The sequence below is a fragment of the Burkholderia sp. PU8-34 genome, from assembly GCF_053427725.1.
This window is the reverse complement of record NZ_JBSAXC010000017.1, coordinates 1-56778: the sequence shown is the minus strand read 5'-3', so window position 1 is coordinate 56778 and position 56778 is coordinate 1. Positions and strand designations below refer to the sequence as shown.

Genomic DNA, 56778 nt, shown 5'->3' with positions numbered 1-56778 from the left:
GCACGTGGCCGCCGGCTTCGACGCCCTGGACGATCAGCGCCTGCGCGCCGGCCGCCTCGGCCGCGCACGCGTCGTCGAGCGACCCGACCTGGTGGACGACCCGCACCCCCGCGTCGCGCAGCCGCGCTATGACGGCCGGCACGACGTCCCAGAACAGCGCGACGACGGGCACGCCGAGTTCGATGCAGGTGTCGAGCTGCGCGTCGAGCAGGTCGGGTGGGGTCGCCGCGGGAATCAGGTTGACGCCGAACGGACGGCCGGTGGCCGCGCGTACCTGCTGCACTTCGCGCCGGATCAGCGCGGTCGGCTCGCGCACCATGCCGAGAAAGCCGAACCCGCCGGCCGCGGTCACGGCGCTCACGAGTTCCGCGCGGGCGACGCCGCCCATGCCTGCCAGCACGATCGGCCAGGTGCAGCCGAGCAGATCGCAGACGGGGCGGTGCAGGGTTCGGACGGCGCGGGCATCAGGCCCGTCGCCACTCGTCGGAATCGACATGCGGCGTCCTCCTTCAGGGTCGGCGGCGCGTCAGGCGGGGCGGCAACAGCGCGTGCTCCGCGACGAGCGGGACACGCACGCGATGCGCGCCGGGAATGACGGGCCAGACATCGAAATAGATCACATTGTGACATATTTGGCTGCCGGAGGCCGTTGCGACGGTGGTGTGGTTGATGTACGTCAGATAGAGCAGGAACGCCATGCCGGCATCAGCCGCGATCCCTGCCTTCGCACCCACGCCGCCATGCAGTCCGGACAACGACAACGCTGTCGTCACACGATAGAACAATAGCGTTTCACTTTGCCGAACCCCGATCGATTCGCTGAATTTCACATCGCAAGCGGGACAAAACCGGGCAGCCGCCGGCGGCAAAGCGATCGGCCCTTCGTCCGCCCGTGATTCAGGTATCTTTGCATGCTTCGATATTTCGACTATTATCGAAACATGGAAACGAACAATGTCGTACGCGCGCTTGGCGCGCTGGCTCAGGAATCCCGGCTGGCCATATTCCGGCTTCTCGTCGAAGCAGGCCCCAGCGGCCTGCCTGCGGGACAAATCGCGGAACACCTCGGCATACCGCCGTCGTCGCTGTCCTTTCACATGAAAGAACTGACCTACGCGAACCTCGTCGCGGTCGAGCAGCGCGGGCGCTACATGATCTACTCGGCCAACTATTCGGCCATGAACGACCTGCTGGGATACCTGACGGAGAACTGTTGCGGCGGCAATCCTTGTTCACCGACGGGCGCCGGCAGTTGCAAGCCTTCGAAGGAGAACGCGTCGTGAAACGTCTGCACATCCACCTGTCAGTCGAAGATCTGGCTGCCAGCATCCGGTTTTATTCAGCGCTGTTCGCGAGCAAACCCACGGTCGAAAAGAGCGATTACGCGAAATGGATGCTCGAAGACCCGCGCGTCAATTTCGCGATCTCGCAGCGTGGTGCGGCGCCGGGGCTCGACCACCTCGGCATCCAGGTCGAAAACGACGCCGAGCTTGCGGAAATGCACGCGCGCGTTGGCGACGCTGCCCTGCCCGTCGACGAGCAGATCGGCACCGCGTGCTGCTATGCGCGCTCCGACAAATACTGGACGGTCGATCCGCAAGGCGTCGCCTGGGAAACGTACCGGACGCTCGGCGAGATTCCGACCTTCGGTGAATCACGTACTGCGCCTGCGGCTGAATCGAACACCGACGCTTCTGCCTGCTGTTCCCCCGTGCGTGGCAAGCCGATCGGCGTGCCGGTGAAGTCTTCCTGCTGCTGAGTCTCGAACCAGAAGCAGCAGGCCATGCACGACGTTGCGCTGACATTGAAGCGTCGCATCGACCTGCTGCTGTCATTGCCGCTCACCAAACTCGATAACGTCGCACCGCAGAAATCGGTGCGCGACATAGGGCAACAGCAAATCGGAATCCTCATACATGACCACGAACGTACTGATCCTCTGCACCCACAACTCGGCGCGCAGCGTGCTGTCGGAAGGCATGCTCAATCACTGGGCCGCGAAGCTCGGCAAGGATGTGCGCGCGTACAGCGCCGGCAGCGCGCCGAGTGGCCGACTCAATCCGTTCGCGCTGGAAGCGCTGACGGGCGCGGGCATCGACGTCAGCGGATACCGCAGCAAGAGCTGGGACGAGTTCGTCGGCGACGGCGCGCCCGAAATGCGCATCGTCATCACGGTGTGCGACAGCGCGGCAGCGGAAACGTGCCCGTATTGGCCCGGCAGTCCTGTCAAGGTGCATTGGGGCTATGCCGATCCGTCGAACGCTTTGGGCGGCGACGAAGGCAAGCGGCTCGCGTTCGAGCTCACGCGCCAGGCGATCGGCTATCGCATGCTGCAGTTGCTGGCGCTGCCCGTCGATCGCATGAGCAATGCCGAACTCCAGACGGCGTTGACATACATTTCGCAAAACTGATCATTCGCATGGCGGCCTGCCGAATCCAGGTGCCGCCGACGATTTCAAGACCGACACCTGTCCAATGCAATGAACACGTCCAACGTCGCCCCACCAGGGAAGGCCGTCGCAAAGCCTTCCATCAACTTCTTCGAACGCTACCTGACCGTCTGGGTCGCACTGTGCATCGTCGCCGGCATTGCGCTCGGCCAGGCGCTGCCCGGCCTGTTTCAGCAGATCGGCCGGATGGAATACGCGCAGGTCAACCTGCCCGTCGGACTGCTGATCTGGGTGATGATCATCCCGATGCTCGTCAAGGTCGACTTCGGCGCACTGCATGAAGTGCGTCAGCACGTCAAAGGCATCGGCGTCACGCTCGTCGTTAACTGGCTCGTCAAGCCGTTCTCGATGGCGTTTCTCGGCTGGCTGTTCATCAAGCATCTGTTTGCGCCGATGCTGCCGGCGGAACAGCTCGACAGCTACATCGCCGGCCTGATTTTGCTGGCCGCCGCACCGTGCACGGCGATGGTGTTCGTCTGGAGCCGGCTGACGGGCGGCGATCCGTTGTTCACGCTGTCGCAAGTGGCGTTGAACGACAGCATCATGGTGATTGCCTTCGCGCCACTCGTCGGTCTGTTGCTGGGTATCTCCGCGATCACCGTGCCGTGGGCGACGCTGCTCACGTCGGTGGTGCTCTACATCGTCATTCCGGTGATCCTCGCGCAGATCTGGCGCAAGCTGCTGCTGTCGAAAGGGCAGGCGGCATTCGACGCCGCGATGGCGAAGATCGGCCCGTGGTCCATCACCGCGCTGCTGGCGACGCTGGTGCTGCTGTTCGCCTTCCAGGGCGAAGCGATCCTGAAGCAACCGCTGGTCATCGCGCTGCTCGCGGTGCCGATCCTGATCCAGGTGTTCTTCAACTCGGCGCTCGCGTACTGGCTCAACCGCGCGGTCGGCGAGAAGCACAACGTCGCCTGCCCGTCGGCACTCATCGGCGCATCCAACTTCTTCGAGCTGGCGGTCGCGGCCGCGATCAGCCTGTTCGGCTTCCATTCCGGCGCGGCGCTGGCAACCGTCGTCGGCGTGCTGATCGAGGTGCCGGTGATGCTGCTCGTGGTGCGCATCGTCAACCAGTCCAAAGGCTGGTACGAACGGGCTTGAGGAACGACAAGGACAAACCATGACCGACATCACGATCCATCACACCCCGGGTTGCGGGACCTCGCGCAACGCGCGGGCGACAATCCGCCACGCGTGCATCGAACCGCACGCCGTGCGCGATCTCGACACGCCGCAGGACGACGCGGAGGGCAAGCATGTCTGACCGCCTGACCGACCTGCCGCAACTCGACGCCACGCTGTTTCGCGTGCCGGACGCCGGCCAATTGCGGGCGACGTCGCCGTCCGCGCATCCGCCCCGGTTCCTGCTCCTTTACGGGTCGCTGCGCGAGCGTTCGTTCAGCCGCCTGCTGATCGAGGAGGCGGCGCGCCTGCTCACGGCCATGGGTGCCGAGGTGCGCGTATTCAATCCGAGCGGCTTGCCGCTGCCCGACGATGCACCGGAAAGCCACCCGAAGGTGGTCGAACTGCGCGAACTCGTGCAATGGTCGGAAGGGATGGTGTGGTGCTCGCCGGAGCGGCACGGCGCGATGACGGGGATCATGAAGTCGCAGATCGACTGGATTCCGCTGTCGGTCGGCGCCGTTCGCCCGACCCAGGGGAAAACGCTCGCCGTCATGCAGGTCAGCGGCGGCTCGCAGTCGTTCAACGCCGTGAACCAGATGCGCGTGCTCGGGCGCTGGATGCGCATGCTGACCATCCCGAACCAGTCGTCGGTGGCGAAGGCGTTCACGGAATTCGACGAAGCCGGCCGGATGAAGCCGTCCGCGTATTTCGATCGCGTCGTGGACGTGATGGAGGAACTGGTCAAGTTCACGCTGCTGACCCGGGACATCGGCCCTTACCTCGTCGACCGGTACAGCGAACGCAAGGAAAGCGCCGAAGCGCTGTCGAAGCGCGTGTCTCAGACCGATATCTGAAGGATCCGGGTGCCGTGGCCACGCGAGTCCGGGAAGACGCGTCAGCCACAGCCGTGTTGATGGAACGGTCGCGTTTCCGCGCAATGCTCGCGACGAGGCAACCCGGCCGCTGCCGGAGTCCAGTCACTTCAGGGCGTGTGTCCCGAATCCGCCACAACGATGTCGACGAAGATCGAGCCCGGCGCCGATCCTCCTTCCATCGGACCGTCCGGCGTACCGCTTCGCGCGTCACGTCCACCCTTCGAGCCGGAGCGTCGAACGCACGAGCCGCTGCTCCTCCTGTTCGATCTCCCGCAGATAGTCGACGCACTGCCGGATATGCTCGCTCGCCGCCTTGCGCGCCTGCTCGGGCAGCCGCCCGGTCACGGCGTTGAAAAGCCGCGCATGCTGGCGGTCGATCTGCTTCTTCAGCGGCTCGCGGTGATACAGGTTGTTCACCGACGCGAACACCGAGCTGAGCAGCAGATCGGTCAGCGACTGCAGTGTGTTGACGAGCACCGGATTGTGCGACGCCTCGCAGATCGCGAGATGAAACGCGTGGTCGAGCTTCGCGCGCGCGGCCGGATCGAGATCCAGCGCGTCGGCGGCGACCATCTCCTCATAGCGGCGCGTGATCAGGATGAAATCGGCCGGCGTGCCGCGCAGCGCCGCGAGCCGCGCGGCCTCCGCCTCGAGCATCCCGCGCACTTCGAACAGGTCGTACAGCGTGCGCGGCTGCGAGCCGAGCAGATGCATCATCGGCGTGATTTCCCGCTGCGGGGTCAGGCTCGCGACGAACGAACCCTTGCCGTGCGTCGTGTCGATGATGCCGCGCGCGGCAAGCAGCTTCATCCCTTCGCGCACCGCCGTGCGCGATACGCCGAGCTTCTCGGTGAGCCGCCGTTCGGACGGCAGCGCCTGCCCGGCCTTCAGCACGCCGTCGACGATCAGCTTCTCGATGCGCTCGGCGACGACGTCCGCCACGCGCCGCGCGCGGCCTTCGCGATCCTGCGTTTCCATGCTGGTATGACCACTTTTCGGAGATGCAGGTGATTCTGCCACAAACCCTTGTTATTACTTGGTTTTGACGATCCGCGAAGCGCCCTCGGAAAACTGCCATCCAAAAACTGGTATGACCACGCGTCCGAGGTCTGGACACACGTGCCGCGCCCGCCAAGAATCCGTCCTTCCGATGGACCGCGCCGAACGCGGCCGTCAGCATGGCGGAGACAACCCGATGAGTTTCATCTACGACGAACGGATCGACGGCGCGCTGCCGTCGGTCGACCGGCCCGCGCTCGTCGCCGCGTTGCGCGCGGCGGCGCCGGGCCTCGACGTGCTGCACGAGCGCGAGGCGCTGAAGCCGTTCGAATGCGACGGCCTCGCCGCGTATCGCACGGTGCCGCTCGCGGTCGTGCTGCCCGCGACGGTCGGCGAAGTGCGCGCGGTGCTGCGCGTCGCGGCCGCGCACGGCGTGCCGGTCGTCGCGCGCGGCGCGGGCACGGGCCTGTCGGGCGGCGCAATGCCGCTCGAGAAAGGCATCCTGCTCGTGATGGCGAAATTCAACCGGATCCTGTCGATCGATCCGGACGCCGGCATCGCGCGCGTGCAGCCCGGCGTGCGCAACCTCGCAATCTCGCAGGCCGCAGCGCCCCACGGCCTCTACTACGCGCCGGACCCGTCGTCGCAAATCGCGTGCTCGATCGGCGGCAATGTCGCGGAAAACGCGGGCGGCGTGCACTGCCTCAAATACGGCCTCACGGTGCACAACATCCTGAAGGTCGAGATCCTGACGATCGACGGCGACTTGCTGACGCTCGGCGCCGACGCGCTCGACTGCGCCGGCTTCGACCTGCTCGCGCTGTTCACGGGTTCGGAAGGGATGCTCGGCATCGTCGTCGAAGTGACTGTGAAGCTGCGGCCGTTGCCGCCGAGCGTGAAGGTGCTGATGGCGAGCTTCGACGACGTCGGCCGGGCCGGCGGCGCGGTCGCGCAGATCATCGGCGCGGGCGTGATTCCGGGCGGGCTCGAAATGATGGACAACCTCGCGGTCCGCGCGGCCGAGGATTTCATCCATGCGGGCTACCCGGTCGACGCGCAGGCGATCCTGCTGTGCGAACTCGACGGCGCGGCGACCGACGTCGAAGAGGACGCCGAACGCGTGGCCGCGCTGCTGCGCGACGCGGGCGCATCGGAGATCCGCGTCGCGCGCGACGAAGCCGAGCGCCAGCGCTTCTGGGCCGGCCGCAAGAACGCGTTCCCGGCGGTCGGCCGCATCTCGCCCGACTACTACTGCATGGACGGCACGATCCCGCGCCGCGAGCTGCCGCGCGTGCTCGAAGGCATTGCGGCGCTGTCGGCCGAATACGGGCTGCCGGTCGCGAACGTGTTCCACGCGGGCGACGGCAACATGCATCCGCTGATCCTGTTCGACGCGAACCGGCCCGGCGAACTCGACCGCGCGGAAGCGCTCGGCGGCCGGATCCTCGAGCTGTGCGTCGCGGTCGGCGGCAGCATCACCGGCGAGCACGGTGTCGGCCGCGAGAAGATCAACCAGATGTGCGTGCAGTTCAACGCCGACGAAATCACGTTCTTCCATGCGGTGAAGGCCGCGTTCGATCCGCAGGGGCTGCTGAACCCAGGCAAGAACATCCCGACGCTGCACCGCTGCGCCGAGTTCGGCGCGATGCACGTCCACCACGGCCGGCTGCCGTTTCCCGAACTGGAGCGTTTCTGATGCGTCGCGAATTCGAAGAATCGACGGACGACAGCGCGACCTTGCTCGCCCAGGTCGAAGCCGCGCTGGGCGACCGGCAGCCGCTGCGCATCCGCGGCGGCGACACGAAGGCGCATCTCGGCCGCCCGGTCGCCGCGCGCGAGATCGACACCCGCGCACATCGCGGCATCGTCAGCTACGACCCGACCGAGCTGGTCGTCACCGTGCGCGCGGGCACGCCGCTCGCCGAGCTGAACGCCGCGCTCGACGCGGCCGGCCAGATGCTGCCGTGCGAGCCGCCGGCGTTCGGCGGCGCGGCGACCGTCGGCGGAATGTTCGCGGCAGCGCTGTCCGGCCCGCGCCGCCCGTGGGCCGGCGCGGTGCGCGACTTCGTGCTCGGCTGCCGCGTGATCACCGGCCACGCGAAGCATCTGCGCTTCGGCGGCGAAGTGATGAAGAACGTCGCGGGCTACGACGTGTCGCGATTGCTGGCGGGCAGCTTCGGCTGTCTCGGCCTCGTGACCGAGGTGTCGCTGAAGGTGCTGCCGAAGCCGCGCGCGACGCGCAACCTCGTGCTCGCACTCGACACCGCCGACGCGCTCGAGCGCGTCGCCGCCTGGCGGCGCGCGGGCCTGCCGCTCGCGGGCGCGTGCCATGCGGACGGCGTGCTGCGCGTGCGGCTCGAAGGCGGCACGGGCTCGGTGAATGCGGCGCACGCGACGATCGGCGGCGACGAAATGGATGGCGCGTTCTGGACGGCGCTGCGCGAATACGCGCTGCCGTTCTTCGACGACCCGCGCCCGCTGTGGCGCCTGTCGGTGCCGGCCAACGCGCCGCTCACCCCGAGCGCGCCGCTGCCGGGCGCGACGCTGCTCGACTGGGGCGGCGCGCAGCGCTGGCTGAAGAGCGACGCCGACCCGGCCGAACTGCAGCGCATCGCCGCGCAATGGGGCGGCCACGCGACGTGCTTCACGCCGGGCGTGACGCCGGCGCCGTTCCAGCCGCTGCCGCCAGCGCTGCTGCGCGTGCACCGCGCGCTGAAGGCGCAGCTCGATCCGCACGCGATCTTCAATCCCGGGCGCCTGTACGCCGGCTTCTGATCCGACTTCTGACCTGAACGGCCCATGCAAACCAATCTCAGCGAAGCAAGCAAGGCCCTCGCGCGGGCCGACGAAGCAGAAGCGATCCTGCGCTCATGCGTGCATTGCGGCTTCTGCAACGCGACGTGTCCGACCTACCAGGTGCTCGGCAACGAACTCGACGGGCCGCGCGGCCGTATCTACCTGATCAAGCAGATGCTCGAAGGCGAGCCTGTCGGGGCCACGACGCTGCAGCACCTCGACCGTTGCCTCACCTGCCGCAACTGCGAGACGACCTGCCCGTCGGGCGTGCGCTATCACACGCTGCTCGACATCGGCCGCGCGCAAGCCGAGCAGCATGCACAGCGCCCCGCGCGCGAGCGCCTGCTGCGCGCGGGCCTGCGTCACGTCGTGCCGCGCCCGGCGACCTTCGCCGCGCTGCTGAAGGCGGCACGCGCGCTGCGCCCGCTGTTGCCCGGCACACTGCAAGGCAAGATTCCAGCCGCCGTGCCCGCCGCCGCGCCGCGCCCGCCCGCGCGTCACGCGCGGCGCGTGCTGATGCTCGAAGGCTGCGTGCAGCCGGCGCTGTCGCCGAACACCAACGCGGCGGCCGCTCGCGTGCTGGACCGGCTCGGCATCAGCGTGACGCCGGCGCCGCAGGCCGGCTGCTGCGGCGCGACCGAATACCACCTGAACGCGCAGGACGCGGGCCTCGCGCGCGCACGGCGCAACATCGACGCGTGGTGGCCCGCGATCGAGGCCGGCGCCGAGGCGATCGTGCTGACGGCGAGCGGCTGCGGCGCGTTCGTGAAGGAATACGGCGACCTGCTGCGTGCGAACCCCGCCTATGCAGACAAGGCGCGCCGCGTCAGCGCGCTGGCGCGCGACCTCGCCGAAGTGATCGCGGCCGAGCCGCTCGATGCGCTCAATGTGAACGAAGCGCCCGGCGCGCGGCGCGTCGCATTCCACTGCCCGTGCACGCTGCAGCACGCACAGCGGCTCGGCGGCGCGGTCGAAAGCATCCTCACGCGGCTCGGTTTCGACCTGACGAATGTCGCCGATGGACACCTGTGCTGCGGCTCGGCCGGCACCTATTCGCTGACGCAGCCCGAACTCGCGACGACACTGCGCGACAACAAGCTCGACGCGCTCGAAGCGGCGCGGCCGGACCTGATTGTCACCGCGAACATCGGCTGCCAGACTCATCTGAATGGCGCGGGCCGCACGCCCGTGCGTCACTGGATCGAACTCGTCGACACGCCCCACGTCCCCTGACCCCACTGATTCCGGAGAACCCGCCATGCAGACCAAACCCGCACTCGACCGCGCCGACGCAGAGCGCATGCTCGCCGCCGCGCGCGCGGAAGCCGAACGCCACGGCTGGGCCGTGACGATCGCCGTCGTCGACGACGGCGGCCACCCGCTCGCGCTCGCGCGCCTCGACGGCGCGTCGCCCGCAAGCGCGTACATCGCGCAGGAAAAGGCCCGCGCCGCCGCGCTCGGCCGGCGCGAGACCAAAGCGTATGAGGATATGATCAACGGTGGCCGCACCGCCTTCCTGAGCGTGCCGGTTTCGGGCCTGCTCGAAGGCGGCGTGCCCGTGACCGTCGGCGGCCAGATTGCGGGCGCGATCGGCGTGTCTGGCGTAAAGTCCGAACAGGACGCGCAGATCGCCCGCGCCGGCATACAAAGCGTCGCGGCGTGATCCGCGCGCGCCCCATCTTTCCCCGGGAGGACTCACGATGATCGACCATGACGGACTGCAAGTCGCGCCAGCGCTGAGCCAGTTCATCGAAAACGAAGCGCTGCCGGGCACCGGCATCGACAAGGCCGCGTTCTGGCGCGGCTTTTCGGCCCTGGTGCACGACCTCGCGCCGCGCAACCGCGAACTGCTCGCGGAACGCGACCGCCTGCAACAGGAACTCGACACTTGGCACCGCGCGCACCCCGGCCCGGTGCGCGACGTCGCCGCCTACCGTGCCAACTACCGCGCGTTCCTCGAACAAATCGGCTATCTGGCACCCGTGCCCGCGAACGTTGCAGCCGCCACCGAAAACGTCGACAGCGAAATCGCGAGCCAAGCCGGCCCGCAGCTCGTCGTGCCGCTGTCGAACGCGCGCTACGCGCTGAACGCCGCGAACGCGCGCTGGGGCAGCCTGTACGACGCGCTGTACGGCACCGACGCGCTGCCCGAAGACAACGGCGCCGAACGCACGGCAACCTACAACCCGACGCGCGGCCAGCACGTGATCGACTATGCGCGCGGCGTGCTCGACAACGCGGCGCCGCTCGCGCGCGGCTCGCACCGCGATGCGCTGCGCTACCGCGTGCAGGACGGCCAGCTCGCCGTCGACACGAACGCGGGCGTGACCGCGCTCGCGCAGCCTGCGCAGTTCGCCGGCTACCAGGGCGCGGCCGACGCGCCGTCCGCGATCCTGCTGAAGCACAACGGCCTGCACATCGAGATTCAGATCGACGCATCGTCGCCGATCGGGCGCACCGACGTCGCGAACGTGAAGGACGTCGTGCTCGAGGCGGCGGTCAGCACGATCATCGACTGCGAGGATTCGGTCGCGGCAGTCGACGCCGAAGACAAGGTGCAGCTCTACCGCAATTGGCTCGGCCTGATGCAGGGCACGCTCGTCGAGGAGATGTCGAAGGGCGGCAAGACCTTCACGCGCCGCCTGAACGCCGACCGCGACTACACGACGCCCGCCGGCGGCACGCTGACGCTGCACGGCCGCTCGCTGCTGTTCATCCGCAACGTCGGCCACCTGATGACGAACGGCGCGGTGCTCGACCGCGACGGTAACGAGGTGCCGGAAGGCATCCTCGACGGCGTCGTCACGACGCTGTGCGCGCTGCACGACCTGAAGTCGAAGCGCAACTCGCGCACGGGCTCGATCTACATCGTGAAGCCGAAGATGCACGGCCCCGCGGAAGTCGCGTTCTCCGACACGCTGTTCGCGCGCGTCGAGGATCTGTACGGGCTGCCGCGCAACACGCTGAAGATGGGCATCATGGACGAGGAGCGCCGCACCAGCGTGAACCTGTCCGCGTGCATCGCAGCGACCGCCGCGCGCGTCGCGTTCATCAACACGGGCTTCCTCGACCGCACCGGCGACGAGATGCATTCGTCGATGGAAGCGGGCCCGATGATCCGCAAGGGCGACATGAAGACGTCCGCGTGGATCACCGCGTACGAGCGCAACAACGTGCTCGCCGGCCTCGCCGCAGGCCTGCGCGGCCGCGCGCAGATCGGCAAGGGCATGTGGGCGATGCCCGACCTGATGCATGCGATGCTCGAGCAGAAGATCGCGCATCCGCGCGCCGGCGCGAACACCGCGTGGGTGCCGTCGCCGACCGCGGCGACGCTGCATGCGCTGCACTATCACCTCGTCGACGTGCAGGCCGTCCAGCAGGAACTCGAGAAGATCGCGTACGCGAGCGAGCGCGACGCGCTGCTCGAACAGCTGCTGACGATCCCGGTCGTCGAGCGTGCCGAATGGAGCGAGGAGGAGATCCTTCGCGAGGTCGAGAACAACGCGCAAGGCATCCTCGGCTACGTCGTGCGCTGGGTCGAACAGGGCGTCGGCTGCTCGAAGGTGCCTGACATCAACAACGTCGGCCTGATGGAAGACCGCGCGACGCTGCGCATCTCGAGCCAGCACATCGCGAACTGGCTGCGCCACGGCGTGATCACCGAGGACTTCGTGCTCGGCGTGTTCAAGCGGATGGCGCGGGTCGTCGACCAGCAGAACGCCGGCGATGCGAACTACCGGCCGATGGCGCCCGACTTCGATTCGTCGTACGCATTCAAGGCCGCATGTGCGCTCACGCTGCAGGGCACCGCGCAGCCGAGCGGCTATACCGAGCCGCTGCTGCACCAGTTCCGGCTCGCGTTCAAGGCGCACCAGCGCGCAGGCTGACCGGCGCAGGCGGGGTCGCCCCCGCCTGTGTCCGTGTCGGTGCGTCGATACGGGCGGCCATAACGGCCGCTTTTTTCATGTCCGCCAGGTATGCCGATTGCGCCCGATTGATCCTGATAATCGGCGCGTGCCGAACGATACGGTTTCGCATCCGGTTTATCCCTGATTCGCCACGTCAAACGACTGTTCGATTCAATCGACCGACGCGCCGGAATATCGTCACCGCACCCCTGAAAACCCTTGCTGGACAAGGCTCGAGTCATTATTTGCGTTCGCTGGAATCAATCGTAATTTGATTCGCCTCAGCGATTCTCAACATTTATCGCGTCCGCAAATGCGCGCGCTATACTGCGTCCGATGCACGTGCAAATCGAATCGCGCTGCGAATAACGTGCGATACCGGCCGCGATTGCGCGATTTTCATCCGCGCACGCCGCCGATTATCAGCGGATTTTTCTCCATCATCGGGGGGACACACATCAGGATGACTTCGGCGCCCGTCAGCGGGCCTGCCCGTCATCCGGCATGAACGGCCGTACCGGATCGCCGCCAATATCGTCATACGAACAATCGCATCGACCCGCTGCGCCCTTCGCGTGTAGCGGCGATGCCCATCGATCTTCGGACCATGGCAGAAACCGACTACGCAGTGTCCAGCGAGCCCGGCCTGACGCGCCGCGCTGCCGCTCACCTGCGCCGGCTGTTCGGCCCCCACCTGATCTTCTATTCAGCTCTGCTGATCGCACTGATCCTGCTGATGCTGTGCGGGATCCTGCTCTACCAGGGCCGGATCGACGCGCGCGACCGCGCACGCACCACGCTGCAGAACCTCGCGCTGATGGCCGCGTGGGACATCGAGCGCAACATCGAAATCTATTCGCTGTCGCTGGACGCCGTCGTCGAGGGCGAAAACCAGCCCGACGTGAACCAACTGCCGATGCCGCTGCGCCGCCAGGTGCTGTTCGACCGCGCGACGACCGCGCGCTATCTCGGCGGCATCTACGTGATGGACGCGAACGGCAACATCACGGTCGACGGTGCGACCGACGTGCCGCGCAAGGGCAATTTCAGCACCCGGCAGTACTTCACCGTGCATCGCGACAGTCCGGACGTCGGCCTGTACATCAGCGATCCTTATCTCTCGAGGCTGCGCAACGGCTCGCCGAGCATCGCACTCAGCCGTCGCATCTCGCGGCCCGACGGCTCGTTCGGCGGCGTTGCCGTGATGTCGATCCGGCTCGAATATTTCCAGGACCTGTTCGGGCGTCTTGCGCTCGGCGAGCGCGGCTCGATGTCGCTGATCAAGACGAACGGGCTGATGCTGATGCGTCAGCCATACGACCCGAAGATCATCGGCCGGGACATCAGCAAGGCGAGCACGTTCAAGCGCTTCATGGCCGCCAGCGAAGGCAGCTTCTCGGACACCGCGTCGATCGACGGCGTGCGGCGCCTGTACGTGTTCCGGCACATCGATCACCTGCCGCTCATCATCATGGTCGCCGAGGCCGAATCGAACATCTACGCGGCCTGGTACGACCGCGCGATCCCGGTCGGCTCGGCGATCGCGCTCCTCACGCTCGGCTTCCTGCTGCTGTCGCTGCTGCTCGACGTGCAGCTGCGCAAGCGCCATCGCGCGGAAACCGAGCTGCAGGCGCTCGCGCGCACCGACGGCCTCACGGGCCTCGACAACCGCCGCATGCTCGACGACACGCTCGAGCGCGAATGGCGCCGCGCCGCGCGCTCGCAGCATGCGCTGTCGCTGCTGTTCGTCGACGTCGATCACTTCAAGCGCTACAACGACACGCAAGGGCACCAGGCGGGCGACGACGCGCTCGCGGCGGTCGGGCGCTGCATCGCCGGTTGCCTGCGCCGCCCGGCCGACTACGCGGCACGCTACGGCGGCGAAGAGTTCGTCGTGATCCTGCCGGACGTCGGCCCGGACGGCGCGGTGGCGATCGCCGAGACGATCCGCACGAGCATCCAGGAGCTCGGGATCAAGCACGCCGCGAGCGAGTTCGGCCGGCTGACCGCCAGCATCGGCGTGACGACCTGCTTCCCCGAATGGGACGGCGGCGTCCAGGCCGCGCTGAAAGTGGCCGACGAAGCGCTGTACCGCGCGAAGGCGAACGGCAGGAACAAGGTGGTCGTGCAGGCCGATACGCGTTTCGAGCGCCGGCTCGCCTGACCGCGCACAAGACGGGCGCGCCGCCGCCGCCGCGCGCCCGCAAAATCGCCGACAATACCGGCTCGCCGCGCGGCGCATGCGGCACGGCCCTCCGGACTCGGGCTCGGACTCGGACTCGGACTCGGACTCGGACTCGGACTCGGGCTCGGACCCGGACTCGGACTCGGGCTCGGGCTCGGGCTCGGGCTCGGGCTCGGGCTCGGGCTCGGGCTCGGGCTCGGGCTCGGGCTCGGGCTCGGGCTCGGACTCGGACTCGGACTCGGACTCGGACTCGGACTCGGACTCGGACCCGGACCCGGACCCGGACCCGGACCTGGACCCGGACCTTCCGCCCGGCCGCCCCCTACCGTCATGAAACTCAAGGCAAAGATCTTCCTTCTGGCCATCGTGCCGTTTCTCCTCGCTATCGCCGGCATCGGCATCGGGGTGCGCCAGCAGGCGACGGCGCTCGCGCGCACGCAGCACGCGACGATCGAGGCCGCCTACCTGTCGAGCAAGGAGGTCGAGCTCAAGCATTACGTCGATCTCGCGACGAGCGCGTTGCGGCCGCTCTACGAGACGAGCGGCCGCAATGCGCGCGACGACGCGCTGCTGCGCACGCAGGCGCTCGCGATGCTGCAGAAAATGGACTTCGGCCCCGACGGCTACTTCTTCGTCTACGACCTGCACGGCAACGCGCTGATGCATCCGCGCGAGCCCGAGCGGGTCGGCCACAATTTCTGGTCGATGCGCGACCCGCAAGGCGGCCTGACGATCCAGCAGCTGACCGCCGCCGCGTCGCACGGCGGCGGCTATGTGCGCTACATCTGGCGGCGTCCGTCGACGGGCCGCCCGGCGCCGAAGCTCGGCTATGTCGTCGCACTCGAGCGCTGGGGCTGGATGGTCGGCACCGGCATCTATCTCGACGACGTCGACAACGCGCTGCAGCGCATCGACGCGCGCGCGTCGGCGAACATCGAACGCACGATGAGCTGGCTCACTGCGATCGCGCTGGCGGGCGCGGCGGCGATCGCCGTCTGCGCGCTGGTGCTGAACGTCAGCGAATCGCGCAGCGCGGATGCGAAGCTCAAGCAGCTCGCGCAGCGCGTCGTCGAATCGCAGGAACAGGAACGCGCGCGGCTGTCGCGCGAGCTGCACGACGGGATCAGCCAGATGATGGTGTCCGCGAAGCTGATGCTCGAATCGGCGCTCGCGCGCTTCGAGCGCGGCGCGGCGCGCGTGCCGGCGGCCGAGCAGGCGCTCGCGTCCGGCGTCGTGCGGCTCGGCGACACGCTGCGCGAAGTGCGGCGCATCTCGCACGCGCTGCGTCCGTCGATGCTCGACGATCTCGGCCTCGCGGCCGCGCTCGACCAGCTCGTGCGCGAACTCGGCACGGAGAGCGGCATCGACATCGGCTACACGCAGGTCGCGCACGGCGGCACGCAGCCGCTGCCCGCCGCCATCAACACCGCGCTGTTCCGGATCGCGCAGGAAGCGCTCAGCAACATCGTGCATCACGCGCATGCGTCACGCGCCGCGGTCACGCTCGACCTCGGTGCGCACGCAGTCACGCTGACCATCGCCGACAACGGCTGCGGCTTCGACGCCGAACGCTCGCAGGCCGACGCGCGCCGTGGCATCGGGTTGCGCAACATGCGAGAGCGCCTCGACGCGCTCGGCGGCACGCTGTCGATCACGTCGCAGGTCGGCCACACCGTGGTGGCCGCGCGCGTGCCGCTGACAGCGCCGGCCTGAGCGCGCCGCCATCGAATCATCCAGGAGACCCTTCGCCCATGAGCGCCCCAGACAATGCCGTCCAGCCCGTCGCCCGCCTGCTGCTCGTCGACGACCACCCGCTCGTGCGCGACGGGCTGCGGATGCGGCTCGAGGCCGCCGATCTGTCCGTCGTCGGCGAAGCCGGCAACGCCGACGAGGCGCTCGCGCTGGCCGAGTCGCTCGAGCCTGATCTCGCGCTGATGGACGTCGGCATGAATGGCATGAACGGCATCACGCTCGCGGGTGTCTTCCACGAACGGCATCCCGGGATCCGCGTGCTGATGCTGTCGATGCACGACAACGTCGAATACGTGACGCAGGCCGTGCGCGCGGGCGCGAGCGGCTACCTGCTGAAGGATTCGCCCGCGAGCGAGATCGTCCGCGCGATCGGCTCGGTGCTCGCGGGCCATACGTTCTTCAGCGAAGGGCTCGCCGCGCGGATGATCCACGCGAGCGCAACGGCGTCGCCGCTCGACCGCCTGACGCCGCGCGAACGCGACATCCTCGACACGCTCGCGCAAGGCCTGTCGAGCAAGCAGATCGCGCAGCAGACGGGGCTGTCGGTGCGCACGGTCGAGACGCACCGGCTCAACCTGAAGCGCAAGCTCGACATCGAGGGGCAGGCCGAGCTGATCAAGTTCGCGGTCGAGCATCGGCGGCGGTGACGGGGAGCACCGGCATGAACCGGGTCGCGTACTGGAGGAAGCGACGCCGCGTGAATTGCCGCTCAGCTCATCGAACGGCCAGCCGGAGAAGATCGGTCATGTCCGGCACAAATGAAGAAGGGCGCGAATCTCGCGCCCTTCGTGCATTTCATCCCGCATCAACGCGCGCTCAGTTCGTCCGCGCGTTGTGCTTCTGCAGGAACGCGATCAGCCCGTCGATGCCGCCCGACGCGAGCTGGCTCTTGAACTGGCCCTGGTAGACCTGGATCAGCCACGCGCCCGACATGTCGATGTCGTAGATCTTCCAGTCGTTGCCGACCTTGCCGAGCCGGTAGCCGACCGACTGGCTGTCGCCCGGCGTCGTCACCGTCGACTGCACGAGCGCATCGGTGGCCGACGCGCTGCCCGCCTTGAACGAGAACTTCGCATCCTGGCCGCCGAGCTGCGCGAGCGATGCGGCATAGGTGCGCGTCATCAGCAGCTTGAACTGCTTGTACAGCTCCTGCTGCTGGGCCGGGCTCGCCTGCTTCCAGGCGTCGCCGACCGCGATGCGGGTCGTGCGCTCGAAATTCGTCGCCGGCAGGAAGCGCGCTTCGACAACCTGCGTGACCTTCGCCATGTCGCCGCCGCGCGCGGCCGGATCGGCCTTCATCGCAGTGACGGTGCCCTCGACCGCATTGCGGACGATATCGACCGGCGCGCTTTGCGCGAACGCGGAAATCGACACGGTGGCGGCGGCGAGGAAAGCAAACAGATGACGTTTCATACGGATATCGCACTCGGTAAGGAAAGACGACCGGCGCGGCACGCCGCCCGGTCGACGCAAGTATAGCGGGCCTGACGCGCGGCTGTCGTGCCGTGACCGACTGTTACCTTTGGCGCGCGATTGTCACAGCTCGCGCGTCCGTTGCGGCGCCGATCCATGTAAGCGCCCCCTTATATCCGGCCCCGCCGCCCGGCGAAGCCCGCCGCACGGGCCTGAGGGACCGATTCCCCCGCTGCCGGACAAATCTCCTTCCGGCCCCGGAATACCGCAACGTCACGACCGCCATCACGTTGCGCCGGTATACTTGGCTACTTTGCCTTTTCCAGCCCCACCCCACCGCCACATGGTGACTTCCTTCATCATTCGACTCGTTGCGTGGTCGGTGCGACGCCCGATCGCGGTCGTCGTGCTGTCGCTGATCATTGCTGCCCTGAGCGCCGTCTACGTTGCCGGTCATTTCAAGATCAACACGGACATCAGCAAGCTCGTCGACGCCGAACCGCAATGGGCCGCGCTCGGCCAGGCGACCGACCGCGCATTCCCGCAACGCAACGGCACGATCCTCGCGGTCGTCGAGGCGCCCGCGCCCGAATTCGCGACAGCCGCCGCCCACGCGCTGACGGGCGCGCTGCAGAAGCAGGCCGACGCCGGCCGCATCGGCCAGGTCGCCGAGCCTGGCGGCGGCCCGTTCTTCGAACACAACGGGCTGCTGTTCCTGTCGCCGCAGGAAGTCGCGGACACGACCTCGCAGCTCGCGAGCGCGCGCCCGCTCGTCAACGAACTCGCGAAGAATCCGAGCCTGACCGGGCTCGCGACCACGCTGTCGACCACGCTCGGCCAGCCGCTGCTGACCGGCCAGGTGAAGCTGCCGGGGATGGCCAAGCTGCTGTCGCGCGCCGCCGCGACCGTCGACGACGTGCTCGCCGGCAAGCCGGCCGCGTTCTCGTGGCGCGCGCTCGTCGACAACGACGCGGCGCGTCAACCCGCGCGCGCATTCGTGACCGTGCAGCCGATCATCAACTACGGCGCGCTGAAGGCCGGCGCGGAAGCGAGCGAGACGATCCGCGACACCGCGCGCGCGCTCGATCTCGACAAGCGCTACGGCGCGGTCGTGCGGCTGACCGGCGAGCAGCCGCTCGCCGACGACGAATTCGCGTCGGTCGAGGATGGCGCGGCGCTCAACGGCGCGCTGACGCTGCTCGTCGTGCTCGGCATCCTGTGGCTCGCGCTGCGCTCGAAGCGGATGATCTGCTCGACGCTCGTCACGCTGTTCGTCGGCCTCGTCGTGACCGCGGCGCTCGGCCTGATGATGGTCGGCTCGCTGAACATGATCTCGGTCGCGTTCATGGTGCTGTTCGTCGGGCTCGGCGTCGACTTCTCGATCCAGTACGGCGTGAAGTATCGCGAAGAGCGCTTTCGCGATCAGCGCATCGATCACGCGCTGATCGGCGCCGCACACTCGATGGGCATGCCGCTCGCGCTCGCCACCGCGGCGGTCGCGGCGAGCTTCTTCTCGTTCATCCCGACCGCGTATCGCGGCGTGTCCGAACTCGGGCTGATCGCCGGCGTCGGGATGTTCGTCGCGCTGCTGACCACGCTCACGCTGCTGCCCGCGCTGCTGCGCCTGTTCGCGCCGCCGGGCGAATCGAAGACGCCCGGCTTCCCGGCCCTCGCGCCGGTCGACGATTTCCTCGACCGGCACCGCAAGCCGATCCTGATCGGCACGCTCGCGGTCGTGATCGGCGCGCTGCCGCTGCTCGCGTTCCTGCGCTTCGACTTCAACCCGCTGCACCTGAAGGATCCGCACAGCGAATCGATGGCGACGCTGCTCGCGCTGAAGGATTCGCCCGAGGCAGCGGTCAACGACGTCACGCTGCTCGCGCCGTCGCTCGCCGCGGCCGACACGGCCGCGAAGCGCCTCGACGCGCTGCCGGAAGTCGGCCGCACGACGACGCTGTCGACGTTCATCCCGGCCGACCAGCCGGCGAAGCGCGCGTCGATCGCCGCCGCCGCGAGCGAGCTGCTGCCCGCGCTGACCCAGCCGGCCGCGCCCGGCGCGACCGACGCGCAGCGCGTCGCCGCGCTCAAGCGCGTGTCGGACCTGCTGAGCTACGCGGCCGAAGATCACCCGGGCCCGGGCGCCGCCGCCGCGCAGCATCTGTCCGCCTCGCTCGCGAAGCTCGCGGCCGCCGACGCCGCGACGCGCGACCGCGCCGAGCGCGCGTTCGCTGACACGCTGCGCATCGCGCTCAACCAGCTCGCGACGCTGCTGCAGCCGCAGGACATCACGCGCGACACGCTGCCGGCGCCGCTGGTGCGCGACTGGGTCGCGCCGGACGGCCACGCGCTCGTGCAGATCTCGCCGAAGGTGCCGAAGGGCATCGATCCGAACGACGACGCGATGCTGCGCCGCTTCGCGACGACCGTGAAAGCCGCGGAGCCGGGTGCGATCGGCGGGCCGATCTCGATCCTGCATTCGGCCGACACGATCATCGATGCGTTCCTGCATGCGGCGCTGTGGTCGATCGTGTCGATCACGATCCTGCTGTGGATCACGCTGCGCCGCTTCGGCGACGTGCTGCGCACGCTCGTGCCGCTGCTCGTGTCGGGCGTCGTCACGCTCGAGGTCTGCGTGTTGATCGGCATGCCGCTCAACTTCGCGAACATCATCGCGCTGCCGCTGATGCTCGGCGTCGGCGTCGCGTTCAAGGTGTATTTCGTGATGGCATGGCGCGCGGGGCAAACGGGCCTGCTGCATTCGAGCCTCACGCATGCGGTGCTGTTCAGCGCCGCGACGACGGCGACCGCATTCGGCAGCCTGTGGCTGTCGCATCACCCCGGTACCTCCAGCATGGGCAAGCTGCTCGCGCTGGCGCTGACGTGCACGCTGATCGGCGCCGTGGTATTTCAGCCGGTACTCATGGGCAAACCGCGCGTGAAGCGCGCACAGAACACATTGCGGGAAATCAATGAATAAGATGCGAATCGTCGCGGCGACCGTCGCCGCAGGCGCAATGCTGAGCGGCTGTGCGACCGGCCCCAACCGCAATCCGGCCGACCCGCTCGAGCCGATGAACCGCGCGGTCTACAAGTTCAACGACACCGTCGACACGCACATCGCGGTGCCGATCGCGAAGGGCTACCAGAAGGTCACGCCAACGCCGGTGCGCACCGCGATCAGCAACTTCTTCTCGAACCTCGGCGACCTCGGCAACATCGCGAACAACCTGCTGCAGCTGCGCATCACCGATGCGACGGAAGACCTGATGCGGGTCGCGATGAACTCGGTGTTCGGCGTCGGCGGGCTGATCGACATCGCGACGCCGGCCGGCCTGCCGAAGCATCACCAGGATTTCGGGCTGACGCTCGCACGCTGGGGCATGCCGTCCGGCCCGTATCTCGTGCTGCCGGTGTTCGGGCCCAGCACGTTCCGCGACGGCGTCGGCCGCGCGGTCGACGTGCGCTTCAACCTGCTGAACTACATCGAGCCGGCCGCGCGCAATCCGATGTACGTGATGCAGTTCATCAGCGCGCGTTCGGACCTGCTCGGTGCGACCGACCTGCTGAAGCAGGCCGCGCTCGATCCGTATTCGTTCGTGCGCGACGCGTACCTGCAGCAGCGCAAGTCGCTGACCTACAAGAGCGAGGCCGCGCCGAGCGCGCTGCCGAACTACAACGAGCCGGGCGAGTCGGGTGGTGAATCGGGTGGCCAGCCGGGCGGTGAAGCGGCGCCGGGCGGCAAGCCCGCCAACACGCCGGCGGCGCCCGGGTTGCCGAGCTACGAGGATCCGGGCGAGTCGGGCGGCATGCCGGGCAATGCGCCTGCCGCGCCTGCCAATGCGCCGGCAGCGCCCGGGCTGCCGCAATACGATGATCCCGGCGCGAACAGCGCACCGTCGGCAAGCGCGCCTGCTGCCGCGCCTGCAAGCGGCGCGGCGACCGCACCGGCCGTGCCTGCGAGCAATCCCGCCGCTCAGTAACGCGGCGCCAGCCGAAGACGACGAAGAGCGCTGCCCGATGCAGCGCTCTTTTTCTTTGGGTCTCCGCGAATCTTCGGCGGGCCGTGGATCCCTTGGGGACCCGAAGCGGCTCTTTGCCTCGACGACAATCTTCGGCGGGCCGCGGATCCCTTAGAACCCGAAGCGGCTTTTCGCCTGAACGACAATCTTCTGCGGGCCGCGGATCCCTTAGAACCCGAAGCGGCTTTTCGCCTCGACGACAATCTTCGTCGGGCCGTGGATCCCTTGGAACCCGAACCGGCTCCTTGCCTCGACGACAATCTGCCGGCAGGTTCCGTTCCGACGTACGACAGCCGCCGGCTGCGTGTGCAGCGCATCGCGTCTGTCGCAATCGTCCATATCCGCGTCGTCTCGACGTAAAACCTTCCCGTCCGCCCGGCCGTTAATCCGTTCGCAACCGAGGATCACCACGCGCTGCCACGCGGCGTCCGTCCCTCGCAATCCGGAAACCAGCTTCGCCGCCGCCGGCCGCGCCCGGCCACGGCCAGGGGAACCCTCATGCGAAAGAAACTGACTATCCGCGGCGGACTCGCCGCGACCATCGCCGGCTATACGGTGCTGCTCGTGCTGGTGGTCGGTGCGTGCGTCGCCGGCCTCTACGCAGGCAATGGTTCGCTCGAGGCGATGTATCGCGACGACACCGCGTCGCTGCTGCACCTGAAGACCAGCTCCGAGCGGATGCTCGTGCTGCGCGAGCGCTTGAGCGATGTCGCCCGGATCATCAGTGCCGGCCAGTCCGCCAAGGAGGAGACCGCGCAGCTCCACACGCTGCTCGCGCAGAGCAACGACGAACTGGCGGCCTACTCGCGCCTGCACCCGCGCGATGCCGACGAGCAGACGCTGTTCGAGAAGCTCCAGACCCACCGCCAGGCGCTGCTGGATCAGGTCTTCCTGAAGGCGCTGTCCCAGCTCGACCACGACGATGCGTTCGATTTCCTCGATACGCAGCGCGCAGCGCCGCCGGCGCTGTTTGCCGCGTACCAGGACGCGATCGGTGCGCTCGAAGCGTTCCAGGTCGCACGCGAAAAGGCCCGCTATGACAGGGCCGCTGCGCTTTTCCACCGGGTCGTCTGGGGCATGGTCGCGGTGGCCGCGTTCGCGCTCGTCATCGGCTTGTTCGCGCAGCGCGCGCTCGCGAAGGCGATCGTCGAGCCGATCAACCTGGCCGTCGACCATTTCGAAAAAATCGCGAAAGGCGATCTGACCGGCACGGTCGTGATTGCCCGCGAGAACGAGATGGCCTATCTGCTGAACGCGCTCAGGCAGATGCAGGCCGGCCTCATCGACACCGTGAGCCAGGTGCGCGCGAGCACGGAGACGATCGTCGGCGACGTCCGCGCGATCGCGAGCGGCAACGTCGACCTGTCCGCGCGCACCGAGCAGCAGGCCGCGTCGCTCCAGCAGGCCGCGGCAAGCGTCGAGCAACTGACGGCGACCGTGCGCCAGAATGCGGACAACGCCCGCGACGCACGTACCTGCGTCGAGGGCGCCGCCGGCATTGCATCGCGTGGCGAAGCGGCGATGCAGCGTGTCGTCGACACGATGTCGGCGATCTCGGAGAGCTCCGCGCGGATCTCGGGCATCGTCGGCGTGATCGAGAGTATTGCGTTCCAGACGAACATCCTCGCGTTGAACGCGGCTGTCGAAGCCGCGCGCGCAGGCGAGCAGGGACGCGGCTTCGCGGTCGTCGCGACGGAGGTTCGCGGGCTCGCGCAGCGCTGTGCGTCGGCCGCCAAGGAAATCAAGGAGCTGATCGGCCATTCCGCGCGACGCGTCGAGGACGGCAGCGGCCTCGTCACGCTGGCGGGCTCGACGATGGCCGAGCTCGTCGCCGCGGTCGAGCGCGTCAAGGCAATCATGAGCGAAATCAGCACCGCGTCCGAAGAGCAGTCGTCGGGCATCGAGCAGGTGAACGCCACGGTGACGCAGATGGAGCAGACGATGCAACGCAATGCCGCGCTCGTCGAGGAGGCGGCGGCCGTAGCGCTGTCGCTCGACGAGCAGAGCGCACGGCTCAACGACGCAGTGGCGCAGTTCCGCCTTCGCGACGAGGCGATTGCGTGATGCCTGGGCATCCGGCCTGGGCGCGTCGCGGACGATCGAGCGCGGCGCGCACGACGGCACGCGCCGCCGTCCCGGCGGAGGCAGTTTCTCGATGAGAAGAAGGAAAGGGTAGAAAGCGGAAACGCCCGCTCAGTCGATCCGCAACGCGCCCGCGCGCCCGAATGCATGCCGCGCCTGGATCAGCGTCGTGCGCGCCGCACGCGCATCGCTTGCGACCTGCAGCAGCGGGCCGAGCTGCGACGGCTGCTTCAGCAGTTCGCGCAGGATCGGCAGGATCGCCGTGCTGCCATCGTCGCGCAGCCCGGCCGTCGCCGCGCGCGGCAGCGTGCGCCACGCGGGATCGACGATCGCGCGGCACACCGCGAACGGCACGCCGCGCGCCGCCGCGAACGCAGCGGCGATGTGCGATTCCATGTCAACGGCCAGCGCGCCCTTCGCGTGATACAGCGAAGCCTTGTCGTCAGCGCTCACGACCGGCGCGCCGACGGCCGCCATCACGCCGCGCTTCACGCGCGGCCAGACCGGCGTGTCGTGCAGCGCGGCGACGAGCCGCGCGCTCCACGCGACGTCGGTCTGCACGCGCCCGAACGGCCCGTCGATCGCGTCGGCAATCACGAGCGCGCCCGGCGCCAGGTCGGGCGCGAGCCCGCCCGCGGTGCCGAAGCTGACGATGCCCGCGCAGCCGCGCGCGGTCGCTTCCGTCAGCGCGCGTTCGAGACGGTCGGCACGCGCGGCGAACACGGCCTCGACGCCGTCGCCGCGCGCGATGCGCGCCTCGAACGCCATCCCCGTCACCGCGATGACGGGCAGCATGCCGTTGTGCATCGACGCCGCCACGCGTTACATCCCCACCGTCACGCGCGTCGCGTTGTCGCGCTTCAGGTTGCGGTAGCGCGCGATCGCCCACAGCGGGAAGAACTTGCGATAGCCGTGGTAGCGCAGGTAGAACACGCGCGGGAAGCCGGTCGCGGTGAAGCGCGTCTCGTCCCACAGGCCTTCCTCGTTCTGCTCGGCGATCAGGTACTCGACCCCGCGCGCGACCGCCGGGTTGTTCACCTCGCCGGCCGCCATCAGGCCGAGCAGCGCCCAGGCCGTCTGCGACGACGTGCTCGGCGCCTGCTCGTAGCCGCGATAGTCGAGCTTGTAGCTGTCGCCGTCCTCGCCCCAGCCGCCGTCCTTGTTCTGGATCGACAGCAGCCACTGCGCGCCGCGCTTCACGCGCGGATCTTCCGGGCCGAGGCCGGCCGCGTTCAGCGAGCACAGCGCCGTCCACGTGCCGTACACGTAGTTCATCCCCCAGCGGCCGTACCAGCTGCCGTCCGGCTCCTGCTCCTTCAGCATGTAGTCGAGCGAGCGGCGCGCGGCATCGCTGTTCGCGGCCGTCTCGCCGAGCTGCGACAGCATCGACAGGCAGCGGCCCGACACGTCCGCCGTCGGCGGATCGAGCAGCGCGCCGTGATCGGAGAACGGGATGTTGTTCAGGTAGTACTGCGTGTTTTCCGGCTCGAACGCGCCCCAGCCGCCATCGCTGCTCTGCATGCCGACGACCCATTCGCGCGCGCGCGAGATCGACTCGCGATACGCATCCGAATGCTTGAGCTTCTCGACGCGATCCATCGCCATCACGACCACGGCCGTATCGTCGACGTCCGGGTAGTGCGGGTTCGCGTACTGGAACGCCCAGCCGCCCGGCCGCACGTTCGGACGGCGCGAGATCCAGTCGCCGCGCACGTCGAGGATCTGCAGCGGACGCAGCCATTCGAGGCCGCGCACCACCGCTTCCTCGGCGCGCGGATCTTCCGTCTCGAGCAGCGCATGCGCGGCGAGCGACGTATCCCACACCGGCGACAGGCAGGGCTGGCAATATGCTTCGTCATCCTGCACGACGAGCAGCTTCTCGAGCGACTTGCGCGCGATCGCGCGGTTCGGATGATCTTCAGGATAGCCGAGCACGTCGTACATCATCACCGCGTTGGCCATCGCCGGATAGATCGCGCCAAGGCCGTCCTCGCCGTTCAGGCGCTCGTCGACGAAGGCGACGGCCTGCCGGATCGCGCGTTCGCGCGTGTAGTTCGGGAACAGCCCGTCGACCGCGCGCAGTGCATGGTCGACCACCCGGAAGAACGCGAACCAGCCCGCGCTCTGGTGCCCCTGGCGCGGCAGCAGCCCCGCGTTCACCGGCGGATCGATGAACAGCTCGTCGATGCGCACGCCGCGCGGGTTCTTCGCGAGCGGCCGCTTCGCGTTCAGCACGAGCAGCGGCACGATCACGGTGCGCGCCCAGTACGACACCTTCGACAGGTGGAACGGGAACCACTGCGGCAGCAGCATGATCTCGACCGGCATCATCGGCACCGCGCGCCACGGAATCGCGCCGTACAGCGCGAGCTGGATGCGCGTGAACACGTTCGACATCTCGGCGCCGCCCATCGCGTGGATCGCGCGGCGCGCGCGCTGCATGTGCTCGGCGTTCTCGTCGTCGCCGATCACCTTCAGCGCAAAGTACGCCTTCACGCTCGCGCTGATGTTCGGCGCGCCGTCGGTGAACAGCGGCCAGCCGCCGTCGGCCTGCTGGATGCGGCGCAGATAGCGGGCGATCTTCTGTTCGAGCTCGAGATTCGGCGTTTCGCCGAGGTAGTGGACGAGCAGGATGTATTCGGCGGGAATCGTCGAATCGGCTTCGAGTTCGTAAACCCAGTGTCCGTCCTCCTTCTGCGCGGCCAGCAACGCGTCGGTCGCACGGGCGACGGCGTCGTCGAGGCCGGCCGGCACGGTGGCGGCGGTCAGGGTCGGCATATCGGTGAGATCGTTCATCGGTCCCTCTCTTATTGTGTCTGGAGCACGTCCGCGGCCTTCTGGCCGGAACGGATCGCGCCCTCGATCGATGCGGGCAGACCGGTGGCAATCCAGTCGCCCGCCAGCACGAGATTGGTCCAGCGCGTACGCGCGGCCGGACGTTTCATTTCCTGCGACGGCACCGCCGCAAAACCCGCACGCGGCTCGACGACGAGCTGCCACGGCGGCAGGATGTCCGCCGGTGCGCCCGTCACGCGCGCGACGTCCTGCCAGATCGTCTGTGCGAGCGTCTCGCGCGGCAGGTCGAGCCAGCGGCCTGCATCGCGGATCGTCGCCGCGAGCTGGCCGGCGCTTGCCCGCACCGTGTCGACGGCGCCGTTCACGACCGTCGTGCCGGCAGGGCAGCCCGGCGGCGGTTCAGCCGCGAAAAACGCGGTGACGACCGCGCTGTACGTATCCGGCGCGGTCAGGTCGGGCACGAGCGGCTGCGCGACATCGGGCGTCACCGCCAGCACGACCGCGTCGCCCGGCGCGAGATCGACGCGCTCGCCGTCGATCACCAGCGCGTCGACTGCATTGCCGTGCGCGCCGAATTCGAACGCGTCGAGACGCGAGCGCAACCGGATCGTCGCGCCGCCATGCTGGAGCATCCGCAGCGCGGGATCGACGAACGCGCTGCCGAGCCCGTGACGCGCGACGAGCGGACGGCACGCGGGCCCGCCCGCGGCGAATGCGCCGCACAGGGCCGCACGCGCGAGTTCGGCCGTCGCATGGCGCGGCTCGACGTTCAGCGCGCCGAGGAAAAACGGCCGCAGCCAACGATCCCACAGCACGCCGTCGCACCGCATCGTCTGTGCGAGTGAGCGGCCCGTGCGCGCGAACGCGAGCGGCGCGAGCGACAGGTAATCGAGCGGCGTCGTGCCCGGCGCGCGCGACGCGGCGTCGAACAGCCACGACGGCCAGCCGCTGCTGCCGAAGCGCAGCGTCCAGCGCTGCTGCGACGTGACGTCGGCGACCGGAAATTCGGGCAATGGCGGCCCGGCCAGCTGGTCGGCCGCGCCGATCGCGCGCAGGTAGCGCTGCGTTGCCGGCTGCCCTGCAAACACCTGATGCAGCCCGCTGTCGATCGTCGCGTTCAGCGTGCCGTCGAACCACGAGCGGCAACGCCCGCCCGCCTGCGCGTGTGCGTCGTGCAGCACGATGCGGCGCCCACGGCGTTGCAGCTCGACGGCGGCCGACAGGCCCGCGAGTCCTGCCCCGACCACATGGACGGTTCTCGGCATCGGCTCAGAACAGCGCGTAGCGCGCGGCGATCATCAGCATGCGCGCCTTCGGCTTGCGGATCGGCGCGCGCGGCACGTCGAAGCCGCGGGCGATCGCGGCCTCCAGAATGCAGCGGTACGCACCCGACATGATGCGCGGCGCCTTCACCTGCGCACGCGCGCAGGTGTCCATCACGGCATCCGCCTGCCGGAAGTGCTCGATCGCACGCTCGACGAGCGTCGCGCACACGCGCGGCAGCGCCGGCTCGCGCGCGATCGTCACCGGATCGGTGATTGCGATGCCTTCGCGCGCAAGCAGCTCGCGCGGCAGGTAGCAGCGGTTGATCCCGGCGTCCTCGTCGATATCGCGCAGGATGTTGGTCAGCTGCAGCGCGCGGCCGAGATGATGCGACAGCTTGATCCCTTCCGCCTCCGGCATCCCGAAAATCCTCACCGACAGACGACCGGCCGCGCTTGCGACACGATCGCAATAGAGGTCGAGCGTCGGCTCGTCGGGCGCGCAGATGTCTTCGGCGGCGTCCATCGCCATCCCGTCGATCATCGCGTGGAAATCGTCGCGCTGCAGGTCGAACGTGCGGATCTCGCGCGTGAGCGCCGCGAGATGGCGCGGCGGCTGGCCCGCGAAGCACGCGTCGATGTCCGCGCGCCAGCGCGCGAGACCGGCGGCACGCTCGGCGCGCGGCAGGTCGCTGTCGGCGATGTCGTCGACCGCGCGGCAGAACGCATACACCTGGAACATCGCGTCGCGTTGCGCAGCCGGCAGGATGCGCATCGCGAGATAAAAAGAACTGCCCGATGTGACGGCAGCGGCGTCGGTTTCTTGTTCGTCCACGACGAGATTGGAAACGGCCAAGACGAGCTCCACGGAGACGCCCACGGGGGGCGATTGAAGAAGCCATGCCCGGCTGGGATGGTAAAGGCGTCAAATACGTGCGAGATGTGCGAACGATCGACGCAGACAGGCACAAATTACCGGCCGGAAGCCGGAATTGGGCGAAAGTATAGCAATCTTTGAAGGTCGATGGCGGGATGCCTGCCGCGCCGCGCGGGGGCGCCCGGGGCCGCGCGAAGCCCGCTCGGCGGGCGGATGCGGGCGGATGCGGGCGGATGCGGGCGGATGCGGGCGGCCGGCGAGGTGTGGCCGGCGAGGTGCGGCCGGCCAGGGATAGCCGGCGAGGCGCGGCCGGCTATCCCTGGCCCCTAGCCATAAACGACGTCGCGCTGCAGGTCGAGCGCGATCAGCCCCATTTCACGCGTCAGCAGCAGCATCGCGCGCCGCTCGAGCCGCGAGCCCATGAAGCTCGTCACGCGGCCGTCGGGCTCCGCGGTGAACTGGAACACAGGGCCGCCCGTGCCGAACCACGCGCCGGGCACGTCGGCGGACTCCTGCCAGTCGATCTGCTCGAACACGCGCGTGATGCCGGCCCGCACCGCGGCGCTTGCGCCGATCGGCGGCGCGACTTCGCCCAGGTCGTCGAGGGAATAGGGGCCGGGCTTTTCCGGTTTCCGGAAGAAAAGATAGTCGACGTTCATGGGGCGCAATCGGGCTAAAGCATCAAATTAACGCGATCCGATGCGAATTTAAATCAGACCAGAACGAAATGTGGCCTGCGCGACACATTGAGGATGAGCCGGTTTAAAGCGGATGCGACTACAAAGGCCGGCATCAAGAATCGACGGCTCAAAGCGGACGCCAGTGACGCCTGCCGCGCCGCTGTTCTCCGTTTGCGACATTTCGTGCGATTGCCCTGCACATTGAGGGTCATATTGCCGCGCGCCGCCGCGCCGTGCGCATTCGATTGTCCGTACCCGTTCTCCGGCCACCGCTTGGGCCCACGCGGGTTCGTCTAAGATGACGCTTTATCCTAAAAAAACCTTCCCCGAAACCGATGGAGACGAACGTGACAGCCGCCTCGCCCGCATCCCCACAGTCCGCCCACCCCGTTTTCGTGCTCGTGCATGGCGCATGGCAAGGCGCGTGGTGCTACGCGCACGTCGCGGCCGCGCTCGCCGCGCGCGGCCACCTGTCGATCGCGCGCGACCTGCCCGCGCACGGAATCAACGCGCGCTTTCCCGCGTCGTACTTCAAGCGTCCGCTCGACAAGGAAGCGTTCGCCACCGAGCCGTCGCCGGTTGCGAACACGACGCTCGACGACTACGCGTCGCAAGTGATGCAGGCCGTCGACGACGCGTATGCGCTCGGCCACGGCAAGGTCGTCCTGGTCGGCCACAGCATGGGCGGCCTCGCGATCACCGCGGCCGCCGAACGGATGCCCGAGAAGATCGCGAAGATCGTCTATCTCGCCGCATTCATGCCCGCGTCGGGCGTGCCGGGCCTCGACTACGTGCGCGCGCCGGAGAACGAGGGCGAGATGCTCGGCCAGCTGATGCTCGCGAGCCCGCGCGCGGCCGGTGCGCTGCGCATGGATCCGCGCAGCGACGACACCGCGTATCGTGCGACGGCCAAGCGCGCGCTGTTCGACGACGTTTCGCAGGCGGAATACGAGGCGATCGCGAACCTGATGAGCTGCGACGTGCCGGCCGCGCCGTTCGCCACCGCGATCCCGACGACCGCCGCGCGCTGGGGCGCGATCGACCGGCACTACATCAAGTGCCTGCAGGACCGCGTAATCCTGCCCGCGCTGCAGCAGCGCTTCATCGACGAAGCCGACGCGTTCGCGCCGGACAACCCGACGCACGTGCACCAGCTCGACAGCAGCCACTCGCCGTTCGTATCGCAGCCGGCGGTGCTGGCCGGCGTGCTGACGGATATCGCGAAGGCGTAATCGCGGGCGGCCGCGCCCCCGTGCGGCCGCCGGCCGTATGCGACGTCCTCGGCCACCGCGCGCCGTTGACGCGTCCGCCGGCGCTATGCGTAGGCAACCGAACGATCGCGGCCGAGCCGCTTCGCGCGATAGAGCGCGGCATCGGCCTCGTTGACGAGAATCTCGCAGGTCTGCGCGCCCGGCTGCGCGCACGCGGCGCCGACGCTCGCCGTCACCGGCACGCAGATGCCTTCGGCGTCGACCGGCGCGCGGCCGATTGCACAGCGCACTTTCTCCGCAACCTGCATCGCTTCGCCGAGATCGGTGCACGGCAGCAGCAGCGCGAACTCTTCGCCGCCGAAGCGGCAGAACGTGTCCTGCGCGCGCACGATCGACGCGACGCGCTGCGCCATCTCGCGCAGCACCGCGTCGCCGACCGCGTGGCCGAACCGGTCGTTGATCTTCTTGAAGTGGTCGAGGTCGAACAGCAGCACCGACAGGTTCCCGCCGTAGCGCTGCCAGCGCGCGAATTCGTCGTTCAGCCGCGCCTCGAAATAGCGGCGGTTCGCGATACCGGTCAGGCCGTCGCGGTTCGCATGCTCGCGCAGCTTCGCGACCGCCTCCTCGCGCTCGCGCTGCATCACGCTGACGTGCGTGACATCGGAGATCGTCACGCACACGGCCTCGACCTCGCGCCCGCGCGTGAGCGGCATGAACGTGCAGTCCTGCTGCATGAAGTCGACGCCGCCGGTGATCGGCCGATCATGCTCGAAACGAAACAGGTACGGACGCTGCTCCCACGAGCTGAATGCGAAGCTGCCGAGCTGGAACACGCTGTCGAGCTTGCGCGCGAGCCACGCGCGCGGCAGATCCGGAAAGCAGTCGAACAGGTTGCGGCCGATCACGTCGGCCGCGGCGATGCCGCTATGGTCCTGCATGAAGCGATTCCACATCAGCACGTTCATTGCGCGGTCGAGCACGAACAGGCCGAAGCCGACCCGCTCGATCACGAGGTCGCTGAGCGATGCGGGGGAAACCGGGGAAATGGGGGAAGTGGCGGCAGTCATAGCGCGGACAGCAAGGCATCGAGCGCGTCGCCCATCAGCCGGATCGAATCTTCGGCCATCAGCATCACGAAATGCGCGCGGAATCCGTCGCCCTCGAGCCCGAAGTTCACTTCGAGCAGCAGCGCGACGCTCCACGCGAGCACGGTCGGCTGGAACACTTCGTCGAACGACATGTTCGCGCCGAGCAGGCCCGGCGGAAAGAATACCGGCGTGCGGCCGAGCTCGTCGAGGATCGACGCGACGCACGCGCCCATCAGCACGTTCGCGACGTCGAACACGAGCTCGTCGTCGCGCGCGATCTCGCCGTGCGCAGCGGCCGCGCCGAGGGCATCCGCCGCAGGCACGCCGCACGTGTCGTCGCCCCACGCGCCGTCGCCGAACGTGCGGTCGACGAGCGACACGAGCTGTCCGACGGCCGCGCTGCGGCACAGCACGAGCGCTTCACCCTTGATGTCGGAGCGGAACCCCTGGCGCACGGCGGTCACGTTTTCGTGAATGCCCGTCATCTCGCGCAGTGCAATGCCCGCATCGGCCGCGTGCACGACGCGCACGCGCGGCACCGACAGCTCGATGAAGCGTCCGAGCAGCAACGCGAGCCGCGCCGCGGCGCGGCCCATCGCGAGATTGGCGATTTCCTGCAACGCGTCGCGTTGCTCCGCCGTGAACACCGAGTCAGGCATACAACCCATACTCCTTGAGAATGGGCAGCAACGCCTCCGACGTCACGGGCTTCGCGACGAACGCGATCGCACCCAGCTCGCGCACACGCTCGCGCGCCTGCGGCTGGATATCGGCTGATACCACGATCACGAACGTGTTCAGATCCTCGTGGCGCAATGTTTCCAGCACCTGATAGCCGCTCATGTCGGGCATCGTCAGGTCGAGAAACATCACGGAAGCCTTGCCGTCACGATAGAGCGCCAGTGCCTCTCGGCCGTTCGCGGCATACGCGACGTCGACATCCCAGTCCCCCGGCAAGGCCTTCGTCAACAACTTGCGGGCGAGCAGCGAATCGTCGGCAATCACAATCGGCAAAGGCATGGCGGGCGGTGCGGTATACGGAATGGTCTCTCTCGCGTTAACGACCGCGCTGCGCGCTTCTTGAGGCCTCGCGCGAAGCGGCGCCAGGCATCTTGCCGGACGGACGGCGGGCGCCGCCGCGCATTCGCATGCGACGCGGGCCGCACGCAGCCATCGGCGGGCGCATATCTGTCAGGGAAAGCAAGGCGCGATTTTCTGAGTAAAACCGAGGCGGTGCAACTCGCCATATTCACCGTTTCGAACAGAATCGATCCGATCACGCGGCATTCGGAAAACAGGTGCAACCATTTTCAAGATAAGCACGCAAAATTTTTCTTTGTGTACGTTTGCGCTTCCGGATTCGTCGCGTTTTCAATCTGACAATTGCACCCTGTCGGAACCGTCAGGGTCGCGCGAGTCGCACGCGGCGTGGCGGCAGGCGCAACTCGTTTATGATGGCAGGCACCCGCGCTTCACCCTTTCACGTCCGATTTTCCCGCCCATGACGTCCGACCGGCCCGCCGATTCCCTCGACCATGCTCCCGCCGACGATTGGCAGGACGACGGGACTTACGCGTCCGGCGCGCCCGAACACGATTTCGCGGTGCGCCGCGTGACGCTGATCGTGTTGCTGATCGCCGCGATCGTGCTGCCGTGCATCTACGTGACGGTGATGGCTTATAACGACCTGAAGGCGCGCGAAGCCGCCGCGAGCGACGTGACGATGCGCACCGTGCGCGTCGCCGAGGAGCACGCGCTCAAGGTGTTCGACCTGAGCGAAACGCTCGATGCGCGGATCGTCGATCTCGTCCAGGACATGGACGATGCGACGGTGCGCAGGCACGAATCCGACATCCACGAAGCACTCAACACGATCGGCGGCGGCTATCCGCAGGTCGCGGCCGTGTCGATCTTCGGTGCGAGCGGGATGCTGCTCGCGAACAGTCTCTACTACCCGGCGCCGTACGCATCGATCGCGAAGCGCGACGACTTCGTCGGCATTCGCGACGGCAAGGTCATCGAACACATCTCGCGGCTGATGATGGGGCCGCTGAAGCTCGAGAACATCCCCGTGTTCAATACGGGCGTCGCGCGGCGCAACCGCGACGGGACGTTCGCCGGCATGGTGTCGATCGCGCTGAAGTCGTCGTATTTCAACGCGTTCTACCGCGACCTGCTCGGCGGCGCGAACACGCCGATGACGATGGCGCTCACCCGGACCGACGGTGCCGTGCTCGCGTCGTATCCGCCGCAGCCGGCCGCCGCGCTGGCCGATCGGGTGATGCTGCCGGGCGGCGAGCGGACCGATCCGCGCGCGGGCGTCGTGCGCGTGCGCCATGACGCGGGCAGCGAGATCATCGCGTACCGGCAGGTCGGCAGCTATCCGGTGTACGTGTCGTGCGCGTACCGGACCGCGGCGATCTGGCATGAATGGTACGAACACCTGAGCGTGCTGTTCGTGTCGATGTTCGCGCCGTCGTTCGCGCTGTGGTGCGTGATCTGGCTGTCGCTCAAGCGGCTCAAGGCGGAAGAGGAGGCGTGGGATCGCTGGCAGGCCGAAGCGTCGATGCGGCGCTCGATCGAATCCGCGTACCGGCAGTCGCGCAAGATGCAGGCGCTCGGCAACCTCGTCGGCAGCGTCGCGCACGACTTCAACAACCTGCTGATGATCATCTCGAGCAACGTGCAGATCGTGCGGCGCCGCGGCGTCCAGCATCTCGACACCGAACTCGGCGCGATCGAACGCGCGCTGAAGAACGGGCAGTCGCTGACGCGCCAGCTGCTCGGCGTCGCGCGCAAGCAGCCGCTGCACAACGAGACAATCGACGTCGGTTACTGGATCGGCACCTGCCGCGAACTGCTGAAGACGTCGCTCGGCTCGAAGTCTTCGCTGATCGTCGCGATCGAGCCCGGCGTGTGGCCGATCCGCGTGGACGTGGCCGAGCTCGAGCTCGCGGTCATCAACCTCGCCGTCAACGCGCGCGACGCGATGCCGGCCGGCGGCCGCTTCACCGTTGGCGCGCGCAACGTGACGTTCCGCCGCGAGGACGGCTTTCCGCTGACCGGCGATTTCGTGCAGATCTCGCTCGACGACACGGGCTCAGGGATGGCGCCCGAGGTGCTCGCACGCGCATTCGAGCCGCTGTTCACGACGAAGACGCAAGGGATGGGCACGGGGCTCGGGCTGCCGCAGGTGTTCGCGTTCTGCGAGCGCTCGGGCGGCCTCGCGACGATCGACAGCGCGGTGGGCGCGGGCACGTCGGTGCGGCTCTACCTGCCGCGCGGGAGCGCGCAGGACCTGGCTGCGCGGCCGGCGCCTGCCGCCGCGCATGCGCACGACGCGAGCCCGCCGGCGGGCCTGCACGTGCTGCTCGTCGAGGACAACAGCGAAGTCGCGGCGGGCACGGAAGCGCTGCTGACGCTGCTCGGACACCGCGTGACCTACGCGGCGTCCGCCGACGACGCGCTGCGGCTGGTCGAAGACACGTCGCTGCACGAGCGCTTCGACCTCGTGATTTCGGACATCCACATGCCGGGCCGCCTCAACGGCATCGATCTCGCGGAAGCGATCGGCGTGCGTCCGGAAAAGCTGCCCGTCATCCTCGTGACGGGCTATGCGGAGGAGCTCGACCGCACGCGCGCCGTCAATGTGCGCGTGCTGTCGAAGCCGTTCGACATCGCATTGCTCGACGAAATCCTGCTCGGCATTCGCGATGCGCGCGATGCGCACGACACAAGGCACGCGGGGATCTAGTGGACGGTCGTTGCGGTCGTGCGTGCGGTCGTGCGTGCGGTCGTGCGTGCGGTCGTGCGTGCGGTCGTGCGTGCGGTCGTGCGTGCGGTCGTGCGACAGGCGCCGAACCGGCGCCGCATGCTCAGGCCGCGTTATGGGTACGCACCCACGCCGCGTAGCGGTCGACGAAGCCCTGCAGGAACGTGCGCGTATTGTCGTTGAGGATGTGGCCTTGACCGTCGACGCGCGAGTCGTCGTGCTTGATGAACATCTCGGGCTGGCCGAGCGTCGCGACGTCGAGATACGCGAGCACGTTGCGCAGATGCTGCTGCGCGAGCGCGGTGCCCGTCGCGCCCGGCGACGTGCCGAGCACCGCGCCGGGCTTGCGCGCCCACGAGTTGGCGCCCCACGGGCGCGAGCCCCAGTCGAGCGCATTCTTCAGCACGCCCGGCATCGAGCGGTTGTATTCCGGCGTGACGAACAGCAGGCCGTCGGCCGCTTCGATCGCCTGCTTGAACCGCCGCGCAACCTCCGGAAAGTCCGCGTCGTAATCCTGGCTGTACAGCGGCAGTTCGCCGATCTCGACGAACTCGAACGCAAGATCGGCAGGCGCGAGCGAGATCACGGCCTTGGCGAGCGCCCGGTTCAACGATTCGCGACGCAGGCTGCCGACGATGACCGCAATACGATGTGCCATGAGTTTCTCCTTCCGGTAGGTGGGGAATCGAATTGATTGCTTCGGGATAGGCGGCAAAGGTCTGTTTATAGGCAGGCCAGCCCGCGAGCCGCCACACGGGGCCATCCGGCCGACTTTCCACAAGGTTTTCCACAGAAACTGTGGATAACTTTTGCAGAACCTGCTGTCGTTGCATCTGACGTGTCGCGCGACGCTGTGCCCATGCACAGCACAGGCCTGTGGGCAAGCATAGCGCAGCCCGGTTGCGACGTTCGTAAAATTCGCGACGGAACATGCGTTGCGGGCCCGCGCGTCGGCCAGTAAGCTGCTCGCACCGCGGCGCGAGCGGCCTGTGATGCGCGCGCGGCTTCCTTCGAGAGAGTGCCATCGATGCCGTCCGCGTACGACGATCCCGCCTATCTTGCGCAACTGCGGCGTGACCTGCTGCGTTTTGCACGTCTCCAGTTGCGCGATGCGGATGCGGCCGAGGATGCCGTGCAGGAAGCGCTGACCGCCGCATGGACGCGCGAAGGCGACTTCGCAGGCCTGTCAGCGCACAAGACCTGGGTGTTCGGCATCCTGCGCAACAAGCTCGTCGACGTGCTGCGCGCGCGGCAACGCATCGTGAGCCTGTCCGCGCTTGACGCCGAACTCGACGGCGAATCGGTGCTCGACCGCGAACTCTTCAAGGACAACGGTCACTGGACCGCGCATGCGAAACCGCAACCATGGCCGCAGCCGGAAACGCTGCTGCAGCAACAGCAGTTCTGGATGCTGTTCGAGGCGTGCCTGAACCATCTTCCCGAACAGATCGGCCGCGTGTTCATGATGCGCGAGTTCCTCGATTTCGAAATCGACGACATCTGCACGGAACTGACATTGACGACGAACCATTGCAGCGTGCTGCTGTACCGCGCGCGCACGCGCCTGCGCACCTGCCTGACCGAGAAGGGGCTGACGACCGAAGATGCTACCGGGGAAATGTAAGGACATGACGCGCCTGCTGTCGGATGCGCTCGACCGGCATCTGACGATGCACGAGCGCTTGCAGGTGCGCGTGCATTTGCCGACCTGCAGCGGCTGCCGGCAGTATCGCCGGCAGATCGCGTTGCTGCGGACCGCGGCGAGGACTGCGGCTGGCCGTGATGGTGACGGCGGGGGAGGGGCGTGACGGCTTTTGGGCTTCGCGTTGCCGCGGCGGGTTGGTAGCCGATGCGGAAGCGTCCCGAGTGGCCGGGTTCGACACCTGACGCAATAGCGGACGCAATCGCGCAGCCACTGCGATCTGGCCGCCGATATGGCCGCTGCCTGATTTGACATGCATCGGGAGAGGCGCAGCGGAAGCTTGCCGTTGACGGGCACTTGCGTTCGCACTTGCCGCGCGGTATCGCGATAACAGCGAAGGAACGCAAATGCGATCGCTCGGGAGACGCGTCAGCGCACATCAACCGACCGGCGCATGTGCGCCGGACATTCGAAATAAGAAGAGTTCGAAAAATTAGAATTATTCGAACAGTTCGCGCACCGATTCCGGCGGTCGCCCGATTGCGGCTTTACCCTTGTACACGACGATGGGCCGCTGCAGCAGGATCGGGTGTGCGGCGATCGCCTCATACGCTTGTGTGTCGGTCAGGTCCGCGCGGGCGAGATCGAGTGTCTTGTATGGCTCTTCGTTGTCGCGGAGCATGTCGCGCACCGGACGCCCGAGCTGACGATGCAACGTTTCCAGTTCCTGGACCGTCGGCGGCGTCTTCAGATACTCGACGACTGCGACGGGCGCGCCGCTCGGGTTCAGCGACTCGACAAGCGCCAGCGTCTCGCGCGACTTCGAGCATCGGGGGTTGTGGTAGATCGTGATCATCATTCGGACCTGGATTGTGAAGCCCCGTATTGTAGCCAGTCCGGCCAAGCGTACGAATCGATGTCACGACTTGAGGTTCATCGTGCCGGACAGGTTACGCGCCGTGCAATCAACGCTTGGAAGAGTCGGTCGGCAGGTGTGCGGCATCGAATCGTTGGGCAGTAGCGGGGATTGGTTTATGCGCATAAACCTGTCGATGGGGTTAATGACCGATCGTCGTCAACGGTGCGGGGAAGCGTGCGACCTCTACTCTGTCACGACCTGGGGGAGGGCCCATCGCCCATCGCCCATCGCCCATCGCCCATCGCCCATCGCCCATCGCCCATCGCCCATCGCCCATCGCCCATCGCCCATCGCCCATCGCCCATCGCCCATCGCCCATCGCCCATCGCCCATCGACCATCGCCCATCGACCATCGACCATCGACCATCGACCATCGACCATCGACCATCGACCATCGACCATCGACCATCGACCATCGACCATCGACCATCGACGCTTGTCGCATCGTCGCTGGTCTCGAAGGTGTGCGGTGGCCATGCTGCAGTGAGCCGTCGTATCTCGCCTGGTCCCGGTTTATGCGCATAAACCCAGCGTACGCGCAGCCCGATATCGCACATGGCGGGCCGGGCCAATTCGCCGTCGGTTCCTGTCGTCTTTCATCCGGCTCACCGCAGCCTATTCCTGCATCCGATCGCAGTCCCCAAATGGGTTTATGCGCATAAACTCGGCCGCATGTCGATGCCGGCCGTCGAGCCCCACACTCCGTCGCTAGCGCTCGCGGCAACGTCGGCCCGTCAGCGAATCAACATTGCGCGTCACGTCGTTTGCGCGACATGTGCCGATCGATGCTCGCAAAAGTACCTTGCGTGGCCATCCGGCTCGTCGCGTAGCGTCCTCCATCTCTGCCGCGTCGATTTATGCGCATAAACCACCCGGCCGAATGGCTAACGCGTAGTTGGTGAACAACAATTTCATTGAATTATGAATATCGTCCTGTAGAATTCCAACGACCAAAAACAGGAGTGAAAATTGGCCGCGGAAATCATTGCAGTCACTCAACAAAAAGGCGGCGTCGGCAAGAGCACGATCGCCATGCACCTCGGCGCCGCATTCCATGAGAAAGGGAAGCGCGTTCTCGTCGTAGACGCCGACGGTCAAAACACGTTGATTCACTGGTCGAGCGCATCGGGCGATGGTGACAACGGCATCCCTTTCCCGGTGGTCAATCTTGCGGAAGCCGGCGGCCAGATCCACCGCGAGATCAAGAAGTTCATCAACGACTACGACATCATCGTCGTGGACTGCCCGCCGTCGATCACCGAGAAAGTGTCCGGCGTCGTTCTGCTGGCAGCATCGATCGCCGTCATCCCGACGTCGTCGTCACCTGCCGATTACTGGTCGAGTGTCGGGCTGGTCAAGCTCATCCAGCAGGCGCAAGTGATGAACGAAGACCTGCGTGCGGTATTCCTGCTGAACAAGACCGAAGAGAAGCGCATGCTGACCCGCGAACTGAAGCGGGCACTCGAAGAACTCGGCTTCCCGCTACTCAAGACGCAGATCCCGACGCGGGAAGCGTACAAGCAGGCAATGGCGCTCGGTCAGACCGTCCTGCAGATGAACGATCGCGGCGCCAGGCTCGCTGCCGCGGAAATTCGCGCATGCGCCGACGAGATCGTCGCGATGTTGCCCTGACTTTATGCGCATAAAGGAGTCGCATGAAACCCTCCCAATTCGCCAAAGGATTCCAAGCGCGGCCGGATACGACGACGAGCGAAAAGCGCACGGCCCTCGATCGGCTCAACGCGATCGACGGTCTCGTCAAGCCGGAAGCGTCCGCTCCCGCCACTGCGAAAGCCGCCAAGAAGGACACGGCGCCGCCCCCGGCGGCCGTCGCTGACATCGTCGTCGACGCGTCGACCGACGAGACGGCGCAGTATCGTGCGTGGCGCCTCGAGAACCGTTACGCGCCCGGGCAAGTGATCGAGCTGTCGCTGAAGGCGATCAAGCACAGCCCGTTCAACCCGCGGCACTTCTATCTGAAATCGTCGATCGCCGAACTCGCGGTGAACCTCGCGAAGCAAGGTCAGCAGCAGGCGATTCACGTGATTCCCGACTACGACAGTCCGGGCACGTATTTCGTCAGCGACGGCGGCCGCCGCGTGCGTGCGCTGAAAGAAGCGAACAAGGAAACGGTCAAGGCGATCGTGATCGATCTGCCGATCGGCCTCGAGAGCTACAAGCTCGGGTATGACCTGAACGTCCAGCGCGATTCGCAGACCGTGTTCGACAACGCTGTCGTCTGGCGGCGCTTTCTCGACGACAAGCATTTCCAGAGTCAGAAGGAATTGGCCGAGCATCTCGGTCTCGACGAGTCGACGGTCGCCGTCGCGCTGTCGATCGGCAAGCTGCCGGAAACGGTGATGCAGGAAATGGTCGCTCGCCCCGACCGCTTCGGCTCGAACATGGCGTATCAGGTCGGCCGCTATCACAACGCGCGCGGCACGGATGCAACGCTGCGCCTGATCAACAAGATCGTGTCCGACGACCTGAGCACGCGCCAGGTATCCGACATCGTGAAGGGCCGCGCGGCCGCACAGGAAACGCCGAAACCCGCCAGCCGCCAGCGCTACGCGCAACGCCTCGAGATCAAGCTCGGCGGCGTATCGGTCGGCGATCTGAAGTCGTATGGAGAAGACCGCATCGAATTGCGCCTGCGCGGACTGTCGAAAGACAAGCGCGACGCGATCCTCGAGCAGCTCGAGCGGATGCTGTTGTCGGAGTAGTCAGGAAGAAGCGGCGGCGCCCGGCGATGCCGGTGCCGCCGAGGCAGGACAGGCGGCTCAGGCCGCCCGCGTTTGATTCAGCGTAAAGGAGAGCAGATCGCCGTCGGTCGGCTCGCCCCAGGTCTTCTGGGCCAACCAGTCGAAGAAGGCCGTCTCGGCCAGTTTGGAATCGAGGCCGCGCTTGCGCCAGTCTTCGCGCAGATGCGAGCCCAACGTCGGCAGCGCCTCCGACTCGAACGACTCGCGCGCCACTTCGCGCTCCGCCTCGCCCTGCTCGTCGTACAGTGCCTTGGCTTCCTTGCGGCGATATGCGGCGTATTCGCTCAGCAGACGCGCCTTCAGATCGTCCGGCTGAGCCGCTGCGGCCTTGCCCGGCGTCGCACCCGCCGGCAGGGCCTCGACGGCCTCTACAGGCGGCGCATAGCCCTTCTTCAGCGCATCCTTGAACAGCGCCGCGGCACTGCGCACCGGCGGCAACGTCGTGCTGCGCATCCGCTGCTCGGTCATCTGCAGCGCGGCACGGATCCGGTTTTCCTCGCTATCCGCGTACAGCGTCTGCGCTTCCTTCAATGGGATGCCGATCTTCACCATCCGGTCGACCAGCGTGCTGTCGAACACGTTCGGATGTTCGTCGAGCGCGAGCATCGGCTGCTTGCGCTCGGTAACACGGAACTGGATCTCGGCGACTCGCCGCCCTTCGCGATGCTCGATCAGCTCGACGAAGATGTTGGTGACCGCGTTGACCTCCGCGATCGCGGGACGCAGATAATCCCGCTTGAAGTACTTGTATTCGCGTTTCGCCTCGTCGCCGGCCTCGGTGTCCGGCGTGCCCGACAGGATCGGCCGCCACCATTCCCACGGCTCGCGCATCGTCAGGTGGCTCGGGTTCGTCAGGTAACGCACGCAGATCTCGTACAGCGCGAGACCGGCGCTGCTGCGCAGCTGGCTCTGGAACTGCAGGCTCAGGCGCGCATACTGGACCGGATCGAGCAGCTTCTTCTTGATCTTCGGCGCGAACGAGAATTCGACCCACACGCGGCGCGTTGCCGGGTCTTCGAGAATTTCCGCATCCGCGATCAGCGTCGAGATCCCCCACTTGCGGCCAGGCTTCTGGCTCGACGTGCCCGTGCTCCACTCGACCTGCACCGACACCATCCGGCGCAGGTGTTCCTTCACGAGCGCGGTGTCGTTCGAATCGAATGCGGAGTTGGCGACGATATCCGACAACAGCGCGCGATAGGTATCGCCCGAATCGTCGGCCTGCTGCGCCACTGCCAGCAGGACATTGAACAGCTTGCGAGTCAGGAGGGTGATCTTGCCGCTTTTCGGCTGAATTGCGATCGCCTCGACGGCCTTACGCAATTCGGCTGAACTGGCACTCACCACATCCACATCGGTTTTTTTGGCGCGCTTCGTGGCCATGCGTCGGGTCGGAGGAGAAGTTTCCCGGAAGGATAGCGCCTGTGGTGAAGCGCGTCCAGAACGGCATGCTCACCATAGCCGGTGAAGCGGGCTCACGAAGCAGCACTCACCCCAACCGGCTCCCGTAAAGGCTCACCAGACCAGAATCACTGTGTTCCGGACTCACCTTTACGCGTCGGGGCAGGCACCGATTCACAGTTTTTCGCCTGTGCGGGACACGTGCGCAATGCGTTCCCGTATCGGCTCACCTTTCACGCTGTCGCTAATTTGCGACTTGCTTTGCGTGAACCTCGCACAGTATCCACATCGCACCTAACCGATCCCTGTGAACGCGCGCGCGGCCGCCTGTATGCATGTACAGCCGCGGCACTGCGGGTGACCGGCAGGCAGCCGCGACACCTCGAAAAGGCGCGGACGCCGGGCGGCCTGAACGGCTCGATCCGGCCCGACTGGCGTACGTTTTGGGACTTCCCCACCCATGCTTCAGCAGCCCGGGCGCGCATTGTACAGTGCACAATCGCCACGCGCTCCCGAAAAATCTCACCTCATGAATTCACAGGTCGAACACTCGATTGCCGCCGGATGCCCGGCACAGGCGGGATCGATCCACTGTGCCTCCTGTATTTCCTCACCTTATCGACAAACGACGCTGTGAAAACCGGCGTCGGCACGGCTCCCGAAAAGTCTCACCGTAACCCCCGCAGTTTCAAAAATCCCAATGTCCTCCGATACTTATGCGCAAATGTCGGATGCGCAGGCCAGCACAGCGACCTCCCGAATAGCCTCACCTTTCTCGGGCGCCCATTCGTACGACAACAGCATGTCGGCTCCCGAAAAACTTCACCTTTGCCGAAAAAACGCTCGCCAAAATGGCCTCACCATGTAGCTCCGGCGGGGTTTTCAGCGGAAGTAACCGCCCACTGCACCCGAAAAGCCTCACCTTTGACCATTTTTCGGGCAAATCCCATTCCCGAAAAGTCTCACCTGTGAGGTACACGCATCGACCGTAAACAGGGTCCCGAAAACCTTCACCTTACGGGGGTCTGGCCAGGAAAACCCGGATTTCGCTCCTGAAAACCCTCACCTTTAGGGCTTCACAGGCCCAGGAATGGTCTTTTTCTGTGCAAAATGGCGTTCGCTTCCCGGAAACCCTCACACCAAATCGGTGCCGAGTCCCGTGAAATCTCACCTTTTGCAAAAATTGCCTAAAAGAAGGGCAGAATCGCTGGCAAAAGCCGGTCCCGAAAAGCCTCACCCATACCTGCACAGGCAGAAAACTGTGCATTCAGCCACAGCGGGCGTTTCGCGGCTGTGCGGTCCCGAAAACGCTCACCTGTGGAAAATTCGACGTTTTGCTGTGCTCCCGAATCCGCTCACGACCTTTCCTGCAACGGCTCACGCAGATCCCCGAACCCCATCACGTCGGCTCCCGCAGATCATCACCTTGCTTCCCGTAAAGCTTCACCCTGTCGGCCGGAAACCCTTGCTACATAAGGACGTGCCGTGGCGTTAACGTTTTTAACTAAGGGTTCAAAGGTGTTTACTTCTAATACTCTCAACACGTCCCCTGACGAGTTTTCCACAGACACCCCTAACCCCAACACCCGACGCCCTCCTCACAGCAGATTCTGTGAAACAACCCCGTTTTTTTATGCTTCGCTGGAAAACGCTGACAATACAGACGCTTAGGGCGCTTTCTTCGCTTTGTTTCACGGAATCTGCTGCTGTGATCGACCACAGGCACTCACAGCATCGCTTCCCGTGGCTATTGACGCGAATTTGCAACACGCATCGAAAAGAAGTATTGAAAAATACGTATTTCGTTATGATTGCAACGTTCCAACCGCTACGAGTTACGCCATGACCCTCGACGAGATGCGCCAGGTCATCCGGGACGAGCTGGAATCGTTGCGCGCCGCTGGCGCGCGACGCCAGGAGTTGTCGCTGCATGCGTGCAAGCGCTTGTTCTTCGATCTCGGGATCCGGCCGTCCGCCGCCAATGTTCGCGATCTGACCCAGACCGGCAGCGCCAGCGACATTCCGAAGGACATCGATCACTTCTGGGAGCGGATCCGTTCCGCATCGAAGATTCGACTGGAAGGTGCCGCGATTCCGAAGGCCGTCGAGGACAAGGCCGGTGCCCTCCTCAGCGCACTGTATGAAGAGGCGCTGAAAACCGCGCGGGACAGTCTCGACGCCGATCGCGAGCAGGTTCGCGCGAATGTCACGCAGGCCGAACAGCAATTGCGTGACGCGATCGTTCGGCAGGAATCCCTTGAAGCTGCCCTCGCTCGCAGCGAAACCCGCAACGAGCAACTGCAGGCGCGCGTCACCGAACTCGAGGTGCAGCTTGCGTCACAGGCGACCCATGGTTCGGCAAACGAAGCGACGCTGCTCACCACAGTCAATCGACTGGAAAAGGAGATGGTCTCGGCCACGGGCCGCGTCGATGCCGAGCAAACCCAGAACGCCGCGTTGCGCGACCGCATCGATAAGCTGCAAGCCGAACTGCAGCAGCGCACCGAGCATTACGCGCAACAGATCAAGGATGCGGTGGCCGAAGCCGAGCGTCGCGTAAAGCCGATGCTGGTCGAACTGGATTCGCTGCGCAGCATGGCATCGACTTACCAGTCCGGATTGCGCGATGTGCAACGCAAGGAATTCGATTTCCTGCAGCAATTGAGCGCCGCCAAGGCCCGCGCGGACCGCCTCGAGGAGCAGTTGCGCAGCCAGAGTGACGAATTGGAGACGACGGCGCGCGAAAGAAATGCGCTGCGCGCGAATCGTGAGATGAACCCGGAGATCGCCGCGCTGATCCGGCGCCTGGCCGACACCGGCAAGCTCGATGCCGACGCGTTTTCCGTTATCGGCACCGCGCTGGACCAAGACACGCCGGTGCCGAGCCAGTGCCCGCATTGCGACGGCGAACCCGAACTGTCACATGACGACGAGGGTTTCGAAGTGTCGTGTCCGGAGTGCGAGCACACGTCGGGCGCGTGGCCGTCGCGCTTCGAAGCGGCCACGCGATTCGCCACAACAGAGCGGCGCTGACCGCAGCTGCCTGCACAGGTGAGACATTACGGGAAACAAAAGGTGAGGATTTTCGGGAGCCTCATGACGGTGAGGCTCCGCCACGCGAGGCCGCTCACGTATCGTCGGGCGTGAGCGGTATATCCGTCATTCGTGAGATTCACGATCGGACGCTGCCTCACCCTTACCGTCGTGCTCGGCCAGATCGTCACGCCAGTCTTTCCACGCGCGATGCAGGCGATTGGACGAAATCGGCTGCATGAAGCCCAGCCACTTGCCGACCCGCTCAGGTGGCACGTCGTGCTCGAACAGTTCCGCGGCATAGGTGTTGCGCAGCGTTTGCGGACTTGCGCGCGCGGTGCGCGTCGACGCGATGTCGGCCGCTTCGACGATTGCGTCGACCGCGCGCAGCATCGTTGCCTTGTGCATCGGACGTCCCGCATGCGACGCCGGAAACACGAGTTCGCCCGGAATCTCCTGACGCTTGCGTTCAGCGAGCCACGCGTCGAACAGCGCAATCGCGAATGACGCCAGATGTGTTTCCCGCGCGAAATCGGGATGCGTCGATGGAATCTGCAGTGTCGTGCCGCTCGTATTGATGCAACTAATCGTAAGCGCGCGTGCTTCGCCGGTCTTCACGCCGGCACCGAGAAATGCAGCAACGAGCGCCCGGTCGCGGCGCTCTTTCCATAATGCGGCGCCGGACACGACGATCGGCGAAAACAGATAGGTGAGCAGTTTTGCGCGTTCGGACGGCGCGAGAAAGCCGGTCGGCTCGTTGTCGCGCGCCTTGCGCCAGATCGCTTCGCCATCCTGAGCGATGAAGCGGGCCGGGTTGGTCGATGCGAATTCGGTGCGCCGAATGTGGTCGAGCACTCGCTCGATCAGACGCAAATAGCGCATACGCTGCGTTTTCTTGATCGGCAATTCGCCGACGAAATGCGCGATCGATGCGGTGTCGACTGTCGCGAGATCCTTCTGATGCGTGCGCAGCCAGGCGAGAAAGGCACCCCATTGCGCGCGATAAACATCGGCTGACGACCGACGATAATCCTGCATCGCAAGCCAGGCATCGAAGGCTGCTTCGGGCGACGCGATCCAGTCCGATGCGCCGCGGTCGAACAGATCTTTTTCCGAGTCGGGCGAGCGAGCTTCCGCAGATGAAGGAAGGGACATGTTATTTATTCCGTTAGTTGCGTATATGCCAGTTCTTTCTGCAACGTCGTGCCAGTGTGAGATCGGGACGACCTGACGGGAGAAGCTGATTTCGTCTCGCTCGACATGAGTTGGCTCTGGATCGGGCGAGACGATGACGGGCCCTCGTTCGTGTTCGCTTCCGTGCTGCTGTGATCGGCAAGCCATTCTGCTGCAAAACGGCCAAGTGCCGGCCAAGCGCGGGCTGGGTGCTGGCCAGATGCTGGCCGGTACCGGCCAGCGTGCCGCGGGCGTCGCGTGACGGACGCTCGCGGGGCTGCGATCAATCGCCCCAAGCCTTGGCGATGCGGGTGGTTCGCGCTGCGGGTAGCGCATCGCGCCGACGTGCATCGGCCTCGTACGCGTTGAGCGCGAACGAGAAAGCGGCGGGCAGCACGTTCGACCGCCCGAAATCGATCAAATCGTCCGTTTCAGGAAACGTCATGTCCGACGGCCGTTCGAACAGTTGACGCATGCCGGCGTCATGCCGGCTGGCGAAGCCGAGATCCGCCAGTGCCTCGGCCTCGATCGCGTGCAGCAGGCGCCACGTCAACGGCACCTGATGGCGAATGTAGCGTTCGGCAATATGGCGAACGATCTTCTCCAGGTCGTGCGCAGCAGCCTTGAAGCTGAGCGCGGCCAAATCTTGTTCTTCGGTCATCGCAGGCTCCGGTCCCTTGCAAAGCGGAATGTCCGTATACTGTACAAACATACAGTGTTCTCCGCAACCGGCCGAACGGATGACTCGACGGACGGTCAGCGATGAATCACGATCAACAACGCTCTCGCTTCGGCTTTGCCGGGGTTGCGGATCGCGTGCGGCGTGTCGGCCGGGTAGCGTGCGGTGTCGCCGGCTTTCAGGCGGCGGGTGGCCTCCGCCGCCTCGATTTCCATCGCGCCCTGCAGCACGGTGAGGTGCTCGCGCGTGCCCGGCTCATGCGCGTTCGACACGAGCGAGCCGCCGCCCGGCAGCGTCAGTTCGTACCACTCGAACCTGCCGGCGAGGTCGATCGGGCCCCACACGCGCAACTGATACTGGCCGTCGTGGCCGGCCAGTGTCGGGATGTCGTGCGGGCCGTCGACGCGAATCGTCTCAGGTGCCTTCGGCTGCGAGAACAGCTCGTCGAGCGTGATGCCGAGCGCATTCGTCAGGCGCCATGCGACCGCGATCGTCGGGTTCGCCTTGTCCCGCTCGATCTCGGAGAGCATCGATTTAGACACGCCTGCCGCGCGCGACAGGTCGTCGAGCGTCAGCTTGCGCTCGTTGCGCAGGCGCTGGATCTGTTCGCCGACGCGCGGCGGCGTCGCGCTGGCCGGCGGCTGAGCGGCGCTCGCGGACGCGCGCCGCGATCCGGAGGAACTTGCCATTTGGATTCCGTTCGCTTAGAGTTGTTCGATATTTCGAATCTTAGTTCGGAATAACGGAAAAGAGCGGTCAACCGAACGACCGACTATAACAGTAGCAGGCCGCTGCGGCGCCGCCACGAACGGCGCGCGGCGGGTTGCGATTCCTGTCAGGAGCTTTGCGATGCGTGATGCATTTTTCGCCCAGGTGCGCGGCACGCTCGACCAGATCCGCGCGGACGGTTTCTACAAGACCGAGCGCGAGATCGCGAGCCCGCAAGCGGCGGCCGTGCGGCTCGCCGGCGGTACCGGCGTGCTGAATTTCTGCGCGAACAACTATCTTGGTCTGGCGAGCGACCCGCGCCTGATCGCGGCGGCCAAGGCGGGCCTCGATCAGGACGGGTTCGGCATGGCATCGGTGCGCTTCATCTGCGGCACGCAAACCGTGCACAAGCAGCTGGAAAGCGCGATTGCCGCGTTCCTCGGCACCGAGGACAGCATCCTCTATTCGAGCTGCTTCGATGCGAACGGCGGGCTGTTCGAAACGCTGCTCGACGAGAACGACGCCGTGATCAGCGACGAACTGAACCACGCGAGCATCATCGACGGCATCCGTCTGTGCAAGGCGAAGCGGTATCGCTACAAGAACAACGATCTCGCCGATCTCGAGGCGAAGCTCAAGGAAGCCGACGCGGCGGGCGCACGCCACAAGCTGATCGCCACCGACGGCGTGTTCTCGATGGACGGCATCATCGCCGACCTGAAAGGCATCTGCGACCTCGCCGACCGCTACGGCGCGCTCGTGATGGTCGACGATTCGCATGCGGTCGGCTTCATCGGCGCGCACGGCCGCGGCACGCCGGAACATTGCGGCGTCGACGGGCGCGTCGACATCATCACCGGCACGCTCGGCAAGGCACTCGGCGGTGCATCCGGCGGCTACGTCGCGGCGCGCCGCGAGGTCATCGACCTGCTGCGCCAGCGCTCGCGTCCGTATCTGTTCTCGAACACGCTCACGCCGAGCATCGCCGCGGCGTCGCTCGAAGTGCTCAAGCTGCTCGGCAGCGACGAAGGCGCGAAGCTGCGCGAGCGCGTGCGCGAGAACGGCGTGCGCTTCCGCGAGCAGATGACCGAAGCGGGCTTCACGCTCGTGCCCGGTGCGCACCCGATCATCCCGGTGATGCTCGGCGACGCGCAACTCGCGACGAACATGGCCGATGCGCTGCTCGGCGAAGGCGTCTACGTGATCGGCTTCTCGTTCCCGGTCGTGCCGCGCGGGCGCGCGCGGATCCGCACGCAGATGAGTGCCGCGCACACACCCGAGCAGATCGACCAGGCCGTCGCGGCATTCGTGCGTGTCGGCAAGTCGCTCGGCATCGTCTGACGGAGGGCCGACCATGAAAGCACTGGCAAAGCTCGAGCGCGGCCCCGGCCTGTCGATGACCCGCGTGAAGCGCCCCGAAGTCGGGCATAACGACGTGCTGATCAAGATCCGCCGGACGGCGATCTGCGGCACCGACATCCATATCTGGAAGTGGGACGACTGGGCACAGAAGACGATTCCCGTGCCGATGCATGTCGGTCACGAATACGTCGGCGAGATCGTCGAGATGGGACAGGAAGTGCGCGGCTTCGCGATCGGCGACCGCGTATCGGGCGAAGGTCACATCACCTGCGGCTTCTGCCGGAACTGCCGCGCAGGCCGCCGGCACCTGTGCCGCAACACGATCGGTGTCGGCGTCAATCGCGAAGGCGCGTTCGCCGAGTATCTGGCGATTCCCGCGTTCAACGCATTCAAGATTCCGCCGGAGATTTCCGACGATCTCGCGTCGATCTTCGATCCGTTCGGCAATGCGACGCATACGGCGCTGTCCTTCAACCTCGTCGGCGAAGACGTGCTGATCACCGGGGCCGGTCCGATCGGCATCATGGCCGTGGCGATCGCGAAGCATGTCGGTGCGCGCAACGTCGTCATCACCGACATCAACGACTACCGGCTCGAACTCGCGCGCAAGATGGGCGCGACGCGGGCGGTCAACGTCGCGCGCGAGTCGTTGCGCGACGTGATGACCGATCTGCACATGACCGAAGGCTTCGACGTCGGGCTCGAGATGTCCGGCGTGCCGAGCGCTTTCACGAGCATGCTCGAGGCGATGAATCACGGCGGCAAGGTCGCGCTGCTCGGCATTCCGCCCGCGCAGACGGCGATCGACTGGAACCAGGTGATCTTCAAGGGACTGGAGATCAAGGGGATCTACGGCCGCGAGATGTTCGAGACCTGGTACAAGATGGTTGCAATGTTGCAAAGCGGTCTCGATCTGTCGCCGATCATTACGCACCGTTTCGCGGTCGACGATTACGAGCAGGGTTTCGCGGCGATGCTGTCGGGCGAAAGCGGCAAGGTGATTCTCGACTGGACGGTCTGAGCGTCAATCACGGCGGTACGTAGCGATGGCGGGTTGCTGCGTGCCGTTCGCCGGATAGCGGGCGCCAGCGCCCGTTGCAGTATGGGAGACGCGCCCGGCTTCACTGTCGGGCGCGTGTGCTGGAGACACAAAGTCTGTCGACAACGTTGGTGATGGTCGGCTTGCTTTCCATCTCACTCCTCCATCTCGGCAGCCCCATCGGCACGAAAGGTGAGGAGATTCGGGAGCCCGATTCGGACGCCTGTTTCCGACTCGCGAAACCGGTCCGCTTCACGCGTCGCGATGTCGATCGGTGAGGATCACGCAGGCGTCACGATCACGATTCACTTCCGGCGATGCGCGGCCGTCGCGCACGAACCTGGTCGATCGACCACCCGCAGCCGCCCCATCCCCTGTTTCATCCGCTTCGCGGCAAGCCATCTCGGATCGAGCTGGAGATTCAACACGACGAGCCAGCGCCTCGGACATTGCGCCGCGACGCTGACCGGCTCGCCATTCGCACCGGGAAGCGTGACGAAACCGTGCTGCGACGCATGCCGGTATCCGCGCAACGCATCGTACGAATCGCTGCGCGGATCGAAACGCCGCACAAGGAGCGGCTGTCGAGCCGCTTCGCGTAGGCTGCGTAAGCACGTGTACGGTGCGTGGGTACGGATCGCTGCATGATGTCCTTTCGTGCACCAAGCTGTCCGCAGTGTCGTGAGCGCCGGGTATCGGCTTCAGGAAAAAGTGTCGTAACGATGACGCACGGGATACGGCGCGCGTGGCATTCAACCGCGCTATCCCTTGCGTCATCGTGGTCTTTCCCGCGAGTTCCTTGACGATGGAGAACGATCGTTCTACCGTATACCCATGAACACACATGACGACATTTCCGCCGAGCCGGGCGTGCGCGACCGGCTGCTCGATGCGGCCGAAGCGCTGATCTATTCGGGTGGGATACACGCGACAGGCGTCGATGCGATCGTGAAGCGCTCGGGTGCCGCGCGCAAGAGTTTTTATTCGCACTTCGAATCGAAGGAAGCATTGGTGGTGGCTGCGCTCGAGCGACGCGACGCGCGCTGGATGGACTGGTTCGTCGATGCGACGCTGGCACGCGGCAAGACGCCGCGCGCGCAGTTGCTCGGGATGTTCGACGTGTTGCGCGACTGGTTCCGGCAGCCGGACTTTCACGGTTGCGCATTCCTGAACGCGTCCGGCGAGATCGCCGATCCCGACGATCCGGTGCGCGTCGTCGCACGCGTGCACAAGGCGCGATTGCTGGCGTTTGTGCGCGATCGGCTCGACGCGCTGGCCGGCGACGCCGGAATCGACCGGCGCGCGCTTGCGCGCGTCGCGCGTCAGTGGCTGGTCCTGATCGACGGCGCGATCGGCGTGGCGCTCGTGAGCGGCGACGCAACCGCCGCGCGCGATGCGCGCGCCACCGCCGAACTGTTGCTCGACGCCGCGTCGCGGTCGTCGACGTGATGAAGCGGCTGCGATGTCTCGCGGCCGAACCCTGAACTGGAGAATGCGATGTCCGAATCAGCCGAAGTCCGTCCGCCCGTTCCGCCGTTTACTCTCGACACGGCGCGCCAGAAAGTCCGCGCCGCCGAGGACGCATGGAACACGCGCGATCCGCAGCGCGTGTCGCTGGCCTACACGCCGCAGAGCCGCTGGCGCAACCGCGCGGAGTTCGTCACCGGCCGTGACCAGATAGTCGGGCTGCTGCAGAGGAAATGGACGCGCGAACTCGACTACCGTTTGATCAAGGAACTGTGGGCGTTCGGCGGCAACCGCATCGCGGTGCGCTTTGCGTACGAATGGCACGACGATGCCGGCAACTGGTTTCGCTCGTATGGCAACGAGAACTGGGAATTCGACGAAAACGGCCTGATGGCGCATCGCCACGCGAGCATCAACGACCTGCCGATCCGCGAGACGGACCGGCTCTTTCACTGGCCGCTCGGCCGTCGTCCGGACGATCATCCGGGGCTGTCCGATCTCGGTCTGTAAGCGCTGATCCGGCGGGCGCGACGAATGTGCGAGTGCCGTCGCGCTTCGTGCAGGAAACCGAACCGAAAACATCACCGAAGCCGAATGGTGAGGGAATTCGGGAGCTGTGTCTGCGAAGGGTGAGCTTTTGCGGGAAGCGTGAATCGCGCGGTTGAAACGCCATTCGGAACAGTCACCAGAACGTAGCGTGATCGACTCGATCAGCGATTTCGTTGCGCAACGGTTCGCCTGCACGCAGCTGTGACCTCACGTTGCCGACTCAGGTAGTGTCGCGGGCGAGCCTGCCTTTTCCGTCGAACCTTCCTTCTCCTGTGCGTCGATGCGGGTCGCTGATCGCGTGACGATTAGAGGGGGATGCCAGGGTGCGCGGGCACAAGTCGTCTTTTTCACCGTTCGCATTCAAAGCGAAAACACCGGCGTGATCGTATGGAACTTGCGTTGGTGCGCAATCCAGATTCGTGCGCTTCACCGATCTATCTCGAACAGGCGCCTCGGCGTGACCGCGATGCCGCGCTTCACGGTGCTCGGTCGCATGTCATGCATCTCACCGACAGGATCGTGAACAAAGGCGACGACGTAGCACGCTGGATTGCTTGTCAGTGCGTAGCGGCTTGTCGTGTTTCTCACCGGTGGTCATCGCCAGTGCTTCGTGGCACCGGCCACGCGAATCGCGGTGCGTGTCGACGCATAATGCCTCTCACCTGACGTCAGCGCCGCACCTCATCGCCCGCGCGGTGCGAATCGCCCCACAGATCGCATCACCTCACGTGCGACGAAACGCATCCGCGTCCCGTCGCCCGCGATCGACCCTCACCCCGCAATCTGCTTCGCGATCGCCTCGCCCACTTCCACCGTGCCGGCGCTGCCGCCGAGATCGCGTGTTCGCGGCCCCGTGCGCAGCACGTCCTCGATCGCGGCGACGATCACGTCGTGCGCTTCACGCTCGCGGCCCGCGCCATGGCCGAGGAAGTCGAGCATCATCGCGGCCGACCAGACCATCGCGATCGGGTTCGCGACGAACTGTCCGGCGATGTCGGGCGCGGAGCCGTGCACGGGCTCGAACAGCGACGGGAACGTGCGGTCGGGGTTGAGGTTAGCCGACGGCGCGATGCCGATCGTGCCCGTACACGCGGGGCCGAGATCGGACAGGATGTCGCCGAACAGGTTCGACGCGACGACGACGTCGAAGCGGTCCGGCTGCAGCACGAAGCGCGCGCACAGGATGTCGATGTGCTGCTTGTCCCAGACGATCTCCGGATAGCGTTCGGCCATCTCGGCCGCACGCGCATCCCACCATGGCATGCTGATCGCGATGCCGTTGCTCTTCGTCGCGACGGTCAGGCGCTTCGCGCGCCGCTGCGCGAGCTCGAACGCGAACTTCAGCACGCGCTCGGTGCCGTGCCGCGTGAAGATCGACTGCTGCATGACCACTTCGCGGTCGGTGCCTTCGAACATCGTGCCGCCGACCGACGAGTATTCGCCCTCGGTGTTCTCGCGCACGATCATGAAGTCGATGTCGCCCGCGCGGCGGCCGGCGAGCGGCGACGGCACGCCGTCGAACAGGCGCGCGGGCCGCAGGTTGATGTACTGGTCGAATTCGCGGCGGAATTTCAGCAGCGAGCCCCACAGCGAAATATGATCCGGCACCGTGGCGGGCCAGCCGACCGCGCCGAACAGGATCGCGTCCATGCCGGCGAGCTGCGCCTTCCAGTCGTCCGGCATCATCTGGCCGTGCTGCGCGTAGTAATCGCAGCTCGCCCACTCGATGGGCGTGAAGTCGAAGCGGATGCCGAAGCGGGCCGTCACGGCGTCGAGCGCGCGCAGGCCCTCGGGCATCACTTCGCGGCCGATGCCGTCACCGGGGATGACGGCAATCTTGTATGTCCTGTCGCTCATGCGAGTGCTCCTCCAAGTCTGATCGGGCCGCCGCGGACCGTGCGCGCGGCGGCGATTGAAGCCATTTTATTTATTTCCAAACAGATTAAAATCGCCGAAAAGGTTAATCGACTTTCCACGAATCGTGAACAAATCGCCGAACCTGGACGACCTGCGCGTGTTCAGCCTCGTCGTCCGCCTGACGAGCTTCAGCGCGGCGGCCGAGCAACTTGCCGTGTCGCCCGCGTACGTGAGCAAGCGCATCGCGCTGCTCGAGGCGCAACTCGGCACGCGGCTGCTGCATCGCTCGACGCGCCGCGTCACGGTGACGGAAGCCGGCGAACGCGTACTCGCACGCGCCGAGAAGATTCTCGACGACGTCGATCATCTCGTCGAGGACGTTTCGACCGCGCGCACGGTGCCGCGCGGCACGCTGCGCATCTCGAGCAGCTTCGGCTTCGGCCGGCACGTCGTCGCGCCTGCGCTGCTCGACTTTACCGCGCGCTATCCGCAGCTGAACGTCCGGCTCGATCTGTTCGACCGGCTCGTCGATGTCGCGGGCGAAGGGTTCGACCTCGACATCCGGATCGGCGACGAGATTGCCGATCACCTGATCGCGCGCCGGCTCGCGGCGAACTATCGGGTGCTGTGCGCGTCGCCCGACTATCTCGCGCGGCGCGGCATGCCACGCTCGCTTGCGGAGCTGTCGTCGCACGAATGCCTCGCAATCAAGGAGCGCGACCATCCGCTCGGCGTGTGGCGCCTGAACGTGCGCGGCGAAACGGCGACGGTGAAGGTCGGCGGCGGGCTGTCGACGAATCATGGCGAAGTCGCCGTGCAATGGGCGCTCGCGGGGCGCGGGATCGTGCTGCGGTCGATCTGGGAAGCGGGGCCGTTGATCGCGAGCGGCGCGCTGTGCCGCGTGCTGCCGGAGGCGACGCAGCCCGCGAACATCTGGGCCGTCTATCCGGAGCGCGTCGCGACGTCGGCGAAAGTGCGCGTATGCGTCGATTTTCTGGCGGAGGCGTTCATCGGTCTGAACGACACGGCGAACGACGATCGCGCGTAACGCGTGCAAAGGTGAGCTTTTACGGGACCACGGTGCGCAGGCGAATCCCGCGCACCCGCGGCATCACAGACGGTTGTCTTTCGCGAGCATCAGCACGCGCGCCCAGCGTTGCGCGTCGCGCTTGTCCGTCATCGGCAGCTTCCATTCGCCGCTCGCGGCATCGCGGATCCGCACGACCAGATGCCAGCGGCCGCCGATCGGCGCGGCCAGGCAGCCGTCGAGCTGCGACAGCGTATAGCGGCCGTCTGCGTCGTCGTGCGACAGCCACAGCAGGCCTTGCGTTGCGGACACCCGCAGCTCGCCCCACGCGCGATGCACGACGTGGGTCCAGCCTTGTTCCTTCGTATTCGGCGCGATGTCGCGGCGGCGCCGGATCCACCACGCGGCCAGCGCGAACAAGAGCGCTGCGGCGAGTGCCGCGGTGGTCACCGCGACCGGCTGGCCGAACTGTGCGGCGATCACGTGAAATGTATGAATCGCGCTCCACACGAGGGCGATGAGCGCGAACAGGGCAATGAAAATCGGCATGTCGGAATCAGAAAATGAACGGACCGGCGCAGGCACCACGCCGGTCCGCCTTGCACGGCGTCACCGCTTGCGGTGGATGTCGTGCGTCACGAAGCCCGAGTCGTTCGCGGGCAACGCGAGGCCGTCCTTGACGGCGAGCGTCTTGCGGATATCGTCGAGACCCGCGGACCAGTGGTCGCGCATCGTCGACAGACCGAACTGATAGTCCTTGTAGTGATGCTCGTAGGCCTTCTGCTGGTAGATCAGGTGCTGGATGTTGTACTTCTTGCCGCATGACATCGCTTCCGCCTCGATGCACCAGGGATCGTTCTTGCGCATCTCTTCCGGCACCTGGTCGAGCACCTGGCGCAGCACGTTGCGGTAGCGCTGTTCGCGCTGCAGCGTGTCGGTGACGAAACGCGTACGGCTCGAATACTGGACATCCTTCGTGCGTTCGGCGACATCGGCCATCGTGCGCGGCAGCGGCCCGCGCGCGCTCCACAGGTCGACCTGGAACGCGAGCGTGTCGCGGCGCGGACGCGCGCGCAGCACTTCCATCAGCGGCGTGTTCGACACGACGCCGCCGTCCCAGTAGTACTCGCCTTCGATCTCGACGGGCGGGAACGCGGGCGGCAGCGCGCCGGATGCCATGAAGTGCTCGGGGCGCAGCGTCGTCTTCGCGTTGTCGAAGTACACGAAGTTGCCGGTGCCGACGTTGACCGCGCCGACCGACACGCGGGTCTCGCCCGAGTTGATGCGGTCGAAATCGCACAGCTTCAGCAGCGTCGCGCGCAACGCGGACGTGTCGTACCAGCTGATCTTGTCCGGATGGTCGGACACGCCCGGCAGCGGCGGCGGGAAGCGCGGCACGAAGAAGCCCTGCTGGCCCTGCATCATCGCGCTGGCGGCCTGCGACGCCGTGAAGAACGTGCGGACCTGGTCGATGCTGTTGAACAGCGCGAGCTCGAACGCGGCCGGCATCGCGGGAAAGAAGGCCGGCTGGCAGATCGTTTCCCAGAACTGGCGCAGCCGCTCGACGCGATGCTCGGGTGGGTTGCCCGCGATCAGCGCGGTGTTGAGCGCGCCGATCGAGATGCCCGCGATCCAGTCGAGCGGAATGCCCGCCTCGTGCAAGCCTTCGAACACGCCGGCCTGATAGGCGCCGAGCGCGCCGCCGCCCTGCAGCACGAGCGCGATCGTCTCGTAGGGCAGCGTGCGCGCGGCGGCTGGTGCGCCGGCCTCGTGATGCAGGTCCGCCGCATCGACGGCCTGCCTTTCGGTGCGGGCGTGCGGCTTCATTGCATGAACCAGCCGTGGCTGACGACGAACGATTGACCCGTG

The 56778-nt window shown here is 66.4% G+C and carries 52 protein-coding genes (1 of these 52 only partly in view); 29 read left to right on the top strand and 23 right to left on the bottom strand.

The features are described from left to right. Positions 1-496 carry the start of a nitronate monooxygenase gene (locus ACV22Z_RS29345; RefSeq protein ID WP_448079751.1) on the bottom strand. Its footprint begins 1037 nt before the window's first position, so the window shows 496 of its 1533 coding nt (coding positions 1-496); its start codon is at positions 494-496; the stop codon falls past the left edge of the window. Between the two features lie 13 nt (positions 497-509). After that, complete coding sequence (locus ACV22Z_RS29340) at positions 510-830, bottom strand: hypothetical protein (protein ID WP_448079750.1); 321 nt, start codon at positions 828-830, stop codon at positions 510-512. 111 nt (positions 831-941) lie between these two features. Between ACV22Z_RS29340 and ACV22Z_RS29335 the strand changes: the two genes are divergently transcribed. The 6 genes from ACV22Z_RS29335 to arsH all read left to right on the top strand — a co-directional run bounded on the left by ACV22Z_RS29335 (position 942) and on the right by arsH (position 4429). Further along, on the top strand, positions 942-1283 hold the full coding sequence (locus ACV22Z_RS29335; RefSeq protein WP_448079749.1) for an ArsR/SmtB family transcription factor: 342 nt from the start codon (positions 942-944) through the stop codon (positions 1281-1283). Beyond that, the gene (locus tag ACV22Z_RS29330) at positions 1280-1759 is read left to right on the top strand and encodes an ArsI/CadI family heavy metal resistance metalloenzyme (RefSeq protein WP_448079825.1); all 480 of its coding nucleotides are present in this window, start codon (positions 1280-1282) and stop codon (positions 1757-1759) included. The genes ACV22Z_RS29335 and ACV22Z_RS29330 overlap by 4 nt, the downstream gene beginning before the upstream one ends. 157 nt (positions 1760-1916) lie before the next feature. Beyond that, positions 1917-2411: an arsenate reductase ArsC gene (locus ACV22Z_RS29325; RefSeq protein WP_448079748.1), complete on the top strand. Its 495-nt coding sequence runs from the start codon at positions 1917-1919 to the stop codon at positions 2409-2411. A gap of 69 nt (positions 2412-2480) precedes the next feature. Then, positions 2481-3551 (top strand): ACR3 family arsenite efflux transporter, encoded by a 1071-nt coding sequence (arsB, locus tag ACV22Z_RS29320; RefSeq protein WP_448079747.1) that lies wholly within the window; start codon positions 2481-2483, stop codon positions 3549-3551. Between the two features lie 19 nt (positions 3552-3570). Beyond that, on the top strand, positions 3571-3714 hold the full coding sequence (locus ACV22Z_RS29315) for a hypothetical protein (RefSeq protein WP_448079746.1): 144 nt from the start codon (positions 3571-3573) through the stop codon (positions 3712-3714). After that, positions 3707-4429, top strand: coding sequence for an arsenical resistance protein ArsH (arsH, locus tag ACV22Z_RS29310; RefSeq protein ID WP_448079745.1), 723 nt, complete (start codon positions 3707-3709; stop codon positions 4427-4429). The genes ACV22Z_RS29315 and arsH overlap by 8 nt, the downstream gene beginning before the upstream one ends. A 228-nt stretch (positions 4430-4657) precedes the next feature. Here arsH and glcC read toward each other — a convergent pair whose 3' ends face one another. Further along, a complete protein-coding gene (glcC, locus tag ACV22Z_RS29305) occupies positions 4658-5428 on the bottom strand; it encodes a transcriptional regulator GlcC (RefSeq protein ID WP_448079744.1) in 771 nt (256 codons plus the stop codon). Positions 5429-5645: 217 nt separating this feature from the next. On the opposite strand from glcC, the gene glcD reads away from it, so the two are divergent. The 8 genes from glcD (at position 5646) to ACV22Z_RS29265 (ending at position 16737) form a co-directional block, all read left to right on the top strand. Continuing rightward, positions 5646-7145 (top strand): glycolate oxidase subunit GlcD, encoded by a 1500-nt coding sequence (gene glcD, locus ACV22Z_RS29300; protein WP_448079743.1) that lies wholly within the window; start codon positions 5646-5648, stop codon positions 7143-7145. After that, the gene (gene glcE / locus ACV22Z_RS29295) at positions 7145-8224 is read left to right on the top strand and encodes a glycolate oxidase subunit GlcE (RefSeq protein ID WP_448079742.1); all 1080 of its coding nucleotides are present in this window, start codon (positions 7145-7147) and stop codon (positions 8222-8224) included. The genes glcD and glcE overlap by 1 nt, the downstream gene beginning before the upstream one ends. A 24-nt stretch (positions 8225-8248) precedes the next feature. Then, positions 8249-9478 carry a glycolate oxidase subunit GlcF gene (gene glcF, locus ACV22Z_RS29290; RefSeq protein ID WP_448079741.1) on the top strand — a complete coding sequence of 410 codons (1230 nt, stop codon included), beginning with the start codon at positions 8249-8251 and terminating at the stop codon, positions 9476-9478. 25 nt (positions 9479-9503) lie between these two features. After that, positions 9504-9908: a GlcG/HbpS family heme-binding protein gene (locus ACV22Z_RS29285; protein ID WP_448079740.1), complete on the top strand. Its 405-nt coding sequence runs from the start codon at positions 9504-9506 to the stop codon at positions 9906-9908. Between the two features lie 37 nt (positions 9909-9945). After that, entirely contained in the window at positions 9946-12132 is a 2187-nt protein-coding gene (locus ACV22Z_RS29280) for a malate synthase G (protein WP_448079739.1), read from the top strand. 628 nt (positions 12133-12760) lie between these two features. After that, positions 12761-14317, top strand: a complete 1557-nt coding sequence (locus ACV22Z_RS29275; protein ID WP_448079738.1) for a sensor domain-containing diguanylate cyclase — start codon at positions 12761-12763, stop codon at positions 14315-14317. Positions 14318-14668: 351 nt separating this feature from the next. Next, positions 14669-16051, top strand: a complete 1383-nt coding sequence (locus tag ACV22Z_RS29270; RefSeq protein WP_448079737.1) for a cache domain-containing protein — start codon at positions 14669-14671, stop codon at positions 16049-16051. A gap of 38 nt (positions 16052-16089) precedes the next feature. After that, positions 16090-16737: a response regulator gene (locus tag ACV22Z_RS29265; protein ID WP_448079736.1), complete on the top strand. Its 648-nt coding sequence runs from the start codon at positions 16090-16092 to the stop codon at positions 16735-16737. A gap of 169 nt (positions 16738-16906) precedes the next feature. On the opposite strand, the gene ACV22Z_RS29260 is transcribed toward ACV22Z_RS29265, so the two are convergent. Continuing rightward, positions 16907-17503: an MlaC/ttg2D family ABC transporter substrate-binding protein gene (locus ACV22Z_RS29260; RefSeq protein ID WP_448079735.1), complete on the bottom strand. Its 597-nt coding sequence runs from the start codon at positions 17501-17503 to the stop codon at positions 16907-16909. A 343-nt stretch (positions 17504-17846) separates the two neighbouring features. Here ACV22Z_RS29260 and hpnN point away from each other — a divergent pair, with 343 nt between their 5' ends. The 3 genes from hpnN (at position 17847) to ACV22Z_RS29245 (ending at position 23586) form a co-directional block, all read left to right on the top strand. Beyond that, a complete protein-coding gene (hpnN, locus tag ACV22Z_RS29255; protein WP_448079734.1) occupies positions 17847-20480 on the top strand; it encodes a hopanoid transporter HpnN in 2634 nt (877 codons plus the stop codon). Continuing rightward, entirely contained in the window at positions 20473-21483 is a 1011-nt protein-coding gene (locus ACV22Z_RS29250) for an MlaA family lipoprotein (RefSeq protein WP_448079733.1), read from the top strand. The genes hpnN and ACV22Z_RS29250 overlap by 8 nt, the downstream gene beginning before the upstream one ends. Before the next feature lie 537 nt (positions 21484-22020). Further along, a complete protein-coding gene (locus ACV22Z_RS29245; protein WP_448079732.1) occupies positions 22021-23586 on the top strand; it encodes a methyl-accepting chemotaxis protein in 1566 nt (521 codons plus the stop codon). Positions 23587-23715: 129 nt separating this feature from the next. On the opposite strand, the gene ACV22Z_RS29240 is transcribed toward ACV22Z_RS29245, so the two are convergent. From ACV22Z_RS29240 to ACV22Z_RS29220, 5 genes are all read right to left on the bottom strand, one after another. Further along, positions 23716-24411, bottom strand: a complete 696-nt coding sequence (locus ACV22Z_RS29240; protein ID WP_448079731.1) for a phosphorylase — start codon at positions 24409-24411, stop codon at positions 23716-23718. 15 nt (positions 24412-24426) lie between these two features. Continuing rightward, the gene (shc, locus tag ACV22Z_RS29235) at positions 24427-26400 is read right to left on the bottom strand and encodes a squalene--hopene cyclase (protein WP_448079730.1); all 1974 of its coding nucleotides are present in this window, start codon (positions 26398-26400) and stop codon (positions 24427-24429) included. Between the two features lie 11 nt (positions 26401-26411). Continuing rightward, entirely contained in the window at positions 26412-27665 is a 1254-nt protein-coding gene (gene hpnE, locus ACV22Z_RS29230) for a hydroxysqualene dehydroxylase HpnE (RefSeq protein WP_448079729.1), read from the bottom strand. 4 nt (positions 27666-27669) lie between these two features. Beyond that, positions 27670-28518 carry a presqualene diphosphate synthase HpnD gene (gene hpnD, locus ACV22Z_RS29225; RefSeq protein WP_448079728.1) on the bottom strand — a complete coding sequence of 283 codons (849 nt, stop codon included), beginning with the start codon at positions 28516-28518 and terminating at the stop codon, positions 27670-27672. 347 nt (positions 28519-28865) lie between these two features. Continuing rightward, complete coding sequence (locus ACV22Z_RS29220; protein WP_448079727.1) at positions 28866-29198, bottom strand: hypothetical protein; 333 nt, start codon at positions 29196-29198, stop codon at positions 28866-28868. A 356-nt stretch (positions 29199-29554) separates the two neighbouring features. Here ACV22Z_RS29220 and ACV22Z_RS29215 point away from each other — a divergent pair, with 356 nt between their 5' ends. Continuing rightward, positions 29555-30451, top strand: a complete 897-nt coding sequence (locus ACV22Z_RS29215) for an alpha/beta fold hydrolase (RefSeq protein WP_448079726.1) — start codon at positions 29555-29557, stop codon at positions 30449-30451. An 83-nt stretch (positions 30452-30534) separates the two neighbouring features. Here the strand turns inward: ACV22Z_RS29215 and ACV22Z_RS29210 are convergent, their stop codons facing one another. From ACV22Z_RS29210 to ACV22Z_RS29200, 3 genes are read right to left on the bottom strand one after another with little or no spacing between them, the layout of a single operon-like run. Continuing rightward, entirely contained in the window at positions 30535-31497 is a 963-nt protein-coding gene (locus ACV22Z_RS29210) for a GGDEF domain-containing protein (RefSeq protein ID WP_448079725.1), read from the bottom strand. Beyond that, complete coding sequence (locus ACV22Z_RS29205) at positions 31494-32177, bottom strand: chemotaxis protein CheC (protein WP_448079724.1); 684 nt, start codon at positions 32175-32177, stop codon at positions 31494-31496. Before ACV22Z_RS29205 ends, ACV22Z_RS29210 begins: the two co-directional genes overlap by 4 nt. Then, entirely contained in the window at positions 32170-32538 is a 369-nt protein-coding gene (locus ACV22Z_RS29200; protein WP_205791111.1) for a response regulator, read from the bottom strand. Before ACV22Z_RS29200 ends, ACV22Z_RS29205 begins: the two co-directional genes overlap by 8 nt. Before the next feature lie 481 nt (positions 32539-33019). Here ACV22Z_RS29200 and ACV22Z_RS29195 point away from each other — a divergent pair, with 481 nt between their 5' ends. Then, a complete protein-coding gene (locus ACV22Z_RS29195; RefSeq protein WP_448079723.1) occupies positions 33020-35272 on the top strand; it encodes a response regulator in 2253 nt (750 codons plus the stop codon). Positions 35273-35393: 121 nt separating this feature from the next. On the opposite strand, the gene ACV22Z_RS29190 is transcribed toward ACV22Z_RS29195, so the two are convergent. Further along, the gene (locus ACV22Z_RS29190) at positions 35394-35948 is read right to left on the bottom strand and encodes an NADPH-dependent FMN reductase (RefSeq protein ID WP_448079722.1); all 555 of its coding nucleotides are present in this window, start codon (positions 35946-35948) and stop codon (positions 35394-35396) included. Positions 35949-36317: 369 nt separating this feature from the next. On the opposite strand from ACV22Z_RS29190, the gene ACV22Z_RS29185 reads away from it, so the two are divergent. Both ACV22Z_RS29185 and ACV22Z_RS29180 read left to right on the top strand, forming a co-directional pair. Then, entirely contained in the window at positions 36318-36914 is a 597-nt protein-coding gene (locus tag ACV22Z_RS29185; protein ID WP_448079721.1) for an RNA polymerase factor sigma-70, read from the top strand. After that, positions 36895-37098 carry an anti-sigma factor family protein gene (locus tag ACV22Z_RS29180; protein ID WP_448079720.1) on the top strand — a complete coding sequence of 68 codons (204 nt, stop codon included), beginning with the start codon at positions 36895-36897 and terminating at the stop codon, positions 37096-37098. Before ACV22Z_RS29185 ends, ACV22Z_RS29180 begins: the two co-directional genes overlap by 20 nt. A gap of 333 nt (positions 37099-37431) precedes the next feature. Here the strand turns inward: ACV22Z_RS29180 and arsC are convergent, their stop codons facing one another. Both arsC and ACV22Z_RS29170 read right to left on the bottom strand, forming a co-directional pair. Next, on the bottom strand, positions 37432-37788 hold the full coding sequence (gene arsC, locus ACV22Z_RS29175) for an arsenate reductase (glutaredoxin) (protein WP_448079824.1): 357 nt from the start codon (positions 37786-37788) through the stop codon (positions 37432-37434). A 202-nt stretch (positions 37789-37990) separates the two neighbouring features. Then, positions 37991-38233, bottom strand: coding sequence for an AraC family transcriptional regulator (locus ACV22Z_RS29170; protein WP_448079823.1), 243 nt, complete (start codon positions 38231-38233; stop codon positions 37991-37993). A 588-nt stretch (positions 38234-38821) separates the two neighbouring features. Between ACV22Z_RS29170 and parA the strand changes: the two genes are divergently transcribed. Both parA and ACV22Z_RS29160 read left to right on the top strand, forming a co-directional pair. Beyond that, a complete protein-coding gene (gene parA, locus ACV22Z_RS29165; protein ID WP_448079719.1) occupies positions 38822-39484 on the top strand; it encodes a ParA family partition ATPase in 663 nt (220 codons plus the stop codon). Between the two features lie 23 nt (positions 39485-39507). Next, positions 39508-40575 (top strand): ParB/RepB/Spo0J family partition protein, encoded by a 1068-nt coding sequence (locus ACV22Z_RS29160; RefSeq protein WP_448079718.1) that lies wholly within the window; start codon positions 39508-39510, stop codon positions 40573-40575. A gap of 57 nt (positions 40576-40632) precedes the next feature. Here the strand turns inward: ACV22Z_RS29160 and ACV22Z_RS29155 are convergent, their stop codons facing one another. Further along, positions 40633-41997 carry a RepB family plasmid replication initiator protein gene (locus tag ACV22Z_RS29155; protein WP_448079717.1) on the bottom strand — a complete coding sequence of 455 codons (1365 nt, stop codon included), beginning with the start codon at positions 41995-41997 and terminating at the stop codon, positions 40633-40635. 1860 nt (positions 41998-43857) lie between these two features. Between ACV22Z_RS29155 and ACV22Z_RS29150 the strand changes: the two genes are divergently transcribed. Next, the gene (locus ACV22Z_RS29150) at positions 43858-45048 is read left to right on the top strand and encodes a DNA-binding protein (protein ID WP_448079716.1); all 1191 of its coding nucleotides are present in this window, start codon (positions 43858-43860) and stop codon (positions 45046-45048) included. Positions 45049-45174: 126 nt separating this feature from the next. Here the strand turns inward: ACV22Z_RS29150 and ACV22Z_RS29145 are convergent, their stop codons facing one another. The 3 genes from ACV22Z_RS29145 to ACV22Z_RS29135 all read right to left on the bottom strand — a co-directional run bounded on the left by ACV22Z_RS29145 (position 45175) and on the right by ACV22Z_RS29135 (position 47589). After that, positions 45175-46203, bottom strand: a complete 1029-nt coding sequence (locus ACV22Z_RS29145; protein WP_448079822.1) for a tyrosine-type recombinase/integrase — start codon at positions 46201-46203, stop codon at positions 45175-45177. Positions 46204-46504: 301 nt separating this feature from the next. Further along, positions 46505-46882 (bottom strand): DUF2471 family protein, encoded by a 378-nt coding sequence (locus ACV22Z_RS29140; protein WP_448079715.1) that lies wholly within the window; start codon positions 46880-46882, stop codon positions 46505-46507. 95 nt (positions 46883-46977) lie between these two features. Further along, the gene (locus ACV22Z_RS29135) at positions 46978-47589 is read right to left on the bottom strand and encodes a helix-turn-helix domain-containing protein (protein ID WP_448079714.1); all 612 of its coding nucleotides are present in this window, start codon (positions 47587-47589) and stop codon (positions 46978-46980) included. Positions 47590-47749: 160 nt separating this feature from the next. Between ACV22Z_RS29135 and ACV22Z_RS29130 the strand changes: the two genes are divergently transcribed. After that, entirely contained in the window at positions 47750-48949 is a 1200-nt protein-coding gene (locus tag ACV22Z_RS29130) for a glycine C-acetyltransferase (protein WP_448079713.1), read from the top strand. Positions 48950-48962: 13 nt separating this feature from the next. Beyond that, positions 48963-49991, top strand: a complete 1029-nt coding sequence (gene tdh / locus ACV22Z_RS29125) for an L-threonine 3-dehydrogenase (RefSeq protein ID WP_448079712.1) — start codon at positions 48963-48965, stop codon at positions 49989-49991. A gap of 323 nt (positions 49992-50314) precedes the next feature. Here tdh and ACV22Z_RS29120 read toward each other — a convergent pair whose 3' ends face one another. Next, positions 50315-50581 (bottom strand): hypothetical protein, encoded by a 267-nt coding sequence (locus ACV22Z_RS29120; RefSeq protein ID WP_448079711.1) that lies wholly within the window; start codon positions 50579-50581, stop codon positions 50315-50317. Positions 50582-50843: 262 nt separating this feature from the next. On the opposite strand from ACV22Z_RS29120, the gene ACV22Z_RS29115 reads away from it, so the two are divergent. Both ACV22Z_RS29115 and ACV22Z_RS29110 read left to right on the top strand, forming a co-directional pair. Further along, positions 50844-51458, top strand: a complete 615-nt coding sequence (locus ACV22Z_RS29115; protein WP_448079710.1) for a TetR/AcrR family transcriptional regulator — start codon at positions 50844-50846, stop codon at positions 51456-51458. A gap of 48 nt (positions 51459-51506) precedes the next feature. Beyond that, positions 51507-51986: a nuclear transport factor 2 family protein gene (locus ACV22Z_RS29110; RefSeq protein WP_448079709.1), complete on the top strand. Its 480-nt coding sequence runs from the start codon at positions 51507-51509 to the stop codon at positions 51984-51986. An 810-nt stretch (positions 51987-52796) separates the two neighbouring features. Here ACV22Z_RS29110 and ACV22Z_RS29105 read toward each other — a convergent pair. Then, complete coding sequence (locus ACV22Z_RS29105) at positions 52797-53882, bottom strand: tartrate dehydrogenase (RefSeq protein ID WP_448079708.1); 1086 nt, start codon at positions 53880-53882, stop codon at positions 52797-52799. A gap of 124 nt (positions 53883-54006) precedes the next feature. On the opposite strand from ACV22Z_RS29105, the gene ACV22Z_RS29100 reads away from it, so the two are divergent. Further along, positions 54007-54930 carry a LysR substrate-binding domain-containing protein gene (locus ACV22Z_RS29100; protein ID WP_448079707.1) on the top strand — a complete coding sequence of 308 codons (924 nt, stop codon included), beginning with the start codon at positions 54007-54009 and terminating at the stop codon, positions 54928-54930. Positions 54931-54993: 63 nt separating this feature from the next. Here ACV22Z_RS29100 and ACV22Z_RS29095 read toward each other — a convergent pair whose 3' ends face one another. Together ACV22Z_RS29095 and ACV22Z_RS29090 are read right to left on the bottom strand one after the other, a co-directional pair. Next, the gene (locus tag ACV22Z_RS29095; protein WP_448079706.1) at positions 54994-55458 is read right to left on the bottom strand and encodes a signal peptide protein; all 465 of its coding nucleotides are present in this window, start codon (positions 55456-55458) and stop codon (positions 54994-54996) included. A 60-nt stretch (positions 55459-55518) separates the two neighbouring features. Next, the gene (locus ACV22Z_RS29090) at positions 55519-56736 is read right to left on the bottom strand and encodes a DUF3734 domain-containing protein (protein WP_448079705.1); all 1218 of its coding nucleotides are present in this window, start codon (positions 56734-56736) and stop codon (positions 55519-55521) included. Positions 56737-56778: the final 42 nt, after the last annotated feature.

Excerpts from the sequence above, each read along its gene's own strand:
- ACV22Z_RS29285 (WP_448079740.1), top strand. The coding sequence starts at position 9,504 with ATGCAGACCAAACCCGCACTCGACCGCGCCGACGCAGAGCGCATGCTC.
- ACV22Z_RS29335 (WP_448079749.1), top strand. The coding sequence starts at position 942 with ATGGAAACGAACAATGTCGTACGCGCGCTTGGCGCGCTGGCTCAGGAA.
- ACV22Z_RS29090 (WP_448079705.1), bottom strand. The coding sequence starts at position 56,736 with ATGAAGCCGCACGCCCGCACCGAAAGGCAGGCCGTCGATGCGGCGGAC.
- ACV22Z_RS29200 (WP_205791111.1), bottom strand. The coding sequence starts at position 32,538 with ATGCCTTTGCCGATTGTGATTGCCGACGATTCGCTGCTCGCCCGCAAG.
- ACV22Z_RS29135 (WP_448079714.1), bottom strand. The coding sequence starts at position 47,589 with ATGGCAAGTTCCTCCGGATCGCGGCGCGCGTCCGCGAGCGCCGCTCAG.
- shc (WP_448079730.1), bottom strand. The coding sequence starts at position 26,400 with ATGAACGATCTCACCGATATGCCGACCCTGACCGCCGCCACCGTGCCG.
- ACV22Z_RS29115 (WP_448079710.1), top strand. The coding sequence starts at position 50,844 with ATGAACACACATGACGACATTTCCGCCGAGCCGGGCGTGCGCGACCGG.
- ACV22Z_RS29140 (WP_448079715.1), bottom strand. The coding sequence starts at position 46,882 with ATGACCGAAGAACAAGATTTGGCCGCGCTCAGCTTCAAGGCTGCTGCG.
- ACV22Z_RS29180 (WP_448079720.1), top strand. The coding sequence starts at position 36,895 with ATGCTACCGGGGAAATGTAAGGACATGACGCGCCTGCTGTCGGATGCG.
- ACV22Z_RS29240 (WP_448079731.1), bottom strand. The coding sequence starts at position 24,411 with ATGCACAACGGCATGCTGCCCGTCATCGCGGTGACGGGGATGGCGTTC.
- ACV22Z_RS29195 (WP_448079723.1), top strand. The coding sequence starts at position 33,020 with ATGACGTCCGACCGGCCCGCCGATTCCCTCGACCATGCTCCCGCCGAC.
- ACV22Z_RS29170 (WP_448079823.1), bottom strand. The coding sequence starts at position 38,233 with ATGGTCGATGGTCGATGGTCGATGGTCGATGGTCGATGGGCGATGGTC.
- ACV22Z_RS29260 (WP_448079735.1), bottom strand. The coding sequence starts at position 17,503 with ATGAAACGTCATCTGTTTGCTTTCCTCGCCGCCGCCACCGTGTCGATT.
- ACV22Z_RS29160 (WP_448079718.1), top strand. The coding sequence starts at position 39,508 with ATGAAACCCTCCCAATTCGCCAAAGGATTCCAAGCGCGGCCGGATACG.
- ACV22Z_RS29105 (WP_448079708.1), bottom strand. The coding sequence starts at position 53,882 with ATGAGCGACAGGACATACAAGATTGCCGTCATCCCCGGTGACGGCATC.
- hpnN (WP_448079734.1), top strand. The coding sequence starts at position 17,847 with ATGGTGACTTCCTTCATCATTCGACTCGTTGCGTGGTCGGTGCGACGC.
- ACV22Z_RS29270 (WP_448079737.1), top strand. The coding sequence starts at position 14,669 with ATGAAACTCAAGGCAAAGATCTTCCTTCTGGCCATCGTGCCGTTTCTC.
- ACV22Z_RS29185 (WP_448079721.1), top strand. The coding sequence starts at position 36,318 with ATGCCGTCCGCGTACGACGATCCCGCCTATCTTGCGCAACTGCGGCGT.
- arsC (WP_448079824.1), bottom strand. The coding sequence starts at position 37,788 with ATGATCACGATCTACCACAACCCCCGATGCTCGAAGTCGCGCGAGACG.
- ACV22Z_RS29095 (WP_448079706.1), bottom strand. The coding sequence starts at position 55,458 with ATGCCGATTTTCATTGCCCTGTTCGCGCTCATCGCCCTCGTGTGGAGC.
- glcD (WP_448079743.1), top strand. The coding sequence starts at position 5,646 with ATGAGTTTCATCTACGACGAACGGATCGACGGCGCGCTGCCGTCGGTC.
- ACV22Z_RS29190 (WP_448079722.1), bottom strand. The coding sequence starts at position 35,948 with ATGGCACATCGTATTGCGGTCATCGTCGGCAGCCTGCGTCGCGAATCG.
- glcC (WP_448079744.1), bottom strand. The coding sequence starts at position 5,428 with ATGGAAACGCAGGATCGCGAAGGCCGCGCGCGGCGCGTGGCGGACGTC.
- arsB (WP_448079747.1), top strand. The coding sequence starts at position 2,481 with ATGAACACGTCCAACGTCGCCCCACCAGGGAAGGCCGTCGCAAAGCCT.
- glcE (WP_448079742.1), top strand. The coding sequence starts at position 7,145 with ATGCGTCGCGAATTCGAAGAATCGACGGACGACAGCGCGACCTTGCTC.
- ACV22Z_RS29220 (WP_448079727.1), bottom strand. The coding sequence starts at position 29,198 with ATGAACGTCGACTATCTTTTCTTCCGGAAACCGGAAAAGCCCGGCCCC.
- ACV22Z_RS29250 (WP_448079733.1), top strand. The coding sequence starts at position 20,473 with ATGAATAAGATGCGAATCGTCGCGGCGACCGTCGCCGCAGGCGCAATG.
- ACV22Z_RS29215 (WP_448079726.1), top strand. The coding sequence starts at position 29,555 with ATGGAGACGAACGTGACAGCCGCCTCGCCCGCATCCCCACAGTCCGCC.
- ACV22Z_RS29275 (WP_448079738.1), top strand. The coding sequence starts at position 12,761 with ATGGCAGAAACCGACTACGCAGTGTCCAGCGAGCCCGGCCTGACGCGC.
- ACV22Z_RS29245 (WP_448079732.1), top strand. The coding sequence starts at position 22,021 with ATGCGAAAGAAACTGACTATCCGCGGCGGACTCGCCGCGACCATCGCC.
- ACV22Z_RS29150 (WP_448079716.1), top strand. The coding sequence starts at position 43,858 with ATGACCCTCGACGAGATGCGCCAGGTCATCCGGGACGAGCTGGAATCG.
- ACV22Z_RS29155 (WP_448079717.1), bottom strand. The coding sequence starts at position 41,997 with ATGGCCACGAAGCGCGCCAAAAAAACCGATGTGGATGTGGTGAGTGCC.
- ACV22Z_RS29145 (WP_448079822.1), bottom strand. The coding sequence starts at position 46,203 with ATGTCCCTTCCTTCATCTGCGGAAGCTCGCTCGCCCGACTCGGAAAAA.
- tdh (WP_448079712.1), top strand. The coding sequence starts at position 48,963 with ATGAAAGCACTGGCAAAGCTCGAGCGCGGCCCCGGCCTGTCGATGACC.
- arsH (WP_448079745.1), top strand. The coding sequence starts at position 3,707 with ATGTCTGACCGCCTGACCGACCTGCCGCAACTCGACGCCACGCTGTTT.
- ACV22Z_RS29205 (WP_448079724.1), bottom strand. The coding sequence starts at position 32,177 with ATGCCTGACTCGGTGTTCACGGCGGAGCAACGCGACGCGTTGCAGGAA.
- hpnE (WP_448079729.1), bottom strand. The coding sequence starts at position 27,665 with ATGCCGAGAACCGTCCATGTGGTCGGGGCAGGACTCGCGGGCCTGTCG.
- ACV22Z_RS29265 (WP_448079736.1), top strand. The coding sequence starts at position 16,090 with ATGAGCGCCCCAGACAATGCCGTCCAGCCCGTCGCCCGCCTGCTGCTC.
- ACV22Z_RS29110 (WP_448079709.1), top strand. The coding sequence starts at position 51,507 with ATGTCCGAATCAGCCGAAGTCCGTCCGCCCGTTCCGCCGTTTACTCTC.
- ACV22Z_RS29315 (WP_448079746.1), top strand. The coding sequence starts at position 3,571 with ATGACCGACATCACGATCCATCACACCCCGGGTTGCGGGACCTCGCGC.
- ACV22Z_RS29130 (WP_448079713.1), top strand. The coding sequence starts at position 47,750 with ATGCGTGATGCATTTTTCGCCCAGGTGCGCGGCACGCTCGACCAGATC.
- ACV22Z_RS29280 (WP_448079739.1), top strand. The coding sequence starts at position 9,946 with ATGATCGACCATGACGGACTGCAAGTCGCGCCAGCGCTGAGCCAGTTC.
- ACV22Z_RS29210 (WP_448079725.1), bottom strand. The coding sequence starts at position 31,497 with ATGACTGCCGCCACTTCCCCCATTTCCCCGGTTTCCCCCGCATCGCTC.
- glcF (WP_448079741.1), top strand. The coding sequence starts at position 8,249 with ATGCAAACCAATCTCAGCGAAGCAAGCAAGGCCCTCGCGCGGGCCGAC.
- ACV22Z_RS29325 (WP_448079748.1), top strand. The coding sequence starts at position 1,917 with ATGACCACGAACGTACTGATCCTCTGCACCCACAACTCGGCGCGCAGC.